Annotated in this window: 45 protein-coding genes (1 of these 45 cut by a window edge); 30 read left to right on the top strand and 15 right to left on the bottom strand. The window is 72.8% G+C overall.

What is annotated here, in order from left to right; translation table 11 throughout:
• Positions 1-245 precede the first annotated feature (245 nt).
• The 14 genes from MBSD_RS04580 to MBSD_RS04515 all read left to right on the top strand — a co-directional run bounded on the left by MBSD_RS04580 (position 246) and on the right by MBSD_RS04515 (position 14552).
• Positions 246-2240: an OPT family oligopeptide transporter gene (locus MBSD_RS04580; RefSeq protein ID WP_062535490.1), complete on the top strand. Its 1995-nt coding sequence runs from the start codon at positions 246-248 to the stop codon at positions 2238-2240.
• A gap of 215 nt (positions 2241-2455) precedes the next feature.
• Positions 2456-2875 carry a YciI family protein gene (locus MBSD_RS04575; protein ID WP_062535488.1) on the top strand — a complete coding sequence of 140 codons (420 nt, stop codon included), beginning with the start codon at positions 2456-2458 and terminating at the stop codon, positions 2873-2875.
• A gap of 133 nt (positions 2876-3008) precedes the next feature.
• Positions 3009-3362 (top strand): YciI family protein, encoded by a 354-nt coding sequence (locus MBSD_RS04570; RefSeq protein WP_062535507.1) that lies wholly within the window; start codon positions 3009-3011, stop codon positions 3360-3362.
• Positions 3363-3407: 45 nt separating this feature from the next.
• A complete protein-coding gene (locus tag MBSD_RS04565; RefSeq protein WP_062535486.1) occupies positions 3408-3818 on the top strand; it encodes a VOC family protein in 411 nt (136 codons plus the stop codon).
• A 60-nt stretch (positions 3819-3878) separates the two neighbouring features.
• Positions 3879-5186 carry an RNA polymerase sigma factor gene (locus MBSD_RS04560; protein ID WP_062535484.1) on the top strand — a complete coding sequence of 436 codons (1308 nt, stop codon included), beginning with the start codon at positions 3879-3881 and terminating at the stop codon, positions 5184-5186.
• Positions 5183-5536: a YciI family protein gene (locus MBSD_RS04555; protein WP_062535482.1), complete on the top strand. Its 354-nt coding sequence runs from the start codon at positions 5183-5185 to the stop codon at positions 5534-5536. Before MBSD_RS04560 ends, MBSD_RS04555 begins: the two co-directional genes overlap by 4 nt.
• 272 nt (positions 5537-5808) lie before the next feature.
• Positions 5809-6387: a C40 family peptidase gene (locus tag MBSD_RS04550; RefSeq protein ID WP_082306479.1), complete on the top strand. Its 579-nt coding sequence runs from the start codon at positions 5809-5811 to the stop codon at positions 6385-6387.
• 76 nt (positions 6388-6463) lie between these two features.
• The gene (gene dinB / locus MBSD_RS04545; RefSeq protein WP_082306478.1) at positions 6464-7549 is read left to right on the top strand and encodes a DNA polymerase IV; all 1086 of its coding nucleotides are present in this window, start codon (positions 6464-6466) and stop codon (positions 7547-7549) included.
• Positions 7550-7699: 150 nt separating this feature from the next.
• Positions 7700-9166, top strand: coding sequence for a glucose-6-phosphate dehydrogenase (gene zwf / locus MBSD_RS04540; RefSeq protein WP_062535479.1), 1467 nt, complete (start codon positions 7700-7702; stop codon positions 9164-9166).
• Between the two features lie 34 nt (positions 9167-9200).
• Positions 9201-9908 (top strand): 6-phosphogluconolactonase, encoded by a 708-nt coding sequence (gene pgl, locus MBSD_RS04535; RefSeq protein ID WP_062535477.1) that lies wholly within the window; start codon positions 9201-9203, stop codon positions 9906-9908.
• Positions 9908-11740 carry a phosphogluconate dehydratase gene (gene edd, locus MBSD_RS04530; protein ID WP_062535475.1) on the top strand — a complete coding sequence of 611 codons (1833 nt, stop codon included), beginning with the start codon at positions 9908-9910 and terminating at the stop codon, positions 11738-11740. Before pgl ends, edd begins: the two co-directional genes overlap by 1 nt.
• The gene (glk, locus tag MBSD_RS04525) at positions 11737-12732 is read left to right on the top strand and encodes a glucokinase (protein WP_062535473.1); all 996 of its coding nucleotides are present in this window, start codon (positions 11737-11739) and stop codon (positions 12730-12732) included. The genes edd and glk overlap by 4 nt, the downstream gene beginning before the upstream one ends.
• On the top strand, positions 12729-13385 hold the full coding sequence (gene eda / locus MBSD_RS04520; RefSeq protein WP_062535471.1) for a bifunctional 4-hydroxy-2-oxoglutarate aldolase/2-dehydro-3-deoxy-phosphogluconate aldolase: 657 nt from the start codon (positions 12729-12731) through the stop codon (positions 13383-13385). Before glk ends, eda begins: the two co-directional genes overlap by 4 nt.
• 126 nt (positions 13386-13511) lie before the next feature.
• Entirely contained in the window at positions 13512-14552 is a 1041-nt protein-coding gene (locus MBSD_RS04515) for a LacI family DNA-binding transcriptional regulator (protein ID WP_062535469.1), read from the top strand.
• A 125-nt stretch (positions 14553-14677) separates the two neighbouring features.
• Here MBSD_RS04515 and MBSD_RS04510 read toward each other — a convergent pair whose 3' ends face one another.
• Together MBSD_RS04510 and MBSD_RS04505 are read right to left on the bottom strand one after the other, a co-directional pair.
• Entirely contained in the window at positions 14678-16357 is a 1680-nt protein-coding gene (locus MBSD_RS04510) for an alpha-amylase family glycosyl hydrolase (RefSeq protein WP_062535468.1), read from the bottom strand.
• Complete coding sequence (locus MBSD_RS04505; protein ID WP_062535466.1) at positions 16354-17859, bottom strand: MFS transporter; 1506 nt, start codon at positions 17857-17859, stop codon at positions 16354-16356. The genes MBSD_RS04510 and MBSD_RS04505 overlap by 4 nt, the downstream gene beginning before the upstream one ends.
• 223 nt (positions 17860-18082) lie before the next feature.
• Between MBSD_RS04505 and MBSD_RS04500 the strand changes: the two genes are divergently transcribed.
• Complete coding sequence (locus MBSD_RS04500; protein ID WP_082306475.1) at positions 18083-19321, top strand: cation:proton antiporter; 1239 nt, start codon at positions 18083-18085, stop codon at positions 19319-19321.
• A 3-nt stretch (positions 19322-19324) separates the two neighbouring features.
• On the opposite strand, the gene MBSD_RS04495 is transcribed toward MBSD_RS04500, so the two are convergent.
• Complete coding sequence (locus MBSD_RS04495) at positions 19325-20836, bottom strand: tryptophan halogenase family protein (protein WP_062535464.1); 1512 nt, start codon at positions 20834-20836, stop codon at positions 19325-19327.
• A 126-nt stretch (positions 20837-20962) separates the two neighbouring features.
• Positions 20963-23809, bottom strand: coding sequence for a TonB-dependent receptor (locus MBSD_RS04490; RefSeq protein WP_062535462.1), 2847 nt, complete (start codon positions 23807-23809; stop codon positions 20963-20965).
• Between the two features lie 281 nt (positions 23810-24090).
• Here MBSD_RS04490 and MBSD_RS04485 point away from each other — a divergent pair, with 281 nt between their 5' ends.
• Positions 24091-26733, top strand: a complete 2643-nt coding sequence (locus tag MBSD_RS04485; protein WP_062535459.1) for an alpha-amylase family glycosyl hydrolase — start codon at positions 24091-24093, stop codon at positions 26731-26733.
• 209 nt (positions 26734-26942) lie between these two features.
• On the opposite strand, the gene MBSD_RS04480 is transcribed toward MBSD_RS04485, so the two are convergent.
• The gene (locus tag MBSD_RS04480; protein ID WP_062535456.1) at positions 26943-27476 is read right to left on the bottom strand and encodes a GNAT family N-acetyltransferase; all 534 of its coding nucleotides are present in this window, start codon (positions 27474-27476) and stop codon (positions 26943-26945) included.
• Positions 27477-27672: 196 nt separating this feature from the next.
• Between MBSD_RS04480 and MBSD_RS04475 the strand changes: the two genes are divergently transcribed.
• A complete protein-coding gene (locus tag MBSD_RS04475) occupies positions 27673-28284 on the top strand; it encodes a TetR/AcrR family transcriptional regulator (RefSeq protein ID WP_062535454.1) in 612 nt (203 codons plus the stop codon).
• Positions 28281-29009 carry an FprA family A-type flavoprotein gene (locus MBSD_RS04470; RefSeq protein ID WP_062535452.1) on the top strand — a complete coding sequence of 243 codons (729 nt, stop codon included), beginning with the start codon at positions 28281-28283 and terminating at the stop codon, positions 29007-29009. The genes MBSD_RS04475 and MBSD_RS04470 overlap by 4 nt, the downstream gene beginning before the upstream one ends.
• 51 nt (positions 29010-29060) lie before the next feature.
• Here the strand turns inward: MBSD_RS04470 and MBSD_RS04465 are convergent, their stop codons facing one another.
• A complete protein-coding gene (locus tag MBSD_RS04465) occupies positions 29061-29462 on the bottom strand; it encodes a VOC family protein (protein WP_062535451.1) in 402 nt (133 codons plus the stop codon).
• 92 nt (positions 29463-29554) lie between these two features.
• A complete protein-coding gene (locus MBSD_RS04460; protein ID WP_062535449.1) occupies positions 29555-29995 on the bottom strand; it encodes a methyltransferase family protein in 441 nt (146 codons plus the stop codon).
• A gap of 208 nt (positions 29996-30203) precedes the next feature.
• Here MBSD_RS04460 and MBSD_RS04455 point away from each other — a divergent pair, with 208 nt between their 5' ends.
• Together MBSD_RS04455 and MBSD_RS04450 are read left to right on the top strand one after the other, a co-directional pair.
• A complete protein-coding gene (locus MBSD_RS04455; RefSeq protein WP_062535447.1) occupies positions 30204-30713 on the top strand; it encodes a hypothetical protein in 510 nt (169 codons plus the stop codon).
• Positions 30714-30878: 165 nt separating this feature from the next.
• The gene (locus MBSD_RS04450) at positions 30879-32267 is read left to right on the top strand and encodes a sugar porter family MFS transporter (protein WP_062535445.1); all 1389 of its coding nucleotides are present in this window, start codon (positions 30879-30881) and stop codon (positions 32265-32267) included.
• Positions 32268-32512: 245 nt separating this feature from the next.
• Here the strand turns inward: MBSD_RS04450 and MBSD_RS04445 are convergent, their stop codons facing one another.
• Positions 32513-34129, bottom strand: a complete 1617-nt coding sequence (locus MBSD_RS04445) for an alpha-amylase family glycosyl hydrolase (RefSeq protein WP_062535443.1) — start codon at positions 34127-34129, stop codon at positions 32513-32515.
• 267 nt (positions 34130-34396) lie between these two features.
• On the opposite strand from MBSD_RS04445, the gene MBSD_RS04440 reads away from it, so the two are divergent.
• The 3 genes from MBSD_RS04440 (at position 34397) to MBSD_RS04430 (ending at position 40673) form a co-directional block, all read left to right on the top strand.
• Positions 34397-36994 carry an amylo-alpha-1,6-glucosidase gene (locus tag MBSD_RS04440; RefSeq protein ID WP_062535440.1) on the top strand — a complete coding sequence of 866 codons (2598 nt, stop codon included), beginning with the start codon at positions 34397-34399 and terminating at the stop codon, positions 36992-36994.
• An 11-nt stretch (positions 36995-37005) separates the two neighbouring features.
• Complete coding sequence (locus tag MBSD_RS04435) at positions 37006-39510, top strand: glycoside hydrolase family 31 protein (RefSeq protein ID WP_187300550.1); 2505 nt, start codon at positions 37006-37008, stop codon at positions 39508-39510.
• A gap of 209 nt (positions 39511-39719) precedes the next feature.
• Entirely contained in the window at positions 39720-40673 is a 954-nt protein-coding gene (locus tag MBSD_RS04430; protein WP_062535436.1) for an alpha/beta hydrolase, read from the top strand.
• Positions 40674-40844: 171 nt separating this feature from the next.
• Here the strand turns inward: MBSD_RS04430 and MBSD_RS04425 are convergent, their stop codons facing one another.
• The 6 genes from MBSD_RS04425 to MBSD_RS04400 form a co-directional block, all read right to left on the bottom strand.
• On the bottom strand, positions 40845-41804 hold the full coding sequence (locus MBSD_RS04425; protein WP_201797452.1) for a class I SAM-dependent RNA methyltransferase: 960 nt from the start codon (positions 41802-41804) through the stop codon (positions 40845-40847).
• Positions 41805-41812: 8 nt separating this feature from the next.
• The gene (locus tag MBSD_RS04420) at positions 41813-42118 is read right to left on the bottom strand and encodes a hypothetical protein (RefSeq protein WP_062535433.1); all 306 of its coding nucleotides are present in this window, start codon (positions 42116-42118) and stop codon (positions 41813-41815) included.
• Positions 42119-42319: 201 nt separating this feature from the next.
• Positions 42320-42601: a DUF2845 domain-containing protein gene (locus MBSD_RS04415; RefSeq protein ID WP_062535431.1), complete on the bottom strand. Its 282-nt coding sequence runs from the start codon at positions 42599-42601 to the stop codon at positions 42320-42322.
• A gap of 118 nt (positions 42602-42719) precedes the next feature.
• Positions 42720-44135 (bottom strand): DUF1254 domain-containing protein, encoded by a 1416-nt coding sequence (locus tag MBSD_RS04410; protein WP_062535429.1) that lies wholly within the window; start codon positions 44133-44135, stop codon positions 42720-42722.
• 224 nt (positions 44136-44359) lie between these two features.
• The gene (gene lpxO, locus MBSD_RS04405) at positions 44360-45271 is read right to left on the bottom strand and encodes a lipid A hydroxylase LpxO (RefSeq protein WP_062535427.1); all 912 of its coding nucleotides are present in this window, start codon (positions 45269-45271) and stop codon (positions 44360-44362) included.
• A gap of 99 nt (positions 45272-45370) precedes the next feature.
• The gene (locus MBSD_RS04400) at positions 45371-45604 is read right to left on the bottom strand and encodes a hypothetical protein (RefSeq protein WP_062535425.1); all 234 of its coding nucleotides are present in this window, start codon (positions 45602-45604) and stop codon (positions 45371-45373) included.
• Positions 45605-45763: 159 nt separating this feature from the next.
• Between MBSD_RS04400 and MBSD_RS04395 the strand changes: the two genes are divergently transcribed.
• From MBSD_RS04395 to MBSD_RS04365, 7 genes are all read left to right on the top strand, one after another.
• The gene (locus tag MBSD_RS04395; protein ID WP_237071745.1) at positions 45764-46855 is read left to right on the top strand and encodes a sensor histidine kinase; all 1092 of its coding nucleotides are present in this window, start codon (positions 45764-45766) and stop codon (positions 46853-46855) included.
• Entirely contained in the window at positions 46852-47604 is a 753-nt protein-coding gene (locus MBSD_RS04390; RefSeq protein ID WP_062535423.1) for a LytR/AlgR family response regulator transcription factor, read from the top strand. Before MBSD_RS04395 ends, MBSD_RS04390 begins: the two co-directional genes overlap by 4 nt.
• 130 nt (positions 47605-47734) lie before the next feature.
• Complete coding sequence (locus tag MBSD_RS04385) at positions 47735-48325, top strand: DUF1579 domain-containing protein (protein WP_062535421.1); 591 nt, start codon at positions 47735-47737, stop codon at positions 48323-48325.
• A gap of 71 nt (positions 48326-48396) precedes the next feature.
• Positions 48397-49170, top strand: a complete 774-nt coding sequence (locus MBSD_RS04380; RefSeq protein ID WP_062535419.1) for a hypothetical protein — start codon at positions 48397-48399, stop codon at positions 49168-49170.
• 40 nt (positions 49171-49210) lie between these two features.
• Positions 49211-50179, top strand: coding sequence for a TolB family protein (locus MBSD_RS04375; protein ID WP_237071744.1), 969 nt, complete (start codon positions 49211-49213; stop codon positions 50177-50179).
• Between the two features lie 71 nt (positions 50180-50250).
• Entirely contained in the window at positions 50251-50997 is a 747-nt protein-coding gene (locus MBSD_RS04370) for a TolB family protein (protein ID WP_062535418.1), read from the top strand.
• A 9-nt stretch (positions 50998-51006) separates the two neighbouring features.
• A complete protein-coding gene (locus MBSD_RS04365; RefSeq protein WP_062535416.1) occupies positions 51007-51252 on the top strand; it encodes a hypothetical protein in 246 nt (81 codons plus the stop codon).
• Positions 51253-51292: 40 nt separating this feature from the next.
• Here the strand turns inward: MBSD_RS04365 and MBSD_RS04360 are convergent, their stop codons facing one another.
• A protein-coding gene (locus tag MBSD_RS04360; RefSeq protein ID WP_082306468.1) for an MATE family efflux transporter crosses the window boundary here: on the bottom strand, positions 51293-52089 show its 3' portion. Its footprint extends 598 nt past the window's final position; 797 of the gene's 1395 nt are visible here — the last part of the coding sequence; its start codon lies off the right edge, out of view; the stop codon is at positions 51293-51295.

Below are 52089 nucleotides of genomic sequence, written 5' to 3'. Positions count from 1 at the left end.
GAAGCGAGCGCGTAAGCGCTTGCTTCGCGGGAGTGAGTCCGGACATGTGCCGGACTCGCGACCGAAAAAACCCACAGGACGTGAGTTTTTTCACAAGCGCTGAGACGCCCGCCGCCGGGCAGCGGCGGACAACCGCGGCCGATCCGCGCTATCGTGCGCAGCGTTGCGCCCGGCCGGCACCGGCGGCCGGCGCGCGGCGCGCCCGGCGCGGGGCCGGGCGGCAACGCAGAAGACGGAGATCCCACGTGACCGCACCCGACCGCGCCGGCCTGGAGCCGCGCACCGAATTGACCGTACGCGGCCTGATCATCGGCGCCGTGATCACCGTGGTGTTCACCGCGGCCAACGTGTTCTTCGGCCTCAAGGCCGGCCTGACCTTCACCACCTCGATTCCGGCGGCGGTGATCTCGATGGCGATGCTGCGCGCGCTCGGCAACGCCACCATGCAGGAGAACAACATCGTGCAGACCGTCGCCTCGGCGGCGGGCACGCTGTCATCGATCATCTTCGTGCTGCCCGGCATGATCATGATCGGCTGGTGGACCGGCTTCCCGTTCTGGACCTCGTTCGCGGTGTGCGCGCTGGGCGGCATCCTCGGCGTGATGTATTCGATCCCGCTGCGCCGCGCGCTGGTGACCCATTCCGACCTGCCGTATCCGGAGGGCCTGGCCTGCGCCGAGGTGCTGAAGGTCGGCTGCGGCGCGCAGGTCAGCGCCTCCAGCGAGCAGGAGAACCGCGCCGGCCTGCTGGCGGTGGTGTGGGGTTCGATCGTCTCCGCGGTGTTCGCGGTGGTGGTGGCCACCCACGTGTTCGCCAGCGACGTGGTGAAGTTCTTCCGCATCGGCGACAAGGGCGCGGTCAGCGGCTTCGACTTCAACCTGTCGTTCGCGCTGTTCGCGATCGGCCACCTGATCGGCCTGTCGGTCGGCGTCGCCATGCTGGTCGGCGCGCTGATCGGCTGGGGCTGGGGCGTGCCGCACTACTCGCTGCTGGCGGGCGTCCTCGGCGGCGGCCCGGACGAGATCGCGCTGGCCACCTGGAGCCAGAAGGTGCGCTACGTCGGCGCCGGCGCGATCGGCGTCTCGGCGATCTGGACGCTGGCCAAGCTGGTCAAGCCGGTGGTCGCCGGCCTGACCTCGGCGATGGCCGCCTCGCGCGTGCGCAAGGCCGGCCGCGGCGACACGCTGCCGCGCACCGAGCGCGACATCCCGATCGGCATCGTCGGCCTGATCACGCTGGCCTGCTTCATCCCGGTCGCCTGGCTGCTGGGCTACTTCGGCTCGATCAGCGGTCTCGGCGACCGCCTCGCCGTGCTGGCGGTCGGCGGCGTCGCCTACGTGGTGCTGATGGGCTTCTTCGTCTCCACCGTGTGCGGCTACATGGCCGGCCTGATCGGCTCCTCCAACAGCCCGCTGTCCGGCATCGGCATCCTGGTGGTGATCGGCGCGGCGCTGCTGCTGGTGTTCGGCGTCAAGCCGTACGTGGCGCCGGAATCGGGCAAGGCGCTGGTGGCGTTCGCGCTGTTCGTCACCTCGGTGGTGTTCACCGTCGCCGCGATCGCCAACAACAACCTGCAGGATCTGAAGACCGGCCAGCTGGTCGACGCCACGCCGTGGAAGCAGCAGGTGGCGCTGGTGATCGGCGTGGTCGCCGGCGCGGCGGTGATCCCGCCGGTGCTGGACCTGCTGAACCAGGCCTACGGCTTCGCCGGCGCGCCCGGCGCCGGCCCGAACGCGCTGCCGGCGCCGCAGGCCGGCCTGATCTCGGCGCTGGCGCAGGGCGTGATCCAGGCCGACATCGACTGGAGCCTGATCTGGACCGGCGCCGGCATCGGCGTCGGCGTGATCGTGCTCGACGCGCTGCTGACGCGCTTCACCCGGCGCCTGCGCCTGCCGCCGCTGGCGGTGGGCCTCGGCATCTACCTGCCGACCTACAGCACGCTGATGGTGGTGGTCGGCTCGGTGGTCGGCTGGGCGTTCGACCGCCGCGCCGAGCGCGGCCGCAATCCCGACACCACCAAGCAGCTCGGCGTGCTGCTCGCCTCCGGCCTGATCGTCGGCGAGAGCGTGATCGGCGTGGTGATCGCGGCGATCGTCGCCTTCTCCGGCAAGCCGGCGCCGCTGGCGCTGGTCGGGGACGGCTTCGCCGACACCGCGCTGTGGCTGGGCGGCGGCGCCTTCGTGCTGATCGTGGCGCTGCTGTACCGCTGGATCACCCGCATGGGCCGCACCGTGCGCTGACCGCAGCCGCTTCGTCCCGGGCCGGCGCGACGCCGGTCCGGGCATCGAGGCGCACGCCCCGCGCGCCGATTTCGGTTTCCTTGGACCCTCCCGCCGCGCCGTCGCCGCGGCGTGTCGATTTCCTCCCGCCTCGTTCGTCGTCAAGACAAGGAGCCGCCTGCGGTCGCGCTTGGCGGCAGCGGCTCCGTCATTCCCCACTGAGAGGAGAGACGACGATGCGCTGCATGGTGATCGTGAAGGCGACCGCGGAAACCGAGGCCGGCGTGATGCCCAGCGAGGCACTGTTGACCGCGATGGGCAAGTTCAACGAGGAACTGGCCAAGGCCGGCGTGATGCTGGCGGGCGAGGGCGTGAAGCCCAGTTCGCAAGGCGTGCGCGTGCGCTTCGCCGGCACCCAGCGCATGGTGACCGACGGCCCGTTCGCCGAGACCAAGGAGCTGGTCGCCGGCTTCTGGCTGTGGCAGGTGAAGTCGCTGGACGAGGCGATCGCGTGGCTGAAGCGCGCGCCGTTCGAGGACGGCGCCGAAGTGGAGATCCGCCCGCTGTTCGAGGCCGAGGACTTCGGCGAGGCGTTCACGCCCGAGGAGCGCGAGCGCGAAGCGCGCCTGCGCGAGCAGCTGGCGACGCGGCCTTAAGCATGAAGGGGCAGCGCGCAGGCAGAATCGGCGTCGATTTCGCGCGCCGCCGTTCGACGCCTGCATGAAGCGCGGATGCGGCGCCGCGGCGCCGGCCTCCGGCGCGCCACCGCCACACGCCGAGGACCGCACGATGCGATTTCTGTCGCTGTACCGCCACGCCCGCCCCGAGGGCGTCCCGCCGAGTGAGCGGGAAATGGCCGAGATGGGCCGGCTGATCGACGAGATGACGCGCGCCGGCGTGTTGCTGGCCACCGAAGGCTGCATGCCCAGCGCGCAGGGCGCGCGCGTGCGCCTGGCGCAGGGCACGTTCGCCGTGACCGCCGGCCCGTTCGCGGAAGCGGGTGAGGCGATCGGCGGCTTCGCGCTGATCCAGGCGCGCTCGCGCGAGGAAGCGATCGAGTGGAGCAAGCGCTTCCTCAAGGTGATCGGCGACGGCGAATGCGAGATCCGCCAGTTGCACGACGCGCCCGATTGCATGGGCTGAAACCCGAGCCCCCGCACACGCACACACGACCAGGAGCACCGCATCATGCAGTTCCATACCTATCTCAGCTTCGACGGCGATTGCGAAGCGGCCTTCACCTTCTACGCCGGGCTGTTCGGCGGCAAGCTCGCGGCGCTGATGCGCTTCGGCGACATGCCCGGCAACCAGACCGCGCCGCAGTTCCGCAACCGCGTGATGCACGCGCGCCTGGAGCTGGCCGGCCACGTGCTGATGGGCACCGACGCCACGCCGGACTGCCCGCACGGCGCCGTGCAGGGCAGCCATGTCGTCGCCGACGTCGACACGCCGGAGGAGGCCGAGCGCGTGTTCGCCGCGCTGGCGCAGGGCGGCCGCGTCGATATGCCGATCCAGCCGACCTCCTGGGCGCAGCGCTACGGCATCGTCGTCGACCGCTTCGGCGTGCCGTGGATGGTCAACTGCAACCTGCCGACCTGAGGTTGCGGCACGGCGCGCCGGCCTTGCGCCGTTCCTGCGGGGATGCTGTGATCGGCCGCCATGACGGCGACCGACACCCACCGCGCGATCGACGCAGTCTGGCGCATCGAGGCGCCGCGGCTGATCGCCGGCCTGACGCGCATGGTGCACGACGTCGGCCTCGCCGAGGAGCTGGCGCAGGACGCGCTGGTCGCCGCGCTGGAGCGCTGGCCGGAGAGCGGCGTGCCGGACAACCCAGGCGCCTGGCTGATGGCCACGGCCAAGCACCGCGCGATCGACCTGCTGCGCCGCGACAAGCTGCTCGACCGCAAGCACGAGGAACTCGCCCGCGAGCTCGCGGACGCGCAGGACGAACGGATGGCGCAGAGCGACGCCCACCTGGACGATCCCGTCGGCGACGACCTGCTGCGCCTGGTGTTCATCGCCTGCCACCCGGTGCTGTCGCTGGAGGCGCGCGTCGCGCTGACGCTGCGCCTGCTCGGCGGCCTGACCACCGACGAGATCGCGCGCGCGTTCCTGGTGCCGGAACCGACCGTCGCCCAGCGCATCGTGCGCGCCAAGCGCACGCTGGCCGAGGCGCAGGTGCCGTTCGAGGTGCCGCGCGGCGCGGCGCTGGTCGAGCGCCTCGCCGGCGTGCTCGGCGTGATCTACCTGATCTTCAACGAAGGCTATACCGCGACCGCCGGCGAGGACTGGATGCGGCCGTCGCTGTGCGAGGACGCGCTGCGCCTCGGCCGCGTGCTGGCCGGGTTGATGCCGAAGGAGCCGGAGGTGCACGGCCTGGTCGCGCTGATGGAGATCCAGGCCTCGCGCCTGCCGGCGCGCGCCGGCCCGAACGGCGAGCCCGTGCTGCTGCTGGAGCAGGATCGCGCGCGCTGGGACCGCGTGCTGATCGGACGCGGCCTCGCCGCGCTGGAGCGCGCCGAGAAGCTGGGCGGCGTGCGCGGCCCCTACGCGCTGCAGGCGGCGATCGCGGCCTGCCACGCGCGCGCGCCCGACGCCGCCGCCACCGACTGGGCGCGCATCGCCGCGCTGTACGCCGCGCTGGCGGAAGTCGCGCCGTCGCCGGTGGTGGAGCTGAACCGCGCGGTCGCCGTCGGCATGGCGGAAGGGCCGCGGGCGGCGCTGGCGCTGGTCGACGCGCTGGTCGAGGCGGGGTCGCTGCGCGATTACCATCTGCTGCCCAGCGTGCGCGGCGACCTGCTGCGCAAGCTCGGCCGCCTCGACGAGGCACGCATGGAACTCGAACGGGCGGCATCGCTGGCGCGCAACGCGCGCGAGCGCGCGCTGTTGCTGGCGCGCGCCGCCGCCTGCGCTGCGGCGCCGCCGACCGAGCGCACCGATCGCCCCTCACGGAGTACCCGATGACCTACATGCTGCTGGTGGTCGAGCCGCGCGGGCAGCGCGCCGAACGGACCCTGCAGGAAGGGCAGGAGCTCTACGCGCGCATGCTGCGCTACGCCGAGGACCTGCAGGCGCGCGGCCTGCTGCGCGGCGCCAACGCGCTGCGCTCGGACGATGCGGGCGCGCGCGTGCAGGTGCGCGCCGGCAAGCGCGCGGTGACGGACGGACCGTTCGTCGAGGCCAAGGAGATGGTCGGCGGCTATTTCCTGGTCGATTGCCCCACGCGCGAGGAAGCGCTGGCGCTGGCCGCCGAGTGTCCCGCCGCCGCGTGGGCGACCATCGAGGTGCGCGAGATCGGCACCTGCTACGAGTGAGCCCCGGGCCGCCTGCGGGAGCGGCGCCGGCCGCGGCCGCCCGTCGGTGCCGAAGCCGCTCCCGCGGCTGCCGGGCCGCGGCCCCGCCCCGGGCGGGGCATGCGGGATTGAAGCGCGGTCGGGGTTCGTCCGGCACCGGCGAACGGGCACCGCGGCCGCGTGCGCCGACATGCGCGGACCGGCCGCTAACATTTACTGAACATCTCGCGGCGGCGACTGCTTTACCTTCCGGCCCTTGCCCCGTCCTGCGGGGCCTTACGGAGGGAGGACGCATGGCGGGTGGCAGGATCGGCGTGTGCGCGTGCATCGTCTGGCTCGTGCTCGGCGCGATGCCGGCGGGCGCGGCGAATGCCGCCGACGCCATGATCGTGCCGTTCTTCCCCGCCGATACGGCCGTTGCGGCGCCCGCCGCGCCGGCGGCTGCCGCGACGCCGGCGGCCGATGCCGCGGCGGACGGTTCCGCCGACGTCGAGCGCCTGATCAGCGCGGCGATGCAGCAGCGCGACGTGCGCTACCGCTTCGGCGGGCGCGATCCCGCCACCGGCTTCGACTGCAGCGGCTTCGTCCACTACGTGTTCGCGCAGGCCCTCGGCCTGGACCTGCCGCCCAACTCCGCCGCGCAGTTCCGCGTCGGCGAGCGCGTGGCGCGCGACGCCATGCGCGCCGGCGACCTGGTGTTCTTCCGCAACGCGCGCGGGCGCATCGTGCACGTCGGCATCTACCTCGACGACGGCCGCTTCATCCATTCGCCCTCGCGCGGCGAGCGCGTGCGCGTCGACCGCCTCGACGAGCGCTACTGGGCGCGCCGCTTCGCCGGCGCCCGGCGCCTGGACGCGCTGGCCCCGGGCTGAAGACGCTCCGCCCGGTTGCGCAGGTGTCGCCGGCGCCGCGCTAACATGCGCGGACGCTTCCGTCCCGCGTCCGCCCGTGCCCGCGCCGCTCCGCAAGATCCTGCACGTCGACATGGACGCGTTCTACGCGTCGGTCGAGCAGCGCGACGATCCCGCGCTGCGCGGCAAGCCGGTGGTGGTGGCCTGGCGCGGCGCGCGCTCGGTGGTGTGCGCGGCCAGCTACGAGGCGCGCCGCTACGGCATCCGCTCGGCGATGCCGGCGCTGCGCGCCGAGCGGCTGTGCCCGCAGGCGATCTTCGTGGCGCCGGACTTCGCCCGCTACCGCGCGGTGTCGCGGCAGGTGCGCGAGATCTTCGCGCGCCACACCGACCTGATCGAGCCGCTGTCGCTGGACGAGGCCTACCTCGACGTCACCGTCACCAAGAGCGGCCTGCCGACGGCCACGGCGACCGCGCAGGCGATCCGCGCGGCGATCCGCGAGGAGACCGGGCTCACCGCCTCGGCCGGCGTCGCCCCCAACAAGTTCCTCGCCAAGATCGCCTCCGACTGGCGCAAGCCGGACGGCCTGTACGTGATCCCGCCGGCGCGCGTCGAGGCGTTCCTGACGCCGCTGCCGGTGGGGCGCCTGCCCGGCGTCGGCAAGGTGATGGAGCGCAGGCTGGCCGCACTCGGCATCGCCACCGTCGGCGACCTGCGCGGCTACGCGCTGGCCGCGCTGGAACAGCGCTTCGGCCGCTGGGGGCGACGCCTGCACGAGCTGGCGCGCGGCATCGACGAGCATCCGGTGCAGCCGGAGCGGCCGACCGTGCAGGTCTCCGCCGAGGACACCTTCGAGCGCGACCTGCGCCTGGACGAGCTCGAACCGCACATCCGCCGGCTGGCGGAGAAGACCTGGGCGGCGGCGGCGCGCGAGCCGGCGCGCATCGCCCGCACCGTGGTGCTGAAGCTGAAGACCGCCGACTTCCACGTGCTGACGCGCAGCCTGACGCCGCCGCTGCGTCCGGCTTCGGCGCGGCAGCTCGCCGACATCGCCTGCGCGCTGCGCGAGCGCGTCGACCGCCCGGCGGACACGCTGTACCGGCTGGTCGGCGTCGGCCTGTCCGGCTTCGTCGACCGCGACGCCTGGGCGGCGCAGGAGGACCTGTTCGATGCCGCGCGCTGAGCCGCGGCCGCCGGCTCGCCGCAGTAAGATCGCCCGGCCGCAGCGCCGTCCGCGCCGCCGCGCGCAGGACATCGCCGCGCTGCAAACGTATGCGGATACGGTGGCGGGCGCTTCGCGGTACGCTGCGCCGCTCACCACGGAAGTGCCTCGATGCCCGGATCCTCGGCCTCGCTGCTGACCATTTTCGGCGCCACCGGCGACCTCGCCCGGCGCATGCTGCTGCCCTCGCTGTACGGACTGGAAAGCGACGGCCTGCTGCCGCCGCGGCTGCGCATCCTCGGCACCGCGCGCAGCGAGCTCGATGCGGAAGGCTTCCGCGCCCTGGTCGCGCGCACGCTGGCGGAGCGCGTGCCGGCCGGCGAGCGCAACGACGCCGCGGTGCGCGCGCTGCTCGCGCGCATCGACTACTGCGCGGCCTCGGTCGACGATCCGGCGACGCTGGCGCCGCTGGCGGCGTCGGTGCGGGAGGCGGCCAAGCAGGGCGACATCGTCTACCACCTCAGCACCGCGCCGCGCTTCTATGCGCCGGTGTGCAGCGCGCTGCAGAGCCTCGGCCTCGGCGGCGCCGGCACGCGCGTGTTGCTGGAGAAGCCGATCGGCCACGACCTCGCCAGCGCGATCCGCATCAACGACGGCGTCGCCCGGGCCTTCGACGAGGACCGCGTGTTCCGCGTCGACCACTACCTCGGCAAGGAAGGCGTGCAGAACCTGCTGGCGTTGCGCTTCGGCAACGCGCTGTTCGAGCCGCTGTGGAACGCGCGCCACGTCGAGCAGGTGCAGATCACCGTCGCCGAGACGGTCGGCGTCGAGGGCCGCGGCGACTACTACGACGAATCCGGCGCCACCCGCGACATGCTGCAGAACCACCTGCTGCAGCTCCTGTGCCTGACCGCGATGGAACCACCCTCGCAGTTCGATCCCAGCGCGGTGCGCAACGAGAAGCTGAAGGTGCTGCGCTCGCTGCGTCCGATCGGCCGCGCCGAGGTGGCCGCGGAATCGGTGGCCGGGCAGTACGCCGCCGGCGCGATCGACGGCGTGGCGGTGCCCGGCTACGCCGAGGAGCTCGGCCGCGAGAGCCGCACGGAGACCTTCGTCGCGCTGCGCGCGCACATCGACAACTGGCGCTGGTCCGGCGTGCCGTTCTACCTGCGCACCGGCAAGCGCATGCCGCGTCGCTGCACCGAGATCTACCTGCAGTTCCGCGCCGTGCCGCATTCGATCTTCGCGCACACCGGCGCCGAGGTGCAGCCGAACGCGCTGGTGATCCGCCTGCAGCCGGAAGAGCGCATCCAGCTGATGCTGATGAGCAAGACTCCGGGTTTGGACCGCGCCGGCCTGCGCCTGTCGCAGGTCGCGCTCGACCTCGACCTGCACAAGGAATTCGCCTCCTACCGCCGCCGCTTCGCCTACGAGCGCCTGTACCTCGACGCGCTGGAAGGCAACGGCACACTGTTCGTGCGCCGCGACGAGACCGAGGCGGCGTGGCAGTGGGTGGACGCCGTGCTGGCCGGTTGGGCGCAGGCGGGCATGACGCCGAAGCGCTACCCGGCCGGCACCTGGGGGCCGAGCGGCGCGGTCGCGCTGATCGAGCGCCATGGCCACAGCTGGCGCGAGTGAGGCGCACGGCATCGCCTGGCGGGAAGACGCACGCATGTCCTGGACGATCGCCGAGCACGCCGACGCCGAGGCCCTCGCCGAAGCCTGCGCCACGCGTCTCGGCGCCGCGCTGGACGAGGCCCTGCGCCAGCGCGGCTGCGCCGTGCTGGCGGCCGCCGGCGGGCGCACCGCGCCGCCGATCCTGCGCCGGCTGGCCGCGCAGCCGCGCGACTGGTCGGCGGTGACGGTGGCGCCGACCGACGAGCGCTGGGTCGCCGCCGAGCATCCCGACAGCAACCTGCGCGCGCTGCGCGAGGCCTTCGCCGGCGCGCCCGGTCTGCGCTGGCAGCCGCTGGTGCCGCCGCGGCCGCAGGGGCCGGCGGACGCGACGCTCGCCAACACCGCCTTCACCCTGTTCGACGAGGCGTTCGACGCCGTGCTGCTCGGCATGGGCGGCGACGGCCACTTCGCCTCGCTGTTCCCGGGCGCGCCGACGCCGGCCGACGCGCTCGCCGCCGACGGCCGCGCCGACGCGGTGGCCGTGGTGCCCGATCCGCTGCCCGCGTCCGCCCCGCACGCGCGCGTCAGCCTGACGCTGGCGCGGCTGCTGCGCAGCCGCTGCCTGCTGCTGGCGGCCAGCGGCGCCGACAAGCGTGCGGTGCTGCGGCGCGCCGCCGAAGCCGGCGCCGATCCGCGGCGCTGGCCGGTCGCCGCGCTGCTGCACGCGCCGGGCGCGCCGCTGGAAATCCACTGGAGTCCGTGATGGCCATGCATCCCGTCGTCGAACGCGTCACCGAGCGCATCCGCAGGCGCAGCGCGCCGACGCGCGCCGACTACCTCGCCCGCATGGAGGCGCAGCGGCTGGAAGGGCCGGCGCGCCGGCACCTGAGCTGCGGCAACCTCGCCCACGCCTTCGCCGCCGCCGGCGACGACAAGCCGGCGCTGCGCGCGCAGCGCGCGGTGAATCTCGGCATCGTCACCGCCTACAACGACATGCTGTCGGCGCACCAGCCGCTGCAGCACTACCCGGAGCTGATCAAGATGGCCGCGCGCGCGCGCGGCGCCACCGCGCAGGTCGCCGGCGGCGTGCCGGCGATGTGCGACGGCGTCACCCAGGGTCGCGCCGGCATGGAGCTGTCGCTGTTCTCGCGCGACACCATCGCGCTGGCCACCGCGGTGGCGCTCTCGCATGCGGTCTTCGACGCCGCGTTGCTGCTCGGTGTGTGCGACAAGATCGTGCCCGGCCTGCTGATCGGCGCGCTCAGCTTCGGCCACCTGCCGGTGATCTTCGTGCCGGCCGGGCCGATGCCGTCCGGCCTGCCCAATCCGGAAAAGGCGCGCGTGCGCCAGGCCTACGCCGAGGGCAAGGCCAGCCGCGAGGAGCTGCTCGCCGCGGAAGCGGCGTCCTACCACGCGCCCGGCACCTGCACCTTCTACGGCACCGCCAACTCCAACCAGATGCTGATGGAGGTGATGGGCCTGCACCTGCCCGGCACCGCCTTCGTCAACCCGAACACGCCGCTGCGCGACGCGCTGACCGTCGCCGCCGCCGAGCGCGCCTGCGCGATCACCGCGCTGGGCGACGCCTACACGCCGCTCGCGCACACCGTCGACGAGAAGGCGATCGTCAACGCCATGGTCGGCCTGGCCGCCACCGGCGGCTCCACCAACCACGCCATCCACCTGGTGGCGATCGCGCGCGCCGCCGGCCTGCGGATCGACTGGGACGACCTCGACGAGCTGTCGCGCGCCACGCCGCTGCTGGCGCGCATCTATCCGAACGGTCCCGCCGACGTGAACCACTTCCACGCCGCCGGCGGCATCGGCTTCGTGATTCGCGAGCTGCTCGACGCCGGCCTGCTGCACGCCGACATCCGCTGCGTGCACGGCGGCGACCTGCGCGCGCAGGCGCAGGAGCCGTGGCTGGACGGCCAACAGTTGCGCTGGCGCGAGCCGCCGGCGCGGCCCGCCGACACCGCGATCCTGCGCGGCGTCGCCGAGCCGTTCGACCGCGAGGGCGGCCTGCGCCGCCTCGCCGGCAATCTCGGCCGCGCGATCGTGAAGATCTCGGCGGTCAAGCCGGAACACCGGCGCATCGCCGCGCCGGCGCGCATCTTCGATTCGCAGGACGCGCTGCTGGAGGCGTTCGAGGCCGGCGCGCTCGCCGGCGACTTCGTCGCCGTGATCCGCGGCCAGGGCCCGCGCGCCAACGGCATGCCCGAGCTGCACAAGCTGACGCCGACGCTGGGCGTGCTGCAGGACCGCGGCCAGCGCGTCGCGCTGCTCACCGACGGCCGCATGTCCGGCGCCTCCGGCAAGGTGCTGGCGGCGATCCACGTGGTGCCGGAAGCGGCCGACGGCGGCCCGATCGCGCGCCTGCGCGAGGGCGACCTGGTGCTGATCGACGCCGAAGCGGGCACCATGGAGGCCAAGGTCGACGCGGCGGCGTGGAAAGCGCGCGCGCCCGAGGCCGGTCCGCTCGCCGGCAACCGCGCCGGCACCGGCCGCGAGCTGTTCGGCCTGATGCGCGCCAACGCCGGCAACGCCGAGCAGGGCGCCTGCAGCCTGTTCGTCGGGGAGGCATGGGACTCGTGAGCGAACTCGCCCTGATCGCCGACATCGGCGGCACCAACGCCCGTTTCGCGCTGACCGATCCCGCCGCGCCGCAGCCGCAGCTGCTGCAGCCGCAGGTGCTGCGCAACGCCGAGTTCGGCAGCCTGCAGCACGCCGCCGAGCACTATCTCGCCGGCGTCAGCGCGCAGCCGCGTCGCGCGGCGATCGCCGTGGCCTCGCCGGTCGGCGCGGACGAGATCCGCCTGACCAACCGCGCCTGGTCGTTCAGCCGCAGCGAGTTGCAGCACGCGCTGCAACTGGACGAGCTGCGCGTGCTGAACGATTTCGGCGCGATCGCCTGGGCGGTGCCGGAGCTGGCGGCGGACGAGCGCGTCACCCTGCACGGCCCGACCGAGGCGCCGTCGCGCGGGCCGATCAGCGTGCTCGGTCCGGGCACCGGCCTCGGCGTGGCGCTGCTGGTCGGCGCGCGCGGCCAGGGCTGGCAGGTGATCGAGACCGAAGGCGGCCACGCCAGCTTCGCGCCGCTCGGCGACGAGGAGCACGACATCGCGCGCTGGATCGCCACGCGCTACGGCCGCACCTCCACCGAGCGCCTGCTGAGCGGCGACGGCCTCTCGCACATCGACGCCGTGCTGCGCGGCGTGCCCAGCCAGCCGGCCACCGGCCAGCGCCTGCCGCTGCGCGAGCCGGAGGCGATCGTCGCCGCCGCGCTGGCGGGCCACGACGTGCACGCGCGGCGCGCGCTGGCGCGCTTCTGCGCCGTGCTCGGCAGCGTCGCCGGCGACATCGCGCTGATCCATGGCGCGCGCGCGGTGATGATCGCCGGCGGCATCGTGCCGCGCTTCGTGCCGTTCCTGCGCTCCAGCGCGTTCCGCGAGCGCTTCCTCGCCAAGGGCCGCTTCGCCGCCTATCTCGAATCGGTGTCGATCCACGTCGTCACCCATCCCCAGCCCGGGCTGCTCGGCGCCGCGATGGCGCTGCGCCGGCCCGAGACCGCGGAGGCGCGCGCATGAAGGCGTGGACGCCCGCGGCGAGCGCCGAGCGCATCGACGCGCTGCTGGCGCCGGCGCCGGCGCTGCCGGTGCTGAGCATCGACGACCCGGACAGCGCCGTGCCGCTGGCGCGCGCCCTGGTCGAGGCCGGCCTGCCGGTGCTGGAGATCACCCTGCGCACGCCGGCCGCGCTGGAGGCGATCCGCCGCATCGCCGCCGAGGTGCCGCAGGCGGTCGTCGGCGCCGGCACGGTGCTGACGCCGCGCGATTTCGACGCGGTGGCGGCGGCGGGCGCGCGTTTCGCCATCTCGCCCGGTGCCACCGAGGCGCTGTACGTCGCCGCCGCGCAGGCGCCGCTGCCGTGGCTGCCGGCGATCGCCACCGCCGGCGAGCTGATGCGCGGCCTCGAGCACGGCCATCGCCGCTTCAAGTTCTTCCCGGCGGAATCCGCCGGCGGCGTCGGCGCGCTGCGCGCCTTCGCCGGCCCGTTCGCGCAGGCGCGCTTCTGCCCCACCGGCGGCATCGACGCGGCCGCGGCGCCGCGCTACCTCGCGCTGCCCAACGTGATCACCGTCGGCGGTTCCTGGATGGTGCCGGCGGCGGCGCTGGCCGCGCGCGACTGGGCCGCGATCGGCGCCGCCGCGCGTGCCGCCGCGGCGCTGCGCCCGACCTGATGCTGCGCCGCCGCATGCCTTGGCCGGTCTCCACCGGTTAAACCTATGCGCTGGCCGCGTTCCGCTCCGTCGACGCGTCCGTCCCGGACGCGGCGCGGGGGCGGGCGCAGACACGGCGCAACGCGGATGAAAGGCAAGGCCACCTCTTTCGACATCGCCTACCACGCCGGCGTGTCCCAGTCGACGGTGTCGCGCGCGCTGCGCAACAGCCCCTCCGTCAGCCTCGACACGCGACGCCGCATCCAGGCGATCGCCAAGCAGCTCAACTACAAGGTCGACAAGAACGCCTCCAGCCTGCGCCGCCAGCACGCCACCACGCTGGCGCTGCTGCTGTTCGAGGACCCGACCTCGGACGACTCGCTGATCAACCCGTTCTTCCTGTCCATGCTGGGCTCGATCACGCGCACCTGCGCGCGGCAGGGCTACGACCTGCTGATCTCCTTCCAGCAGCTCTCCGAGGACTGGCACGCCGACTACCAGGACGCGCACAAGGCCGACGGCCTGATCCTGCTCGGCTACGGCGACTATCTGGTCTCGCGCGACCGCCTGCGCAAGCTCGAGGCGCAGGGCACGCACTTCGTGCGCTGGGGCGCGGTGGTCGAGGGCCAGCCCGGCATCTCGGTCGGCTGCGACAACGTCCAGGGCGGGCGCCTGATGACCGAGCACCTGCTCGGTCTCGGCCGCCGGCGCATCGCCTTCATCGGCAACGCCTCCGCGCACTGCCCGGAATTCCTCGACCGCTACCTCGGCCACGGCGCCGCGCTGCGCGCCGCCGGCCTGCCGGTGGACCCGGCGCTGCACGTCGACGACGCCACCGATTCCACCGAGGAGGTCGGCTACCGCGCGCTGTGCGACCTGCGCGCGCGCGGCGTCGCCTTCGATGCCGTGTTCGCCGCCAGCGACCTGCTGGCGATCGGCGCGATGCGCGCGCTGGACGACGCCGGGGTGCGCGTGCCCGCCGAAGTGTCGGTGGCCGGCTTCGACGACATCCCGATGGCGCGCTTCGCCACGCCGCCGCTGACCACGGTGGTGCAGAACACCAAGCTGGCCGGCGAGCTGCTGGTCGAGCGCCTGCTGAAGCAGATCCGCGGCGAGCCGGTGGAGAGCACCATGCTGCCCGCCGAGCTGGTGATCCGCCGCTCCTGCGGCGCGCGCAGCGCGGCGTAACGGCACCTGGCGGTCGTGCCTCGCGTGCGTGCGGCGATGCTCCGCAGCGACGAAATGCCGCAACGGAATCTTTCCTCTCCCCGGCGGGGAGCGGGGGGCAAGACGCAAGGCGCCCGTCGCGTCACCTACTGCGCCGGATGGCCCTTCTCCGCCATCAGTCGCTCGAGCTGCGCGGCGAGGTCGGCGCGCGCCACCGGCGCGTCCAGCAGATACACCGCGACGTCGTGCGCGGGCACGGTCGCCTCCAGCGCGCCGCCGTCGCGCACGCGCACGCTGCGGCCGCCCAGCGCCGCCTGCCAGCGGCCGGCCTGCAGGTAGTCGGAGACGCGGAAACGCGTCGGCGCGTCGCCCTTGTTCAGCAGCACCAGCGCGACCTGGTGCATGCCGCCGTGCTGGTAGACGCGGTAGAACGCCGCCTGGTCGCCGGCGAAGCGCAGCGGCAGCATCAGCCCGCGCTGCAGCGCCGGCGTCGCCGCGCGCAGCCGCGCGATGCGCACCAGCGACCGGTAGATCGGACTGCGCGGCGCCGCGTCGATGCGCGCCTGGCCGTAGTAGTTGCGATTGCCGGCGTGCTCGCCGCGGCCGCGCATGAAGCCGGTCTCCGAGCCGTAGTACAGCGCCGGGATGCCGCGCGCGGTGAACAGCCAGTTGTTCGCATCGATGAAGCCGGCGTCGCCGGCATCCAGCCGCTTCATGTCGTGGTTGTCGTAGAACGTCACCAGCTCGTACGGGTTGGCGTAGGGACCGTTGGTCAGGTAGAGGCCGTCCAGCAGCCTGGCGTAGTCGCTGCCGGCATGCTCGAACACCTCGGCGATGCGCCCGCGCAGCGGGAAATCCAGCACGTCGATGCCGCCGTTCTCGGGCCAGGTGTACTTGCCGATGGCGTCGGGGTTGTAGTCGAACGCCTCGCCGAACATGAAGAAGCCCGGGTGCGCGGCGCGGATGCGCGCGGCGAATCGCCGCCAGAACGCGGTGGAGACGTGGCCGAGCGTGTCGATGCGGAACGCGTCGGTGCCCTCGCCGATCCACTTGAGGTAGGCGCCGGCGAAGTAGTCCAGCACCGCCGGGTTGGCCTCGTCGATGTTGGACAGCTGCGCCACGTCCTCGTAGGCGTGGTAGAAGCGGTGCAGCGGGTTGCGCCGCGGATCGAGCCGCCACGGCGGCAGGTTCTGCGCGTCCGCGATCAGCGTGCCGTTCTGGTCGAAGAGCTGGCCGAACTGCGGTTGCCGCTCCGGCATCGAGAACGCCGGCGAGCCGTGGTTGACCACGATGTCCTGCACCACCTTCAGGCCGGCGGCGTGCATCTTCGCGGTGAACTGCGCGTAGTCGAGGCCGGCGCTCGGCAGGTGTTCGTCCAGCTTGTAGAAGTTGACGCCCCAGTAGCCGTGGTAGCCGGCCTTGCCCTGGTCGGTCCAGAAGCTGCCCCAGTGCACCGGCGCGCCGCCGGTGAAGGCCTCGTCGGGATTGTCGACGATCGGCGTGATCCACACCGCGCCGAAGCCCATGCCGCGGATGTAGCCGGCGTTGTCGAGGATGCCCTTGAAGTCGCCGCCGAGGTAGCCGATGTTGGCGCTCTCGCCGTCCGGGCCCGGCACCGGGATGTCGAAGGTGCGGTGCGCGCCGCCCTGGTCGCGGTGGTCGTTGGATGGATCGCCGTCGACGAAGCGGTCCGTCATCACGAAGTAGATCGCGTCGGCGGCGAACGGCTCGAGCGTGCCGTAGTAGTCGGCCTCGGCGGCAGGCGCGGCGTGCGCGGCGCACGCCAGCAGCGCGGCCGCCAGCGCCGGCACCCGCCACGCCTTCACGCGCGCGGCTCCTGCGAGGCGAGGCCGGCGGGCGCGCGGCGCAGCCCCGGCTCGGCCACGCGCAGCACGCACAGGCCGGCGATCAGCCAGCTCACGCCGCCGACCAGCAGCGCGCCGATCGGCCGGCCGTGGAACAACGCCTTCAGCAGCACGCCGAGCACGCTCGCCGCCAGCAGCTGCGGGATGACGATGAAGAAATTGAAGATGCCCATGTACACGCCCATCTTGCGCGCCGGCAGGCTGTCCGCGAGCAGGGCGTAGGGCAGCGACAGGATCGAGGCCCAGGCGAAGCCGACGCCGAGCATCGAGGCGAGCAGCCAGTCGGGGTCGCGGATGAACAGGAACGACAGCAGCCCGGCGGCGCCGATCCACAGGTTGACCAGGTGGCTCAAGCGCAGGCCGATGCGCGCCACCATGCGCGGGATCGCGATCGCCGCCAGCGCGGCGAAGCCGTTGTAGGCGGCGAACAGCACGCCCACCCAGTTGGCGCCGGCGTTGTAGGCGGCGGAGGCGGTATCGCTGCTGCCGAAGTGCACCTCGGTCACCGCCGCGGTGGTGTAGATCCACATCGCGAACAGCGCGAACCAGGAGAAGAACTGCACCACCGCCAGGCGGCGCATCGCCTCGGGCATGGCGTGCAGGTCGGTCATGATCTGCGTGAAGGCGTTGCCACGGCGCACGCGCGCCAGCACCAGCAGGGCGAGGCCGTAGGCGAGCAGGCCGCCGGCCAGCAGATAGAGCTCGGGCGCGAGCTGCGCCAGCGCGATCCAGGCGGCGAGTCCGCCGCCGGCGGCCAGCCACGGCCACGCCTCGCGCGCCTTCGGCGCCGCCGCCGCGCGCGGCGGCGCCGGCTGCGCCTGCGCGAAGGCTTCCAACTGCTCCGGCGGATACTCGCGCGTGCGCGTCACCGTCCACAGCACCGCGCCCACCAGCGCCGCGGCGCCGAGGTAGAACGCGTAGTGCACGGTGGCGGGCACCGCGCCCGGCGTGGCGGTGTTGGCGACGCCGGCCTTGGCCAGCAGCCACGGCAGCAGGCTGGCGACCACCGCGCCAATGCCGATGAAGAAGCTCTGCATCGCGTAGCCGCGCGCGCGCTGCGACGACGGCAGCTGGTCGGCGACGAAGGCGCGGAACGGCTCCATCGACACGTTGATCGAGGCGTCGAGGATCCACAGCAGGCCGCCGGCGATCCACAGCGCCGGAGCGTTCGGCATCAGCAGCAGCGCCGCGCCGGCCAGCAGCGCGCCCCACAGGAAGTACGGACGGCGGCGGCCGAGCCGGGTCCAGGTGCGGTCGGAGCAGTGGCCGATGATCGGCTGCACGATCAGGCCGGTCATCGGCGCGGCGATCCACAGCAGCGGGATCTGCTCGATCGACGCGCCCAGCGTCTGGAAGATGCGGCTGACGTTGGCGTTCTGCAGCGCGAAGCCGAACTGGATGCCGAGGAAGCCGAAGCACATGTTCCAGATCTGCCAGAACGACATCGTCGGCTTGGCCGTCATCGCTACCTCCCCGGTCGCGCGCGCCCGGCGCGCCCGGCGCCGGTGCGGGTAGGGCGCCGGCGGGGCCGGCGCGACGCGCCATGGTAGGGCGAGCCCGCCGCGCACGCACCCCGGCACGCATACGTATTCATGCGCGCGGCGCCGCGCAGGCCGCGGCGCGCCTCGCCATCATGGCCGCGTGGCCCGAGGGCGCGGACGTGGTCCGCCGAGCGATGCGACGCCGATGAACACCACCGAGGTCTTCCTGATCGCGATGACGGTCATCTTCGCGCTGCCGTACCTGCTCTGGCGGCTGGCGCGCACCGACTACGTCGCGCCGCTGGTGGTGGTGCAGATCCTCGCCGGCATTCTGCTCGGTCCCGGCGTGCTCGGCGCGGCGTGGCCGCAGGTCTACGCCGCGCTGTTTCCGCCGCCGGTGATCCAGGCGCTGAACGGCCTGGCGTGGTGGGCGGTGATGGTGTTCGTGTGGACCGCCGGCATCGAGCTCGATCTCGGCCAGGTGTGGCGGCAGCGGCGCGAATGCGGCACCACCGCGGCGCTGGCGCTGGGCGCACCGCTGCTGGCCGGCAGCGGCGCGGCGCTCGCGCTGCTCGCCACGGGCGGGGGCTGGATCGGTCCGGCGGCGATGCGCTGGCAGTTCGTGCTCGGTGTCGGCATGGCCTGCGCGGTGACCGCGCTGCCGATCCTGATCCTGCTGATGGAGAAGCTGGCGATCCTGCGCACGCCACTCGGCGAGCGCGTGCTGCGCTACGCCAGCCTGGACGACGTGGCGATCTGGGGCGTGCTGGCGCTGATCCTGGTCGACTGGGAGCGGGTCGGCCGGCAGGCGGCGTTCCTGCTGCTGTTCGCGCCCGCGGCCGGGCTGTTCCGCGCGCTGATGCGGCGCCTCGCCGAGGCCGACCGCTGGTACGTCGGCCTGATCTGGCTGGCCGCCTGCAGCTATGCCGCCGACCGCGCCGGGCTGCATTTCATGGTCGGCGCCTTCCTCGCCGGCGCGGTGATCGAGCGCCGTTGGTTCGCGCAGCAGCGCCTCGACCTGCTGCGCGAGCACGTGCTGCTGGTGCTGATGCCGGTGTTCTTCCTCAGCACCGGCCTGCGCACGCAGTGGTCGATGGGCGGCGCCGCGGTACTGGCGGCCGCCGCGCTGCTGCTGCTCGCGGCGGTGGGCGGCAAGCTCGCCGGCGCGTACCTCGCCGGACGCCTGCTCGGCTGGAGGCGCGGCGAGGCCTGGATCATCGGCTGGCTGCTGCAAACCAAGGCGCTGATCATGATCATCTTCGTCGACGTGCTGTTCGACCGCCAGCTGATCAGCGGCGCCTGCTTCACCGCGCTGCTGCTGATGGCGGTGGCCAGCACGATGCTGTCGGTGCCGATGACGGCGCCGCGTCTGCGCCGTGCGCTGCGCGGCGACGCCGACGCGCAGCGCACGGACGTCGCGGCGCTGCCGGCGCGCGCCCGCTGACGCTCACGCCGGCAGCGGCGCCGCGCACTGCTGCTCGATGAAGCGCGCGTGGTCCGGCAACGTGGACACGGCGTGCGCGACCAGCGCGCGGATCTGCCCGAGGAACTCGTCGAGCTGCGCGGCGCTGGGGCCGTCGGCCAGCGGGTGGTAGCGCGCCGGCGCGATGCGCTGGCCGAGCATCACCTGCAGCCAGCCCGCTTCGGTGAACAGCTCATCCGCCTCGCGGAACACGCTGCCGGTGCGGCGGAACAGCTCGAGCTTGTGCGCCAGCGTGTCCGGCACCGGCATCTGTGCGCAGTGCCGCCAGAACGGCGAGTCGTCGCGCTCGGTGGCCTTGTAGTGCAGGACGATGAAGTCGCGGATGCGCTCGTACTCGAAGCGCGTCTGCCGGTTGTACTCGGCGGCCAGCGCCGGATCGCAGTGGCGGTCGGGGAACATCGCCAGCAGGCGGCTCAGGCCCGACTGCACCAGGTGGATGCTGGTCGACTCCAGCGGCTCCATGAAGCCGGAGGCAAGGCCCAGCGCCACGCAGTTGCGGTTCCACGCCTGCCGGCGCATGCCGGAGACGAAGCGCAGCGGGCGCGGCTCGGCCAGCGCCTCGCCGTCGAGATTGGCGAGCAGCTGCGCGGCGGCCTCGTCGTCGCTGATGAAGCGGCTGCAGTAGACGTGGCCGTTGCCGGTGCGGTGCTGCAGCGGGATGCGCCATTGCCAGCCGGCGGTGCGCGCCAGCGCCTGCGTGTACGGGCGCAGCGGCTCGACGCGTGCGCTCGGCAGCGCCAGCGCGCGGTCGCAGGGCAGCCAGTGCTGCCAGTTCTCGTAGCCGGTCTTCAGCGCGCCCTCGATCAGCAGGCCGCGGAAGCCGGAGCAGTCGATGAACAGGTCGCCGGCGACGGTCTCGCCGCTCTCCAGCCGCAGCGCTTCGATGAAGCCGTCCTCGCCGCGCAGCTGCACGTCGACCACCTTGCCCTCGATGCGCCGCACCGAGCGCGCGTCGCTGTGCCGGCGCAGGTAACGGCCGTACAGCATGGCGTCGAAGTGGTAGGCGTAGCGCAGCCCGGTCAGCGGCGTGTCGCCGACGCGGTCGAGCCGCGCGAAGCGATTGGCCGCGGCCGCCGCGGCGTTGAGCGAATACGCCCACAGGTCCGGCGCGTCGCTCCGCGCGCGGCTGCGCAGCCAGTAGTGATGGAAGGTGAGCAGGCCGAGCGGCAGGCCGAGGTCGCCGAAGGCGTGCCAGTAGCGGTCGCCGAGCCGGCCCCAATCGTGGAAGCGGATGCCCAGCTTGATCGTGCCGTTGACCGCGCGCAGCAGCGCGTTCTCGTCCAGGCCGAGGAAGGGGTTGAGCAGGCGGATCTGCGGGATGGTCGCCTCGCCGACGCCGACGATGCCGATCTCCTCGGACTCGATCAGCCGGATCTCCACCGCCGGCCCCAGCGCCCGCGCCAGCACGGCCGCCGCCATCCAGCCGGCGGTGCCGCCGCCGACGATCACCACGCGCTTGATCCGGGCATCGCTCATGGACCGTTGCCTCCGTCCTCGGCGGCGCCGCGGGCGGCGTCGGGCCGCTCCGCGGCGCGTCGGGAAAAAAAGAACCCCCGTCGTGGGTGGCAACGGGGGTGCAGGGGACGGCGCCGAGGTCGGCGCTCAGAACTTGTAGGACGCGCCGATCAGGTAGGTGCGGCCGAAGGTCTGGTAGTCGATGACCTGGCGCGGATAGCCGGGGTTGAAGGTGACGAACGGCTCGTCGGTCAGGTTGCTCGCCTGAGCGAGGATGGTCAGGCCCGCCAGCGGACCGTCGTTGAAGCTGTAGCTGATCTGCGCGTCGTAGATGCTGCCGCCCTTGACCTCGCGCAGGATGCGCGTCGCGCTGATGCCCTGCACTTCGCCGAGGAACTCGCTGCGGTGGCGGCGGCTGACGCGCACCTGGAAGCCGTCGCGCTCGTAGTACAGCGTGCTGTTGATCACCCACTTGGACAGGCCGGGCACGGTGATCGGGTTCGGATTGTCGCCCAGCGTCACCGAGCTCTTGGTGTAGGACGCGCTGGTGATGAAGCCGAAGCCGTTCAGCCACGACGTCACCATGTCCAGCGGGATGCTGACCGCGCCTTCCAGGCCCTTGATGTTGCCGCGGCCGTTGTTGGTCGGCGCGGCGATGAAGCCCTTGGTGGTGCCGAGCTGCTGCTGCTGGGCCGGGGTGAGGAAGTCGTTGACGTAGGCCGAGAAGTCGGTGATGTAGCTGTCGAACGGATTGACGAAGTCGCGCAGCTTCTTGTAGTAGGCCGCGCCCGACACGTAGCCGCGGTTGTCGGCGAAGTAGTGCTCCAGCGACAGGTCGATGCCGTCGGCGATGGTCGGCTTGAGGCGGGCGTTGCCGCCGGTGGCGCTGAAGAACGACTGGCTGGGGTCGGTCGAGGTCAGCTTGGTGATGTCGTGGTTCAGCACCAGGCTGGCGTTCAACTGGTCCATGCGCGCACGCGCCAGCGTGCGCGCCAGGCCGAAGCGCAGCTTGGTCTGGTCGGTCAGGTTGAAGATCAGGTTCAGGCTCGGCAGGTAGTGGTTGTAGGTGGTGCCGTCCTCGACCGGGATGAACGCCGCCTGCGTGCTGCCGGTGCTGCTGGTGCCGGTCTGCACGCGCGAGCCCTGCGAGGACTGGTCGGTGTGCACCACCTGCAGGCCGAAGTTGCCGGTGACCGGCACCGAGCCGATCGTGCTGTCGATGTTGAACTTGATGTAGCCGGTGCTGACCTTCTCCTTGACCTTCCAGTCCTGCGGCACCGCGAACGAAGACAGCGCCACCGGCAGCAGGTCGTAGTAGCCGTTGTTCAGCAGGTACAGCGGGTCGTAGGTGACCTGCGAGGGAATGCCGAGGAAGTTCAGGCCGACGTTCTCGCCCAGCAGCGCCTGTTGCGGGATCGGCGCGCTGGTGGCGCCGTTCGGCAGGGTGAGGAAGTCCTGGTCGATGTTGCGCTGCTTGTCGCGGTCGCTGTAGTTGACGCCGATCACCATGTCGGAGATCGGGCCGGACTGGAAGTAGCGGTCGGCGCTGAGGCGCAGGCTCTTCAGCTCGTCCACCGTGTGCGGCGCGTTGATGAAGCCGGCCTGCACCACCGGGTTCGGCTGCGCGCCGGAGCCCCAGCCCTGCGGGTCGGTCAGCACGAACTGGCTGGAGGCGTAGTCCAGCGTCGGCGTGAACCAGAAATAGCCGTCCTTGGTCTGCGTGAAGCCGAGCGAGTCGGTGGCGCCGGAGCCGACGTAGCCGGTGCCGGTGTACGACTCCAGCTCCATGTCGCGGCGGGTGGCGCGCGACCAGCTGAGGTCGGTCTCGCCGGTCCAGTTGTCGCTGATGGTGAACTTGTTGTTCCAGCCGGCGTTGTACAGCTTGGCCTTGCGCCGGTTGTAGTCGTTGCGCACCACCGCCTTGACGTTGTCGAAGGTGCCGCTGGTGACCATGCCGTCGTTGACGACGTAGCCCGGCTGCAGCACGGCCGAGGACCACTGCAGCGGGAACTCGATGCCGCGCAGGTGCTGCGCCTCGTCGAAGTCGGAGTAGGAGAGATCCAGCGTGCTGTGGAAGTTCTCCGACGGCTTGAATTCCAGCGTGCCGAGCATGCCGAGGCGGTTCAGCTTGTTCGAGGAGACGTAGTCCTTCGAACCGCCGATCACGAACGGGCCGGTGCTGGAGCCGTAGTTGGGATAGCCCCAGGCGTTGAACTTCTGCTCCTGCGTCGGCGTCGACTGCAGCGCGACGCCGAAAGTCACGCCGAAGGTGCGGTCGGCGAACTGGTCGACATAGGTGGCGCTGGCGCGGTAGCCGTGGTTGCTGACGTCGGGATTGAGCGATTCCTGGCCGTTGAACTCGTAGCGGGCGTTCGCCGCCAGCACGCGCTTGTTCTGATCGAGCGGGCGCACCGTGCGCATGTCGACGGTGCCGGCCAGGCCCTGGCCGATCAGCGTCGCGTCCGGCGTCTTGTAGACCACCACGCCGCTCAGCAGCTCGGCCGGATACTGGTCGAACTCGACGCCGCGGTTGTCGCCGGTGGTGACCTGCTCGCGACCGTTCAGCAGGGCGGTGCTGAGGTCGGGGCCGAGGCCGCGGATGCTGATCACCTGCGCGCGGCCGTCGACGCGCTGCGCGGTCAGGCCGGGCAGGCGCGACAGGCTCTCGGCGATGCTGACGTCCGGCAGCTTGCCGATGTCCTCGGCGGTGACCACCTCGACGATCGAGGAGCTGTCGCGCTTGGTCGCGATCGCGCTCTCCACGGACGCGCGGAAGCCGGTGACCTTGACCGCGCCGAGCTCGGTCGTCGACTTCTCCTGCGTGCGCTTCTTCGCGGCCTGCGCCGCGTCGGCGCCGTCGGTCTGCTTGGTGTTCTGCGCCTGGTCGGCCGTCTGCGCCGGCGCCTCGGCGTTCTGCGCCTGCGCGCCGGTGGCTGCCACCAGCAGCGCGGAGGCCAACGCTGCGCTGAGCAGGTTGCGCTTGAGAATCAACATGTACCCCCTCCCCAACATGGTTTGTGCGCGCGGCGGCGCTTTGTCGTCCACGAACCGGCCCGGCCTCGGATCGACGCGGGCGTGTCACACTTGACGGCGCAGATGGTAGCCGCGCGGAAATCGCCGGCGCGGGTTCTGCATACGTATTCATGCGCCGGTGGCCGGCCGACGTGTCACGACTTGTGGCGGCGCGCCGCATAGTGAGGGCATCGAGCGGCGCGGGCCGAAGCCAACGAAAGCCTTCGTGGCGGCCACGCGGCGCGATCGAGGGAGGAGTGCCGTTGCAAGCCGTCGCCGCGCGCGCGCGCCGCGCATCGTTTCTGCTTGCCGCGGCCGCGCTGCTGGGCGCGCCGGGTTGGCCCGCGTCGGCGCGCGCGGCCTGCGCGCTCGCGGCCGCGCCCGTGCCGCCCGCCGCGGTGCCTTCGCCCGACTGGCGCGCACAGGTGATCTACGAAGCGATGATCGACCGCTTCGACGACGGCGACCGCAGCAACGACGACCAGCACCGCGGCGAGTACGATCCCGCCGATCCGCGCAAATTCAGCGGCGGCGACCTGTGCGGGCTGGCGCGCCGCCTCGGTTACATCCAGGGCCTCGGCGTCACCGCGCTGTGGATCACGCCGCCGGTGGCGAACCAGTGGTGGGACGGCAGCATCGACTACGGCGGCTACCACGGCTACTGGGCGGAGAACTTCAAGCAGGTCGATCCTCACTTCGGCACGCTGGACGACTACCGCCGCCTCGCCGACGGCCTGCACGCGCGCGGCATGTACCTGGTGCAGGACATCGTGGTCAACCACGTCGGCAACTTCTTCGGCTACCGCGGCGGCTGGGATGCGCGCGATCCGGCGCGCCACTTCGCGATGAACCCCGACTCGCGCCCGCACCCGCGGCCGACGCAGTGGCCGTTCTCGCTGGACGACGCGCGCGTGCCCGCCGAGCGGCGCGCGGCGATCTACCACTGGACGCCGGACATCACCGACTTCCGCGACCCGCGCCAGCAGCACGACTACCAGCTCGCCGGGCTGGACGACCTCGACACGGAAAATCCGCTGGTGCGCCGCGCGCTGCGCGACAGCTACGACTACTGGATCCGCGCGGTCGGCGTCGACGCTTTCCGCATCGACACCGCGTTCTACGTGCCGCCGGCGTTCTTCCGCGACTTCCTCGACAGCGACGATGCCGCGGCGCCCGGCGTGCGCCGCGTCGCCGCCGCGAGCGGACGCCGCGGCTTCTTCGCCTTCGGCGAAGGTTTCGGCATCGACCGCGCCTACGACGACGCGCAGGAGCGCCGCATCGACGCCTACCTGCGCGACGCGCACGGCGACCTGCTGCCCGGCATGCTGAACTTCCCGCTGTACGGCTCGACGCTGGCGGTGTTCGCGCAGGGCCGGCCCACCGCCGAACTCGGCTGGCGCATCGCCAGCATGATGCGGCGCTACGCGCGTCCGCACCTGATGCCGAGCTTCGTCGACAACCACGACGTCGACCGCTTCCTCGCCGTCGGCGACGCGCGCGGCCTCGAGCAGGCGCTGCTGGCGATCATGACCCTGCCCGGCATTCCGGTGATCTGGCAGGGCACCGAGCAAGGTTTCAGGGAACAGCGTGCGGCGATGTTCGCCGGCGGCTGGGGCGCCGGCGGCCGCGACCACTTCGACGCCGAGGCGCCGCTGTATCGCTATCTGCAGCGCGCGATCGCGCTGCGCCGCAGTCACGCCGTATTGTGGCGTGGCGATCCGACCGTGCTGTACGCCAGCGCCGCCGGCCCCGGCGGCCTCGCCTGGCGCATGGACGACGGCGCCGCGCGCGCGCTGGTCGCCTTCAACACCGCCGACGCGCCCGCGCTGCTCGACCATCTCGACACCGGCCTGCCGCCGGGCACGCGCCTCGCGGGCGCCTTCGCCATCGACGGCGCGCCGCAGGATCTCGTCGTCGGCGCCGACGGCCGCGTCGACCTCGTGCTGCCCGCGCGCAGCGGCAGGGTGTGGCTGCGCGCGCGCGGCGTCGCGGCGGCGCCGGCGTCGGCGTCGGCGCTGTCGATCGACCCGCTGCCGGCGGCGCCGCTGCGCGGCGACCTCGTGCTGCGCGGCCGCGCGCGCGGCGTCGCGCATTTCGTGCTGGTGGTCGACGGCGACCTCGCGCACGCCACGCCCGTCACGCCCGGCGCCGACGGCCGCTGGCAGGCGACGCTGTCCACCGCCGACATGATCGATCCGGCGGCCGAGCACCGCGTGGTGGCGTGGGCGGAAGACGCGCGCGCGGCCTCGGCGCCGCAACGCTTCCGCGTCGAACGCAGGTGGACGACGCTGGCCGAGATCGACGATCCCGCCGGCGACGACCGCGGGCCGCGCGGCCGCTACGCCTATCCCGACGAAGCGAGCTGGCGCGGCCTGCATCCGGCCGACCTGCGCCACGTCGCCGTGCGCGGCTCCGGCGGCGCGCTGCAGGTGGAGGTGCGCCTGCGCGACCTGATCGACGCCTGGAATGCGCCCAACGGCTTCGATCACGTCGCGCTGACGCTGTGCGTCGAACTGCCGCGGCGCGCCGGCGGCGCCGCCGTGCTGCCGCTGCAGCACGCGACGCTGCCCGGCGGCATGCGCTGGCACTACCGCGTGCGCGCCAGCGGCTGGGGCGTGGCCGGCTTCGGCAGCGACGGCGCCTCGCCGACCGACGAGGGCGCGCCGCTGCGACCGGCGCCGCAACTGCGCGCCGACCTCGGCGCGCGCACGCTGACGCTGACCATTCCCGCCGCCGCGCTCGGCCATCCCGCCACGCTGTCCGGCGCACGTTTCTACCTCGCCGCCTGGGACTACGACGGCGGTTTCCGTCCGCTGACGCCCGCACCCGGCGCCGGCACGTTCGGCGGCGGCGGCGCGGACGATCCGCGCGTGATGGACGACACCGCGGTGATCACGCTGCCGTGACCCCGCGCGGACGTCCGCGATCGCGTAGGTTGGGTCGAGTGCCGGCGAAACCCGACGTTCGTGCCATCCGCGCGATGGGTTTCGCTGCGCTCGACCCATCCTACGAAGCTACCGTGACCCGGTGCCGAAACATATGCATCCCCGTAGGGCGGGCCTTGGCCCACCGCCTTTGCACTCCATGACCCGGCGATGCTGGGCTGAAGCCCACCCTACGGAGCGTCGTTCAATCCGCTCCCGCGCTGCCGCTCCGATCCGCCGCCCGCCAGTCGCCACGCCCAGCGCACCACCGTCGCGCCGTCCGTGTCGACGAACGCAGGCCCCGGCGCGAAGCCGAGCCGCGCGACGACGCGCGACGAGGCGACGTTGTCGGGCAGCACGTGCGCGACGACTTCGCGCACGACACCACTGTCGGCGGCGAGTCGCAACAGCTCGCCGACGGCGGCGGTGGCGATGCCGCGGCCGCGCTGGCTCTTCGCCACGCCGTAGCTGATCTCGACGCTGCCATCGACCGGCGCGGTCTTGAAGCCGCAGCCGCCGAGGACCGCATCGCGCGACGCCGGCACGATCAGGTACGGCACACACCACGCTGCGGGCGTGCCGGCCTCGAGCTGCGCCAGCGCCCGCGCGGCGACGTGCCGCGGCGGCGGGCCGCCCTCGTGCACCGTCATGCCGGCGAAGTCGCCCGGCTCGCCGGCGGCGAGGCGGCGCAGATTGGGCAGGTCGAGAGGGACGAGTCGGATCATGTCGGGATGGTACGAGGATCGGCACGACGCGGCGCCGCCGCGCGTCGGAGAGTTTGCGCGGCGGGCGCCCCGCGTCCAGCGGCATTCGCCTCGTCACCGTGGGTCGGCAGGCAGCAACCCGGAGGGGTGCGCGCGCCGACTTGACACGCAAATTAATTGGATGGATGATAAATCCAATAATGTGAGCGAGCCGCCCATGAACCGCCGCCCCTACACCAAGCTGCGCCGCGCCGAAGCGGAAGCCGCCACCCGCGAGCGCATCGTGCGCGCGGCGGTGGACCTGCATGCGAAGCACGGCGCCACCGGCACGTCCTACGCGATGATCGCGGAGAAGGCGGGGGTGTCGCCGCAGACCGTCTACAACCACTTCCCGGAGCTGGGCGTGCTGATCGAGGGCTGCACCGGCCACGTGCAGCGGCGGGCGCCCGCGGTCGACGCCGCCTGCTTCGCCGACGGGCGCACCGCGGCGCAGCGGCTGCGCAAGCTGGCCGCGGCGGTGTACGCGCAGCTCGAATACCTGGCGCCGTGGATGCGCCTCGGTTGGGGCGAGGCGGAACGTGTGCCGGAGCTGCGTGCGGTGTTCGACCGCGGCGAGGCGGCGCTGCGCGAGCTGTTGACGCAGGCGGCGGCGCCCGACTACCGCGCCACGCCGGCTTTTCTCGACGCGGCCTTGCTGCTGCTCGACTACCCCGCATGGAAGCGTCTGACCGAGCGGCGTTCCCGCGTCCGGGCCGCCGCGCTGGCGGGCGATGGCCTGGTCGCCCTGCTGGAAACCCTCTGCCAGGCTTCGCCCAGGGCCCGCTCATGAACGTTCCCAACACCGACGGCCGCACCCGCATCGACGAGATCGCGGACGGCATCTACCGCATCAGCACCGCCATCCCGCCCGAGGTCATGCCCGGCGGTTTCACCTTCAACCAGTTCCTGATCGCCGACGACGCGACGCTGCTGTTCCACACCGGCCCGCGCAAGCTGTTCGACATGACGCGCGAGGCGATCGCGTGCGTGCTGCCGGTCGCATCCCTGCGCCACGTGGCGTTCTCGCACTTCGAGCCCGACGAATGCGGCGCGCTCAACGACTTCCTCGCCGTCGCCCCGCGGGCCGAGCCGGTGTGCAGCCGGATCGGCGCGCTGGTCTGCATGGGCGACTACGCCGACCGTCCCGCGCGCGCGCTGGCGGATGGCGAGACGCTGTCGCTCGGCCGCCACACGCTGCGCTGGATCGACACGCCGCACCTGCCGCACGGCTGGGACTGCGGCTTCCTCGCCGACCTCGGCACGCGCACGCTGCTCTGCGGCGACCTGTTCACGCAGTTCGGCGCCGAACACGCGCCGCTGACCACCAGCGACATCCTCGAACCCAGCGAAGCGGCGCGGCGCGGCATGGACTATTACGCGCACGCGCCCGACACGACGGCGACGCTGGAGCGCCTCGCCGCGCTGCAGCCGACCACGCTCGCCTGCATGCACGGCGCCTCCTGGCAGGGCGACGGCGCGGCGCTGCTGCGCGAGCTGGGGCGGCGCTTGGGGTGACGGCCACGCCCCGATCGGTCCGATGCGTGCGGAAACGATGCGCGTCGCCGTTCACGCCGCCTCGGCGTTGCGCCAGTCGCCGCGTTGCAGGACCACGCGGTAGCCGTCGCGGTCGCGGAAGGTGCGGCCGTCGGCTTCCCAGTACGGGTTGAACGAGGCGACCGCCTCGAAGCCCGCGGCCTGCATGGCGGCGCACCGGCTTTCCCACTCCGCCGCGGACGGCACATAGAACACCAGCAGGTCCTCGACCGTGGGCGCCGGCGCCACGGCGTGCGTGCGGCAACGGGTGAACTCGAGATGGAACGCGCCGCCGGGCATGCCGAGCATCACGCCGTCGAATCCGGCGTGGTTCTCGAAACTGCCGACGACGCGCAGCCCGAGGCCGCGGCAGTACATGGTGCGCGCGCGCTCGAGGTCGCTCACGGGCCGCGCGATGCGCAGGTGGCAGTGCATGCCGTCGTCGCTCCGGAGGGTCGCCGGGACGGATGGTAATCGAAGGGTTGCGTGCGGGTTCGTCCGCACGCCGCGCATGCGGCGCCCCGGGTTCAGATCCAGCGGCGCACGCGCCGGCAATACGCGGCATAGGGCTCGCCGAACAGCGCCAGCAGATAGCGCTCTTCGCGGGCGACGACGGCATGGCGCACCAGCAGCAGCGCCGGCGGCAGCATCAGCAGCGCCCATGCGGCGTTCGCGGCGAGCGCGATGCCGGCGCAGATCAGCGCCTGGCCGATGTAGTCCGGATTGCGGCTGTAGCGGTACGGCCCCGAGACGACCAGCCGCCGCGTGGGCCGCAGGGGCGAGACGGGCGTGCCGGCCCGCCGGAAGTGCAACATCATCCACGTGCCGAGCGCGGCGCCCAGCGCGATCAGCGCGACGCCGGCGACGCGTCCGGCGGTCGCATCGGCGAACAGCGGCTGCGGCCAGAGGCGGTGCAGCGCAAATCCGAGCGCGAGCGCGGCGAAAAACAGCACCGGCGGCGGAATCACCCCGGCCGTCCGGGGGGTCGACGGGTCGGTCGCGGCGGGCATGTGCGGGGCGCGATGGCTCGAGAGCCTCAAGTGTGCCCATCGTCCAGGCCGTTGGCAGCCTCAGATCTTGCCCGCTTGCGGCACCGCGCATCGCGCAAGATTTTCCAAGCGCCGGGGCGGCCGTGGCGCAAGACTTCGTGGCATCCGTTCCGCCGCAGGAGACGCCATGACCGCCCCCGCCTTGTCCGAGCGCCTGTTCGCCGCCGGCCCGCATCCCGACCTCGGCGAGCACGCCGCCACCTACGGCCGGCTGATCGGCAGTTGGCGCGGCGAGTACCGCGATCCGCACCCCGCAGGCGACGAGGTCGGCCCGCTGGAGGTGCACTTCGGCTGGGCGCTGGAGGGCCGCGCCGTGCAGGACGTCTGGCTGGTGCCGGACGCCGCCGCGGCGACGCGCCGGCGCATCATGTACGGCACCACGCTGCGCGTGTTCGATGCGACGGCGAAACTGTGGCGCGTCGACTGGTTCAACGCACGGCGCGGCGCGCACGTGCACCTGGTCGGCCGCCGCATCGGCGACGACATCGTGCAGACCGGCTACTGGGACGACCGTCCGCAGCGCTGGTGCTTCCGCGAGGTCGGCGCGGACGCGTTCACCTGGGAAGCCCACGGCCTCGACGACGACGGCGTCGGCTGGCGCCTGCAGACGCGCTTCCGCCTGATCCGCGTGCGCTGAGGCGCCGGATCGCGGGCCGCATACGTATGCGCATGGCGACGCCGGGTTGACGGCGGCCGCCGCGCCTGTGGCAGCATGCCCCGTCGGCCCCGCCGGCGCCGTTCTCGGCCGCCGGCGGCAAACGCGGCTCCGCGGGGGCGGAGCGCCTGAGCCGGGGGAGTGTCCATGAGTACCGTCGCGCAAACCGTCCACGTGCAACCGCGCACCGCCGCCGTGTTCATCTGCGTGCTGGCGGCGCTGGCCGGGCTGATGTTCGGCCTCGACATCGGCGTGATTTCCGGCGCCACGCCGTTGATCCAGGCGGAGTTCGCCGTCGACGACCACACGATCGAATGGATCGTCAGCAGCATGATGCTGGGCGCCGCGGTGGGCGCGCTCGGCGCCGGCTGGCTGGCCGCGGCGCTGGGACGCAAGCGTTCGCTGATCCTCGCCGCCGCGCTGTTCGTCGCCGGCTCGCTGATGTGCGCCGCGGCCGGCTCGCCGCAGGCGCTGATCGTCGCGCGCACCGTGCTCGGCCTGGCGATCGGCGTGGCCGCGTTCACCGCGCCGCTGTATCTCGCCGAGGTCGCCTCCGGGCACATCCGCGGCGCGATGATCTCCACCTACCAGCTGATGATCACCATCGGCATCTTCGTCGCCTTCCTCTCCGACACCGCCTTCAGCTACACCGGCAGCTGGCGCTGGATGCTGGGCGTGATCGCGATTCCCGGCGCGCTGTTCCTGCTCGGCGTGATGGTGCTGCCGGAGAGCCCGCGCTGGCTGCTGATGCGCGGCCGCGGCGGCGACGCCGCCGACGTGCTGCAGCGCCTGCGCGGCGACGCCGAGGCGGTGCGCCGCGAGGTCGCCGACATCGAGGCGCAGTTGCGCACGCCGCAGCGCGGCTGGCACCTGTTCCTGGAGAACCGCCACTTCCGCCGCTCGGTCGGGCTGGGCGTGCTGCTGCAGATCATGCAGCAGCTCACCGGCATCAACGTGGTGATGTACTACGCGCCGCGCATCTTCCAGAGCATGGGTTACGATGTGCACGCGCAGATGTGGTTCACCGCCGCGGTCGGCCTGACCAACGTGCTCGCCACCTTCATCGCCATCGCCCTGGTCGACCGCTGGGGCCGCAAGCCGATCCTCTACGCCGGCTGCGTGACCATGGCCGCCGGCCTCGGCATCGTCGGCACGCTGATGCACCTCGGCATCGACACGCGCGCCGAGCAGCTCGCCGCCGTCGGCATGCTGCTGCTGTTCATCGTCGGCTTCGCCATGTCGGCCGGTCCGCTGGTGTGGACGCTGTGCTCGGAGATCCAGCCGCTGAAGGGTCGCGAGTTCGGCGTCGGCGCCTCCACCGTGACCAACTGGGTGGCGAACATGATCGTCGGCGCCACCTTCCTCACCCTGCTGAACGCGATCGGCCCGGGCAACACCTTCTGGCTGTACGCCGCGTTGAACCTGCTGTTCCTGCTGATCACGCTGGCGGTGGTGCCGGAAACCAAGGGCGTCAGCCTGGAACACATCGAGCGCAGGCTGATGGACGGCCATCCGCTGCGGCGCATCGGCCAGTAACCGCGCACGAAACGACGGGCGCCTGCGGCGCCCGTCGCGTTGCGGGCCGGCGCATCGCTGGACGCCTCGAACCCTGCGCCTCTGGCCCCCTTCGCTCCAGCGGGGAGCGGGTCGGGGCGAGGGGGTGCCGTCCGCAGGACGGCTCGCCCTTGCGCGGCAGACCACGGACAGGCGCTTCACGCGTCCCCATTACGCGGTCCTCGCCCCGCCGGGGAGGGCGGAAGATCCGCGCGCGGAACGCCGGCTCAGTCCAGGGCGACGAACAGCGCGCCGAAGGCCGGCAGGCGCAGCTCGCCGCCGGCGAGCGTGCCGGCCGCCAGGCCGTGGCCGTCCAGCACGCGCGCGTTCGCCGGCAGCGCCGGCGCGAACGCGCAGGCGCGGTTCGAGGTGTTGAAGTAGGCGCGGATCGCCGCGCCGTCCAGCTCGCGCTCCAGCGCCAGCACCGGCTCCGGGCCGGGCAGCATGCGGATGCCGCCCCACAGCAGCGGCGGATGCCGGCGGCGCCAGCGCATGAAGGTGCGGAAGCGCTGCAGCGGCGATTCGGCGTCGCGCTCCTGCGCCTCCACGCTGCGGCGGCGGTGCGCCTCCGGCACCGGCAGCCACGGCGTGGCGCGACTGAAGCCGCCGTGCTCGGCGTCGGTCCACGGCATCGGCGTACGGCAGCCGTCGCGGCCCTTGAAGGTGGGCCAGAAGGCGATGCCGTAGGGGTCGCGCAGTTGCTCGTACGGCAGCTCCGCCTCGGGCAGGCCGAGTTCCTCGCCCTGGAACACGCACACGCTGCCGCGCAGCGAGCAGGCCAGCGCGGTCAGCGCGCTGGCGGCGTGGGCCGGCGCGTCGGCGCCGCCCCAGCGGCTGGCGACGCGCTGCACGTCGTGGTTGGAGATCGCCCAGCACGGCCAGCCTTCGGTCATGCGCGCTTCCAGCGCCTCGACGGTGTCGCGGACGTGCCGCGCGGAGAAGTCGTCGGTCAGCAGCTCGAAGCTGTAGCCCATGTGCAGGCGCTTCGGGCCGGTGTACTCGGCCATCGTCGCCAGCGAATCCTCGGCGGAGATCTCGCCCAGCGCGGCGACGTCGGGATACTCGTCCAGCAGCCGGCGCAGCTCCTCGAGGAAGGCCAGATTCTCCGGCTGCGTGTTGTTGTGGAGGTGGTACTGGTAGGCGTACGGGTTGTCCGGGCTGAAGCCGCGGCCGACGCGCAGCTCCGGCGGCTTGGCCGGGTTGTCGCGCAGCAGGCGGTCGTGGAAGCAGAAGTTGATCGCGTCGAGGCGCAGGCCGTCGACGCCGCGGTCCAGCCAGAAGCGCAGGTTGTCCAGCGTCGCCCGGCGCACCTCCGGGTGGTGGAAGTTGAGGTCCGGCTGCGAGGCGAGGAAGTTGTGCAGGTAGTACTGGCGACGGCGCGGCTCCCACTGCCAGGCGACGCCGCCGAAGATCGACAGCCAGTTGTTCGGCGGCGTGCCGTCCGGCCGGGCGTCGGCCCACACGTACCAGTCGGCCTTGGGGTTGTCGCGGCTCTCGCGGCTCTCCTTGAACCAGGCGTGCTCGATCGAGGTATGGCTGGGCACCTGGTCGATCATCACCTTCAGGCCGAGCGCATGCGCGCGCTCGACCAGGCGGTCGAAGTCGGCGAGCGTGCCGAACAGCGGGTCGACGTCGCGGTAATCGGCGATGTCGTAGCCGAAGTCGGCCATCGGCGAGCGGAAGAACGGCGACACCCAGATCGCGTCGACGCCGAGGCTGGCCACGTAGTCGAGCCGCGCGAGGATGCCGGGCAGGTCGCCGACGCCGTTGTCGTCGGTGTCCTGGAAGCTGCGCGGGTAGATCTGGTAGATGACGGCACCGCGCCACCAGGGATGCTTGCTCATGCGTCCTTCCCGAAGCTGCGCGCCCGCCTCGTGCGGGACGCATGCCGCAGCGATGCGGCCCGGCAAAGCTTAACCGCGCGCCGCGCCGTCCACCGATGGGGGCGCATACGTATTCATCGCTGCAACCTTTCGGCCTGCTGCGGAATCGGTTTAGCTTGCGCGTCGGGCGGCGCCGGCGCGCGCCGGTGTAGCACGGAACGCGGACCGGCGCCAGTGGCGGAAGGGCGATGCGCAACCGGGCCGCGGCGGCCCGCGACGGGGAGCGCGATGGGCGGGATCCGCGGCGGCAAGATCATCGGCGGCGCGCTCGCGCTGGCCCTGGTGCTGCCGGCGCCGGCGACGGACGCCGCACCCCTGGACGCGCCGCCCGATGCGGCCACGCTGTTCGACTTCATGGCGATACGCATCCCGGCAGGCGAGCGCGCGCAGTTCGTCGCCACCGACAACCTCGACGGCTATTACGAGGGCTACACCGCGGCCTACCGCGGCGGCGTCGGTTACCGCATCGGCGACGTCTCCCTGCTGGCCGACCGCGCCAGCTTCGTCGACGGCCGCCTGCTCGACCGCACGCGGGCGCAGAGCGCGACGATCGAACCCTGGGGCGACCGCGCCGACTACGCCGGCGCGCACGAGGCGCTGATGCTGCACGCGCACCGCCACGCGCTGTCGCTGCGCGTCGAAAGCGCGCGCGCGGCGACGCTGGCGGTGTTGCCGCTGTGGAACCGCCGCGCGGACGACGTGACGCTGACGATGCGCGACGGCATCGCGCTGATCGCGCCGCGCGCGGGCCACGCGGATGCGACGCCGCTGCCGTTCGTCGCCGTCAGCGCCGACGCGCCGTTCCGCGTGCGCTTGTTGCCGGCGGGTGCTGTTGCCGCCACCGCGGTCTTTTCCCCCGCTCCGCCGCGGGGCGCGGGTCGGCGTGAGGGGGTGCCGTCCGCAGGACGGCCGTCGCGATCGGGCGAAGAAGCACGCGCTGCGCGCGTCCCCCTCGCCCTGTCCTCGTCCCGCGGGGGGGAGGGAAAAGCACTCGACGCCGAAGCGGCGACACCGACGCGCGCGCCGGCGCTGACGCTCGCATCCGGCACGCTGGCGCCGCTGATCGAAAGCGCCGCGCCAGTCTCGCAGTTCACCGTGCATCTCGCCTTCGCCGCCAGCGCCGGGGCAGCGATCGCCGCAGCGCGCGCGCTGGCCGCGCAGGACGGCTGGCGGGCGGAACTCGACGCGCGCCGCGCCGTGCTGACGCGCGCCTGGCTGCACACGCCGGACGATGCCTACAACCGCGCACTGCTGTGGGCCGAGGCCAGCGCGCAGAGCTTCGTCGTCGACGAATTCGGCGCCGGCATCTGGGCCGGGCTGCCGTGGTTCCGCGACAACTGGGGCCGCGACACTTTCATCGCCCTGCCCGGCACCCTGCTGGTGGAAGGCCGCTTCGCGGAGGCGCGCGCGGTGCTGGACGCCTTCGCCTCGCGGCAGAAGCACGGCGATCCGGCCGATCCGGACGAAGGCCGCATTCCCAACCGCGTCGCCCGCGACGGCGTGATCTACAACACCGTCGACGGCACGCCATGGATGATCCGCGCCGGTGACCTCTACCTGCGCTACAGCGGCGACGCAACTTACGTTGCGCCGCTGCGCACGCTGATCCGCCGCTACGTCGACGGCGCGCTGCGCCACCACGTCGACGCCGACGGCCTGCTCACCCACGGCGACGCCGATACCTGGATGGACGCGCGCATCGCCGGCCGGCAGGCGTGGTCGCCGCGCGGCAACCGCGCAGTCGAGGTGCAGGCGCTGTGGTACACGGTGCTCGAGATCGGCGCCGCGCTGGCGCGCCGCGACGGCGACACGGCGGAAGCGCAGCGCTACGCCGCGCTGGCGCGGCGCGCGCGGGACGCGTTCCTGCGTCGTTTCTGGGACGGCACGACGATGGCCGACCACCTGCGCGTCGACGGCACGCGCGACACGCGCCTGCGTCCGAACGCGCTGCTGCTCGCCTCGATCCCGTTCACGCCGTTCGTGCCGGCGACGATCCAGGCCGACGTGCTGCGCCGCACCGTGTCCGCGCTGCTGTTTCCCTACGGCATCGCCTCGCTGGACCCGGCCGATCCGTACTTCCACCCGCGCCACCAGGACCCGGCGCACTACCACAAGGACGCCGCCTACCATAACGGCACGGTGTGGGGCTGGAACGCCGGTTTCACCGTCACCGCGCTCGCCGCGTTCGGCCAGCAGCAGCTGGCGTGGGCGCTCAGCCGCAACCTCGCCGACCAGATCCTGCACCTGGGCACGCGCGGCAGCATGAGCGAGCTGCTGGACGCGCTGCCGGACGCGCACGGCGATCCGGTGCCCTCCGGCACCTACGCGCAGGCGTGGAGCGTCGCCGAGTTCGCGCGCAACGCCTACCAGGACTACCTCGGTTTCCGCCCCGACCTGCTCGACGGCACGCTCGCCTTCGTGCCGGCGCTGCCGCGCGCGTGGACGCACGTCGCCGCGCGCCTGCCCTACGGCCGCGACGAGGCGCTCGATCTCGTCGTCGACCGCAACGGCGAGGCGTGGCGCTGGCGTTTCGCGCCGCTGCCGGCGACGCCGCGCCGCGTCACGCTCGACCTGCTCGCCGCCGACGGCAGCCGCCGCCGCGTCGCCTTCGCGCTGGCCGGCGCGGCGCGCACACTGCGCTGGGACGGCCGCCGCGCCACGCTGGACGGCCGCCCGCTCGCCGGCGTAGAAGTGCAGCCCGGCGTAGCCGCGCGCCTCGGCACGCTGCATTTCGCCGCACCGCCCGCCTTCGTGCCCGATCGTTTCCCCGTGCTGCGCGGGAAGGACGTGCTCGCCACGGCCATCCAGCGCGGCCAAGGTCCTTGATGGAGCCCGCCATGCCTCGTGTTTTCGTATGGATCCTCGTGTCGCTGCTGTTCGTGCCGGCGCCGCCGGCGCGCGCCGGCTGGCGGTCGGTCGGCAACGTCGTCTCGATCGAGCAGGAACGGAACGGCGTGGTGCTGCACGCCGACGGCGGCATCGTCGCCGTCACCGCGCTGTCGCCCGAGGTGATCCGCGTGCGCTATGCGCCTTCCGGCAGCTTCGGCCGCGCCGATCCGTGGGCGGTGGTGGACCGCGCGCTGGGCGATCCGCAGGTAAGCGTCGACAGCGACGCGACGCACGTCGACCTCGGCACGCCGGCGCTGCGCGTGCGCATCGAGCGTGAACCGCTGCGCATCGCCTTCTACGACAAGGACGGTCGCGTGCTGGACGCCGACGACGCCGAGCAGGGCATGGCCCACGCCGGCGCGACGGTGCGCGTATGGAAGCAGCTCGGCGACGCCGACCACGTCTACGGCTTCGGCGAGAAGACCGGCCGTCTCGACAAGCGCGCGCAGAACCTCGGCGGCATGCACTACGCGATGTGGAATTCGGACTCCGGCAACTACGACGGCGCCACCGATCCGCTGTACGTGTCGGTGCCGTTCTACCTGGTGCTGCGCGACGGCCGCGCGCACGGCATCTTCCTCGACAACACGTATCGCTCCAGCTTCGACGTCGGCCGCGACGATCCGCACCGGCTCGCCTTCGGCGCCACCGGCGGCGACCTCGACTACTACTTCATCGCCGGCCCCGATCCCAAGGCGGTGATCGAGCGCTACACCGCGCTGACCGGGCGCATGCCGCTGCCGCCGCGCTGGGCGCTCGGCTACCACCAGTCGCGCTGGGGCTACTTCCCCGAGCTGCGCCTGCGCACCGTCGCCGACACGCTGCGCGTCAAGCGCATCCCCGCCGACACGCTCTGGCTGGACATCGACTACCAGCAGGACTACAAGCCGTTCACCTGGGACCGCACGCGCTTCCCCGATCCCAGGCGCATGCTCGACGACCTGCGCAAGCAGGGCTTTCACGTCGTCACCATCGTCGACCCGCACCCGCCTGCGGAGCGCGGCTATCGCATCTTCGACGAGGGCATCGCCGGCAAGCACTTCGTGCGCAACGCCGACGGCTCGCTGTTCACCGGGCCGGTGTGGCCGTCGCTGTCGACGCACGATCCGCAGCCGAGCGCCTTCCCCGACTTCACCCGCGCCGCCACGCGCGCCTGGTGGGGCAAGCACTACGGCGCGCTGCTCGACGCCGGCGTCGCCGGCATCTGGAACGACATGGACGAGCCGGCGGTGTGGCTGCGCCCGGCCGGCACCATGCCCGACGACGTGCGCTTCGACGGCGACGGCCATCCCACCGACCACCGCGAGGTGCACAACGTCTACGGCATGCTGTACAGCCGCGCGACGTTCGAGGGCCTCTCCAAGCTGCGCCCGGACACGCGGCCGTTCGTGCTGACGCGCGCCAGCTTCGCCGGCGGCCAGCGCTACGCCGCGGTGTGGACCGGCGACAACACCGCCGACTGGCCGGCGCTGCGGCAGTCGCTGCCGATGCTGATGAACCTCGGCCTGTCCGGTTTCCCGTTCGTCGGCGCCGACATCGGCGGCTTCGTCGGCTATCCCTCGCCGGAACTGTTCACGCGCTGGCTGCAGCTCGGCGTGTTCTACCCGTTCATGCGCGCGCACACCGACATCTCCACGCCCGACCAGGACCCGTGGTCGTTCGGCGCGCGCCACGAGGTGTACAACCGCCACGCCATCGAGCTGCGCTATCGCCTCTTGCCGACGCTGTACACGGTGATGGAGCACGCCAGCCGCAGCGGCGTGCCGGCGCTGCGCCCGCTGTTCCTCGAATTCCCGCTGGACGCGCAGACCTACGCACTGGACGACGAGGCGATGTTCGGCCGCGATCTGCTGATCGCGCCGGTGCTGTATCCCGACGCCGCCACGCGCCGCGTGTACCTGCCGGCCGGCGACTGGTACGACTTCCGCAGCGGCGCGCGCGTCGCCGGCGGCGCCGCGATCGAGGTGCCGGTGACGCTGGACGACCCGCCGGTGTACGTGCGCGCCGGCGCCTTCCTGTTCCTGCAGCCGGTGGTGCAGCACACCGGCGAGATGGCCGGCCAGCCGCTGACCGTGCAGGTCTACCCGGCCGCCGCCTCCGACGGCGCGCTGTACGAGGACGACGGCGGCTCGCTCGCCTACACGCGCGGCGTCTACGCGCGCCGCGCCTTCCACCAGCAGCGCAGCGGCGACGCGATCACCGTCGGCGCCGACGCCGTCGAGGGCCGCTACCGCGGCGCGCCGCGCGATCTCGTCTTCCGCCTGGTCGGCACGCGCGACGCGCGCGCGGTCGCGCTGGACGGCACGCCGCTGCCGCGCGTCGCCCCCGAGCAGTTCGACCGCGCCGACGCCGCCTGGACCGTGCGCGACGGCGCCGTCGAGGCGAAGCTGCGCGACCGCCCCGCGGCGCTGCGCCTGGAGGTGAGCGGCGCCGTGCAAGATGACGTTCGCTGAGCGGTGCCGTGCATGCTGACGTTCGATGGGCACGCCGCACCCTCGCGAAGCTCTTCCCCTCTCCCCCGCGGGGAGAGGGGGCCAAGCGCATCGCGCCCGTTTGTCTTGCGCAGCCGCGTGGGATGGGTCGAGCGCGGCGAAACCCATCGCCCCGGAGGCGATGCGCGCGGGGTTTCGCCGCGCTCGACCCAACCGATGGTCCTCACGCCATGAAGCTCCTCGCCGCCCTGCTGCTCGCCGTCGCGTTCACCGCTCCCGCCGCCGAACCGGTGCCGCTGCCGCAGGTCGGCGCCGGCCGCGTCGAGCGCCTCGCCGACTTCGCCTCGAAGTACGTGCCGGCGCGCAACGTCGACGTGTGGCTGCCGCCCGGCTATCCCGCGCAGGCGCCCTACGCGGTGCTGTACATGCACGACGGCCAGATGCTGTTCGACGCCGCGCACACCTGGAACCACCAGGAGTGGCGCGTCGACGAGGTGGCGTCCGCGCTGATGGCGCAGCACAAGGTGCGGCCGTTCATCGTCGTCGGCATCTGGAACGCCGGCCCGCTGCGCATGAGCGAGTACTTCCCGCAGAAACCGTGGGAAGCGCTGACGCCGGCGCAGCAGACGCATCTCTACAAGCAGAAGCAGGGCGAGGCGCCGCTGCTGCCGCAGCCGCCCTATGCCGACCGCTATCTCGAGTTCCTGGTCGAGGAGCTGAAGCCCTTCATCGACCATCACTACGCCGTCGATCCGCGTCCGCAGAGCACCTTCACGATGGGCTCCAGCATGGGCGCGCTGGTGTCGATGTACGCGCTGGCCGAGTATCCGCAGGTGTTCGGCGGCGCCGCCTGCATGTCCACGCACTGGCCCGGCACCTCGCTGCAGGAAGACCCCGCCAACCCCGGCCCCGCCGCCTTCCAGGCCTACATCGCCGCGCACTTCCCGCCGCCCGGCGCGCATCGCATCTACTTCGACCACGGCACGCAGACGCTGGACGCGCTCTACGCCGACCGCCAGGCCAAGGTCGACGCGATCCTGCGCGCCAAAGGCTACGGCCCCGCCGACTTCGAGAGCCTCGCCTTCCCCGGCGCCGACCACAGCGAGAAATCCTGGGCGGCGCGCCTGGACCGGCCGCTGGTGTTCCTGCTGGGACCGCCGCCGGACAGCGCAGCCGCGCACTGACGTCGCGCGGCCCCCGCCTGCGCTTCGCCACCGCCCCGCGCGGGACGGGTTGAGCGCGGCGAAACCCGTCGATCCGGATGCGGTACGCGCGAGGTATCGCTGCGCTCAACCCACCCGGCGGGTTGGCGCTGGCGGATGACCTGGTGCTCAACCATCCGGCTTTGCCGCGCGCTAGCGGGAGCGGAACAGCGCCAGCGTGTCGATGCTCGTCGCATCGTCGGCTGCCAGCCAGGGCTCTGCGGCCACCACGGGCGTGCAGGGGCCGAACGTGCAGACGCGGATCGCGCGTCCCTCCGCTTCGCGCCGCAGCGCGTCGAGCACGGCGCGCAGAATGCCGCCGGTAAACGGGGTGTAGAGGTAGAACACCGTGCCTTTGGACAGATCGGCGTCGCGGGCGTCCTGCTCGAGGAAGGCGACATGGGTGAGGTTCAGCGCTTCGGCGCAGCGGCGGGCACTGGCGACGTAGACGGCTTCGCGCTCGATGCCGATGCCGCGCGCGCCGGCGCAGATGGCGGCGAGCAGCGGCACGTGGCCGAGGCCGGCGCCGAGGTCGACCAGCACGTCGCGTCCGGTCAGCGCGGCACGCTCGATCAGCGCAAAGATGTGCCGCGCCGGGGTGGGCTGATAGAACACCATCCCGTTCGGCGGCGCGGCCACTTCGGTCTCCGGCGCTTCGAGTCGCAACACCCCGCTGACCAGTTCGTCGAGCGCGTCGTAGCTGTCGCCGCGAGCGCTGCCATTCATGGGCTCCGCATCTGCCAGCGCGCGCGCCCAGCGCAGCAGGGTCTCGCGTCCTGCGCCGCGCCGGATCGCCATGCGGATTTCGTCGTACAGCCTCCGGTTCGCCGACTCCAGCCGCGCATGCAGCACCCGCGCGCGCAGGTGTGTCGCCGCCGTGTCGCCGGAGGCTGCGCCGCCCGCGTGTGTCGCGTTGCCCGCCGGCGATGCATCGAGACGATCGAGCGCCTCGATGCGTTCGCGCAAGCGGTCGGGCGCGTCCAGCGAGCGATCCCGCTCGAGCGCCGCCAGCAGGTCATGCAGGGAAGCCGCCATCGATCCGCGCACATGGAAAGGGGCGCCATCGTACGACAGCAGCGCGATCGACCGGTGACGAAGCGTTCGCGCGGCCATGGCCTCGCTCACCTGACCGCGGCGATCGCGACGGCTGCGCGCATGGCGCGCGGACTGCGCTCAGCCTGCGAAGCCCGACGAGCGAGAAACAGCATGACCGTTCGAACCGCCTCCTGCCGAGGCGGCCAACTGCGCATCGAGGTACACGGCGAGCCCGAAGGCGTCGGCGGTTGCCATTGCTCCACCTGCCGCTGCAGCACGGCGAAGTGCTCGCGTTGCGGCGCCAGCGCCTCCTGCTGACGCGCGAGTTGCGGCTTCGGCATGTCGTGGATCTCCGGCAGCACGTGCCGCAACTGCCGGACCGCATCTTCCATCGCGCTCCTCCGATGGGCCGGCCCCGCGTCCGGCCGAGGCGCTGGAGCACAACCTGCCGGCGCGGCATCCGCTGCGCCACCGCGTGATGCACCGCGTGCCGCTGTGGCAGCCGGGCGAGCGGCCACGGCCGGAGCGGCGCATGCGGGAAGGCGACCCGGGGCTGGCGATCCAGTCGCGTCGGCTGCGCGCGTCGCGGCCGCTCAGCGCCGATCCCGCTCGATGGCGACGATCACGCCGTCGCGGACGACGAAGTCGAGCGTGCGGCCGCGCTCGCGGTAGGTCCAGCGCTCGCCGCCGTCGCGGCGCCGGCCGCGTTCGGCGTCGGCGCGCGCTGCGCGGCGCGACTGCGGCTCGCCGGCGACGTCGCGCAACAGCGCGGCGGAGTCGCCGACCTCGACGATGCGCGTGCCGATGCGCACGGTGTCGGCGGCCTCGGCGAGGATCGGCAGCAGCAGGCAGGCGAGCAGGACGGCGGCGCGCATGATCGACCTCCATGTCGTGGATGCGCGGCAAGGTTAGCGCGGCGGCGCGGGGCCGCGCGTCGGTCGCGCGACGCCGCGAGGCGTAGGCGGTTTCCGACGCCGGATGCCGGCGCCGCGCTCAGTCGGCGCGGCCGATCGGCGGCGGCGTCCAGCGGCCGTCCAGCACCTCCGGCCGCGGCGAATACAGGCGCAGGATCAGCGCGCAGGCGCCTTCCGGCAGCGGCAGCCAATTGGCGCGCTTGGCCGGCGACGGCGGCGGCGTGCGCTGCAGGTACAGATCGAGCGAGCCGTCGCGGTTGAAACGCAGGCGGTCGCGGCTGTCCAGCGCGTAGCGCTCCAGCCGGTTGGCGACGAGGCGGCCCTGCGCGTCGTAGGCGGTCAGCGACCAGAACGCGTCGACCGGCGGCAGCGCGCTCTTGTCGAAGTGCAGCACGTAGCGGTGCGCGCCGTCGAGCGGCTGCCCGGCGGCGTCGCTGCGCACGAACGGATACACCGCGTCCTGCGGCGCGCTGGCGCCGAGGCTGGCGGCGGCCATCGCCGCGCGCTGGCGGTAGTCGGTGCCGTAGCGGCCGGCGTCGAGCGCGTAGCTCCAGCCGTTGACGCTGCGTTGCCGCGGCGCGCGTCCGGCTTCCTCGACGCGCAGCAGGCCGTCGCGTACGCCGGTTTCGACGGCGTCGCGCTGCGCGGCGGGAAGCGCCGCCGGATCGAACGGCTTGCCGGGCACGACGCCGATCGTCGCCAGCCGCGTCAGCAGCGGCGCGTCGGCGTCGCGCGGCGGGTTGTCGTGCAACAGCATGGCCAGGCTGCCGAACAGCGCGGCGGCGTCCATCCGCGCGACGCGCGCGGCGGGCGGCGTCGCCGCGTCGACCGCGGCGTCCACCGGCACGCGCTTCGGCGGCTGGTAGCGCTTGCCCCAGGCGGACAGCGGCAGCAGGCGGAAGCCGTTTTGCAGACGCCGCGCGGCGGCGAGGTCGTCGCGGCCGTCGACGCCGATGCGGCCGAGCAGCCAGACCGTCGCGGTCGGCGCGTCGATGCGCTGCACGCCGTCGGGCAGCGTGCCCTGCCAGCCGGGGCCGACCAGGGCGTAGGCGCGGCCGCCGCGGCCGCTGCCGCGCGCGTCCAGCCGCGCGAAGGTTTCGCTCCACGCATCCAGCAGCGGCAGCATCACGAAGCGCCTGCCGGGATCGGGCACCACCAGCACCTGCGGCTCGACGGCGAGATCGAGCCAGGCGCTGACGTACAGCGCGTCGACGTTGGGATAGACGATGTCGGCGGTGCGCGCGTCCGGCAGGTCGCGCTGCAGGCGCAGGCGATTCGGCGGCGCGCGGTCCTCGTCGGGCGCGGCGACCGCGGTCTGCGCCGCCCGCGTCGCTTCCATCAGCAGCAGCGGGTAGGCGTAGACCACGCCGTCCTCGGCGGTCCGCCGCCAGGCTTCGGCCTGTTCGGCGGCGCTGGGCTTGTGCGGCTGCAGCGCGCAGGCGGCGAGCAGCAGGCAGGCGGCGAGCGCGCCGATGCGCGGCAGCGGCGACCTCATGCGCGGGACCTCCGCGCGCGGCGCGCACGGGCGCGAACGCCTCCGTGCCCGCGGTGGCGGGCGCGGGCCGATGACGGGTGTGGCAGCTCTTCCATGCGATTCCCCCCGCGCCGCCGGCAACCGGCGGCGCCCGCGCACGTTAGCGCGCGGACATGGCCGAAACTATTGCGGCGGTCACGTTCCGCGCGTGATGCGCTTCGCCATGGCGGACGGGCGGCGCGGATTCAGGCCAGGAAGATCAGCGCCAGCAGGCCGCCCAGCAGCAGCCACTTCAGCGCGTAGTACGCCGTGCGGTTCTTCGCCTTCAGCGCCTTGCCCTTCAGGCGCACGGCGTAGAAATACTTGAACGCCTTGTTGATGCCGCCGGTGCGGTCGCGCTCGTCGTTGGGCGCGGCGCCGGCGGCGACCAGGTGGCGCGCGACGAAGCGGTTGAACGCCGCCGCCCAGCGGTACTTCAGCGGGCGCTCGACGTCGCAGAACAGGATGATGCGGTTCTGCGCGCTCTCGTTGGCGGCGTAGTGGATGTAGGTCTCGTCGAACACCACGCCCTCGCCGTCGCGCCAGCTGTAGCGCTGGCCGTCGACGTCGATGTAGCAGCGGTCGTCGTTCGGCGTGATCAGGCCGAGATGGAAGCGCAGCGAGCCGGCGTAGGGGTCGCGGTGCCTGGTCAGGCGGCTGCCCGGCGGCAGCTCGGTGAACATCGCCGCCTTGATCGACGGAATGCCGCGCAGCAGCTCGACCGTGCGCGGGCAGTACTGCTGCGCCGACGGATGCGCGTCGACGTCGTACCACTTGAGGTAGAAGCGCTTCCAGCCGGTGCGGAAGAACGAGTTGAAGCCGGCGTCGTTGTACTGGTCCGAGGCCTTGATGCGCTGCGCCTCGGCGAGTTTGAGCGCTTCCTCGCGGATCTCCCGCCAGTGCGCGCGCAGGGTGGCCAGCTCCGGCAGCGTGTCCACCGGCAGGTACGGCGTGTTCGGCACGCGCGAGCAGGCGTACATCACCACGTTGATCGGCGCCATGAACGTGGAGTGGTCGGTGATCTGGCGGAACACGCGATGGCGCACGCGCCCGCGGAAATGCACGTAGACGGCGGAGGCCACCAGGACGGCGAGCAGGATCCACTTGACGGCGAACATCGGCGGGCGCGGCGGTCGGCAGGGGCGGGGAGACGGCGGGCCGGGCCCGCCGCGGGATGCGCGCCGATTTTATCATGCGGCCGCGCCGCATCGTCGCGGTCAGCCCTGGCCGACCGTGCCGTGCTGCGAGTACAGCGCGTACCAGCGGCCGTCGGCGCCGTAGACGAAGATGTCGGAGGAGCGCACGCCCCGCTGCGGCCCCAGCCTGGGATCGTAGAAGGACAGGACGGCGACGCCGCCGCGGACCGCCAGCGAGGTGGCGGAGGGATGCGCCGCCGGCCAGGCCTCGACACGCCGCCGCGCCGCCCTGGCGCACGCGCGATCCGCGCGCATCGCTCGCGTGACGGGCGTGGCGGATGCGTGACGAGCGGCCGCTCCGCGTCCGCGAGCGGTCGCTCGCTCGAACGTCACTTCCCTTGCGGCGCCGCGATGCGCAGACTGCCGCGATGGGCCGGCGCCGCGCGCCGGCGGACCTGCGTAAACGAGGGCCGCGTGATCGACCGCTCCCTGCAACGACGGTTCGGTGTCTGGACGCTGGCGTTCGCCTTCTGGACGCTGCTTGCGCTCTCCTACACGGTCAGCAACGGCATCAGCAGCATCAGCGAGGGCCACGAGGCGGCGTGGCTGCGCCTGGCGGTGTGGAACTTCGGCAACTTCTACCTGTGGATGGCGCTGACGCCGCTGGTCGCCTGGCTGGGCCGTCTCGGCGCCGCCGGCTGGCGGCGGTTCTGGGCGCTGCACCTGCCGTGCAGCCTGGCGCTGGCGCTGGCGCTGGCGCAGTCGCTGGCGATGCTGGCGATCTTCTGGTGGCTGTGCGGGCCGGGGCACGCACCGGCGACCACGTTCGCCGCCTATGCGCGCCTGGAGTTCGCCTACAAGCTCCACCTCGGCTGGCTGACCTACTGGGTGCTGCTTGCCGCGCTGCGCGGCCTGGAAACGCGCCGGCGCCTGCGCGACGAGCGCCTGCGCAGCGCGCAGCTGGAAACGCAGCTGGTGCAGTCGCAGCTGCAGACGCTGCGCATGCAGCTGCAGCCGCATTTCCTGTTCAACACGCTGAACGCGATCTCCGCGCTGGCGCTGTCCGATCCGATGCAGGCGCGGCTGATGATCGCGCGCCTAAGCGATTTCCTGCGCCTGACCCTGGAAGAGCGCCACGCGCAGCAGGTGCCGCTGGCGCGCGAGCTGCAGTTGCTCGACTGCTACCTCGGCGTGCAGCAGGTACGCTTCCAGGACCGGCTGATCGTGCGCATGGACGTGGCCGCCGACACCGTGCGCGCGGCCGTGCCGAACATGATCCTGCAGCCGCTGGTGGAGAACGCGCTGCGCCACGGCCTGCTGAACAAGCCGGGTCCCGGCACCCTGCACATCGTCACCCGCCGCGACGGCGATCATCTGCAACTGTGCGTGGACGACGACGGCCTCGGTCTGCCGCAGCCGGCGCCGGCCGAAGGCCTCGGCCTCGGCACCACGCGCGCGCGGCTGCGCGTGCTGTTCGGCGAGGCCGCGCGGCTGCAGCTTTCGCGCCGTCCGGGCGGCGGCACGCGCGCCGAGCTGCGCCTGCCGTACGCGGAGGGTGCGCCGTGAGCGCGCCGCCGATCCGCACCCTGCTGGTCGACGACGAAGTGCTGGCGCGTCTCGCGCTGCGCCAGGCGCTGGCGACGCATCCCGAGGTGGAGGTCGTCGGCGAGTGCGGCAACGCCGCCGAGGCGCTGCAGGCGATCCGCCACCTGCAGCCCGGCCTGCTGTTCCTCGACATCCAGATGCCGGGCATGGACGGCTTCAAGCTGCTGCGCGCGCTGTCGCGCGAGACGCTGCCGCTGGTGGTGTTCGCCACCGCCTACGGCCAGCACGCGCTGCGCGCATTCGACGCCGACGCCATCGACTACGTGCTGAAGCCGATCGACCAGGCGCGCTTCGACCAGGCGATGGCACGCGTGAAGAAGCACTGGCGCGGCCTGCACGCGCAGGGCGAGACGGAGGCTGCCGCGACGGGCGAGCGCTACCGGCAGCGCCTCGCCGTGCGCGTCGGCGAGCACAGCCGCGTGCTGGCGGTGGCCGACATCGACTGGATCCGCGCCGACGGCAACTACGTGCGCATCCACGCCGCCGGCGCGGCGTTCCTGCACCGCGAGACGCTGCAGGGCCTGCTGGCGGCGCTGGACCCGGCGCGCTTCCTGCGCATCCATCGCGGCATCGTCGTCAACGTCGAGCGCGTGCGCGAGGTGCATCCGCTGTTCGGCGGGAACGCCGAGGTGATCCTGCACGACGGCACGCGCCTCGATCTCAGCCGTCGCTTCCGCGCCGGCGCGCGCGCCCTGCTGGGGTTGCGCTGAGCGTTCGTCTGCGCGCAACGACCGCTCGTCCCGTCGCGCGCGCCGGCCGTCACGTTGCAGATGCGCCGCCCGCCCGCCGCCCGCAAATTGCGGCGCCGGGCGATGAGCCCGCGACGAGAAGGGGCATCGCATGGGCCTGCGCGGATTCGGCCGGATCGCCTGCTGCGGCCTGGCGCTGATCGCGGCGCGCGCGGGCGCCGGCGAGCTGATCGGCCCCGGCGTCGTTTCCGCCGAACCGCAGGAGACGTCGGCCGCGCTGTCGGCATCGCCGCCGGCGCTGCGCGGGGCATTGGCGCCGGCGCTGCAGCCGCTGGCCTATTTCGTCGGCGCCTGGGACTGCGCCGGGCGCTTCCTGCGCAGCGGCGCCGCGATCGCCTCGCGCGAGGTGTTCGACGTGACGCTCGACGGCCGCTGGCTGCGCCTGCGCCACGACGACCGCCCGCCGCATGCGTTCCACGCGCTGGAGCTGTGGGGTTACGACGAACACGCCGGCCGCTTCGATGCCCACGTGTTCGACAACTTCGCCGGCGCGCGCCGCTATGCCTCGATGGGCTGGCAGGGTGGCGCGCTGGTCTGGCTGGGTGACGGCGATACCGCCGCCGACCGCTTCAGCTTCGAGCGCCGCGGCCTCGCCGCCTATCGCGTCACCTATGCGCGCCGCGGGGCCGATGGCCGCTGGATCGACGTCGACACGCTCGACTGCCGGCGCAGCTCGCCATGACGAATCCCGATACCTTGCGTCGCCCGTGCCCCGCGGCGCGACCCAGCGACGAATTCTGCAAGGGGAGAGCGATGCGACGAGCCATCGCCGCCACACTGCTGCTGACGCTCGCGCTCACGGATGCGCGCGCCGACCCACCCGTGCCCGCATCGGCCTACCTCGTGCCCGCATTCCAGGCCGGCGACCGCATCGACCAGGTGTTCTCGCGGACGTTCGCCATCCGCGCACCGGGCTTCGAGGACATCGTCGGGCGCACCAGCGGCACGGCGACTTACCGCGCCGTGGAGAGCGCCACCGATCGCCCGCGCCTGCGCCTCGACTACCGCTACGACGGCCGTTCGGAGGGCGGCGGCATGCTGGAATTGCGCGACGCAGGCGCGACCGCGTGCCTCGACGGCGCCTGCGCGCCCCAATGGGACGCGAGCGGCCTGATCTACAACCCGCGCCTGTGGGGCGCGCCGCCCGCCGCGCTGCGGGTGGGTCAGCACTGGACAGTCGACATCGATTCGCCGTGGGAACTCGGCACGCCCGGCCGGCAAACGGTGACGGTGGTGGCGCTCGACCCGCTCGCCCACCGCGTGACGCTGAAGCGCGAAGGCGAGGGCGACGGTGCCTATCTCGGCGACCGCCTGCAGGTGATGCTGAAGCGCGGCGACAAGAACTACGCGGTGAAGGTGCAACCCGGCCGCTCGCACTGGTACGGCTACACCACGTTCCGCCACGGGGTCGTCACCAGCGACGAGCTGATGGTCGAGCGGCCGGTGACGCTGAGCTCCAAGGAGCTAGGCCGCGTCGAAGCGCGGGAACGCGAGTACATCCTGCTCAACGAGATGCCGGCCGAATGAGCGAGGCCGCTGCCGTTTGCCCACCATGAAGGAGATCGCCGTGACGAAACGCGATGCTGCCATCTGGCGTGCCGGCGTGGGGCTGGGGGCGGCGCTCGTGCTGACGGCCGCGCACGCGGCGACGACGGCAGCCGCGGTGCCGCAGATCTTCGCGCCCGGGGTGATCTCCGGTGCGCAGGACGAAGGCGCCGCGGCGTTCACGCCGGATGGCGATACGGTGGTGTTCGCGCGCGGCGAGGGCCAGCGTTCGACGCTCTTCGTCTCGCATCGCGTAGGCGGCGCGTGGTCGAGGCCGCGCGTCGCGCCGTTCTCCGGACGCTGGCGCGACCTCGATCCGGCGATGGCGCCGGACGGATCGTTCCTGCTGTTCGTCTCCAACCGTCCCATCGTCGTCGGCGGCGCGCCGCTCGACGCGCTCGGCACCGACGGCAAACGATATGTCGGCAGGGGCATGAACCTCTGGCGCGTCGATCGCCACGGCGACGGCTGGGGCGCGCCGGTGCGCCTGCCGGACGCGATCAACACCAGTACCATGACGTTCGCCCCCAGCGTCGCCGGCGACGGCAGCGTGTACTTCGACGCGCGCGATCCGGCCGACGGCGTCATTCGTCTCTACCGCGCGCAGTACCGCGACGGCGATTATTTGCCGCCGGTGCGCGTCGCCCTGGGCGAGGCGGGCGCGAAGATCCGCGACGCCGCGGTCGCGCCGGACGAATCCTTCATCGTCTTCAGCATCGTGCCCGCGGGCAGCCGCGCGCCGCTGCGCCTCGCCATCGCCTTTCGCGAGCGTGGCGGCTGGAGCGCGCCGATCGACCTGGGCGATCGCGTCAACGACGCCGGCTACGCCATGGGCAGCCAGCTCGGCGCCGATCGCCGCAGCGTCTACTTCTACAGCGCGCGTCGCGAGGCGCATGCGCCGGGCGCGGCCTGGAACAACGGCAGCGACAACCTCTGGTCGGTGTCGCTGGCGCCGTGGCTTGACGCGCACCGCGCCGCGGCGTCGCCCTGACCCCTTCGCCCTCGTGCGCCGCCGTGCGCAGATGCAGCGGCCCCACCCGATATTCGCAGAGAGCACCGCGCATGAGCGTGACCCCCGTCGTCGCCCGTCTGGTCGGCGCCTGTGTCGCGACCGCCGTCGCCGCACCGGCCGCGCCGGCGGTGTCCGCGCCGCCGCAGGTGTTCGCGCCCGGCGTGATCTCCGGGCCGGCCAACGACGCCGCCGCGACGTTCACGCCGGACGGCCGCACGGTGTATTTCTTCCGCAGCAACCACGAGGACTACGACATCCTCGCGTCGCACTTCGACGGCGCGCGCTGGTCGCCGCCGGTGCTGGCGCCGTTCTCCGGGCGCTGGCGCGATCTCGAGCCGGCGATGTCGCCGGACGGCCGCTACCTGATCTTCGCCTCCAGCCGTCCAGCCGACGACCGCGGCCGCGCGCCGGACGGGCACTGGGGCGGCCAGGTGCACGCCGGCAAGGGCGGCAGCCTGTGGCGCGTCGATCGCCGCGGCGACGGCTGGAGCGCGGCGGTGCGCCTGCCGGACGCGATCAATTTCTCCGACGCCACGTTCAGCCCGGCGATCGCCGCCGACGGCACGCTGTACTTCATGGCGGCGACCGGTGCGCAGGGCCACTTCCGCCTGTACCGCGCGCCGTACGCGCACGGCGCCTACGGCGCACCGCAGCCGCTGCCGTTCAGCAGCGGCGCGTGGTCCGACGTCGATCCGGCGGTGGCGCCGGACCAGTCGTTCATCGTGTTCTCCTCGACGCGCCCGCCGGCGTCGAAAACCCTCGACGTGTTCGTCGCCTTCCGCGACGGCGCGGGCTGAAGCGCGCCGGTGCCGCTCGACGCGGAGATCAATGCGCTGGCGCCGATCGACGAGGTGCGGCTCGGGCCCGACGGCCACACGCTCTACCTCACCAGCGGCCACGTGGTGGCGCCCGCCCATCCGAAGGACGTCGCGGCCAATGCCGCCGGCCTGCGGCAGATGCAGGACTGGAACAACGGCGGCGACAACATCTGGACCGTCGACCTGGCGCCGCTGCTGCCCTCGCTGCGCGCGGCGACGACAGCGGCGAAGTGAACGACGCCGCGCGCGCCGGCGGCCGGGCCGGCGCGCGCGCTCAGGCGCCGCCGGCCGGCGCCGGCGCCAGCATGCGCGCCTCGCGCCAGCCGCCGTAGCGGTAGTAGAGGGAGGCGATCACCAGCAGGGTCAGCGAGCCGAGCGGGAAGCTCCACCAGATCGCGTCGGCGCCGAGCCGCCGCTGCAGCAGCTCGGCGAACGGGATGCGTACCAGCCACAGCGACACGAACAGCATCACCAGCGGCGGCACCACCGCGCCGGTGGCGCGCACCACGCCGAACAGCACGAAGCCGACGCCGAAGAACAGGAACGACCACACCACGATCGCGTTGAGATGCTGGGCGGTCGCCAGCCCGGCGGCGTCGTGCGGCAGGAAGATGCCGAGCGCGGCGCGGTTGAACAGGTAGACGACCGCCACCAGCGTGCCGGTCAACGCGAAGTTGAACAGCACGCCGGCGCCGGCGGTGCGGGCGACGCGGTCCCAGCGCTGCGCGCCGACGTTCTGCGCGGCCATCGACGACACCGCCGCGCCGATCGCCAGCGCCGGCATCTGGATGTAGGTCCACAGCTGCGAGGCGGCGCCGAACGCGGCGGTGGTCTGCGAGCCGTAGGCGTTGACCAGGCTGATCATCACCAGCGCCGAGCTGGAGATCACGACCATCTGCATGCCCATCGGCACGCCCTTGACCACCAGCGCGCGCAGGATCTCGCGATCGAGGCGCAGGTACTGCGCCTCGCCGCGGTGCAGGCGCAGCGGATGGCGCCGGCGGTACAGCCAGGCGAGCAGCGCCGCCAGGCTGGTCAGCTGCGCGGTCAGCGTCGCCAGCGCCGAGCCGG

The sequence above is a fragment of the Mizugakiibacter sediminis genome, from assembly GCF_000953855.2.
GTDB classification, from domain to species: domain Bacteria; phylum Pseudomonadota; class Gammaproteobacteria; order Xanthomonadales; family Rhodanobacteraceae; genus Mizugakiibacter; species Mizugakiibacter sediminis.
The sequence above is the reverse complement of the archived record's forward strand: the minus strand, read 5'-3'. Positions and strand labels throughout refer to the sequence as shown.

Bases quoted from the DNA above. Each gene is read 5' to 3' on its own strand.
- MBSD_RS04575 (WP_062535488.1), top strand. From the start codon at position 2,456: ATGCGCTGCATGGTGATCGTGAAGGCGACCGCGGAAACCGAGGCCGGC.
- MBSD_RS04570 (WP_062535507.1), top strand. From the start codon at position 3,009: ATGCGATTTCTGTCGCTGTACCGCCACGCCCGCCCCGAGGGCGTCCCG.
- MBSD_RS04565 (WP_062535486.1), top strand. From the start codon at position 3,408: ATGCAGTTCCATACCTATCTCAGCTTCGACGGCGATTGCGAAGCGGCC.
- MBSD_RS04560 (WP_062535484.1), top strand. From the start codon at position 3,879: ATGACGGCGACCGACACCCACCGCGCGATCGACGCAGTCTGGCGCATC.
- MBSD_RS04555 (WP_062535482.1), top strand. From the start codon at position 5,183: ATGACCTACATGCTGCTGGTGGTCGAGCCGCGCGGGCAGCGCGCCGAA.
- MBSD_RS04550 (WP_082306479.1), top strand. From the start codon at position 5,809: ATGGCGGGTGGCAGGATCGGCGTGTGCGCGTGCATCGTCTGGCTCGTG.
- zwf (WP_062535479.1), top strand. From the start codon at position 7,700: ATGCCCGGATCCTCGGCCTCGCTGCTGACCATTTTCGGCGCCACCGGC.
- pgl (WP_062535477.1), top strand. From the start codon at position 9,201: ATGTCCTGGACGATCGCCGAGCACGCCGACGCCGAGGCCCTCGCCGAA.
- edd (WP_062535475.1), top strand. From the start codon at position 9,908: ATGGCCATGCATCCCGTCGTCGAACGCGTCACCGAGCGCATCCGCAGG.
- eda (WP_062535471.1), top strand. From the start codon at position 12,729: ATGAAGGCGTGGACGCCCGCGGCGAGCGCCGAGCGCATCGACGCGCTG.
- MBSD_RS04515 (WP_062535469.1), top strand. From the start codon at position 13,512: ATGAAAGGCAAGGCCACCTCTTTCGACATCGCCTACCACGCCGGCGTG.
- MBSD_RS04505 (WP_062535466.1), bottom strand. From the start codon at position 17,859: ATGACGGCCAAGCCGACGATGTCGTTCTGGCAGATCTGGAACATGTGC.
- MBSD_RS04500 (WP_082306475.1), top strand. From the start codon at position 18,083: ATGAACACCACCGAGGTCTTCCTGATCGCGATGACGGTCATCTTCGCG.
- MBSD_RS04495 (WP_062535464.1), bottom strand. From the start codon at position 20,836: ATGAGCGATGCCCGGATCAAGCGCGTGGTGATCGTCGGCGGCGGCACC.
- MBSD_RS04490 (WP_062535462.1), bottom strand. From the start codon at position 23,809: ATGTTGATTCTCAAGCGCAACCTGCTCAGCGCAGCGTTGGCCTCCGCG.
- MBSD_RS04480 (WP_062535456.1), bottom strand. From the start codon at position 27,476: ATGATCCGACTCGTCCCTCTCGACCTGCCCAATCTGCGCCGCCTCGCC.
- MBSD_RS04475 (WP_062535454.1), top strand. From the start codon at position 27,673: ATGAACCGCCGCCCCTACACCAAGCTGCGCCGCGCCGAAGCGGAAGCC.
- MBSD_RS04470 (WP_062535452.1), top strand. From the start codon at position 28,281: ATGAACGTTCCCAACACCGACGGCCGCACCCGCATCGACGAGATCGCG.
- MBSD_RS04465 (WP_062535451.1), bottom strand. From the start codon at position 29,462: ATGCACTGCCACCTGCGCATCGCGCGGCCCGTGAGCGACCTCGAGCGC.
- MBSD_RS04455 (WP_062535447.1), top strand. From the start codon at position 30,204: ATGACCGCCCCCGCCTTGTCCGAGCGCCTGTTCGCCGCCGGCCCGCAT.
- MBSD_RS04450 (WP_062535445.1), top strand. From the start codon at position 30,879: ATGAGTACCGTCGCGCAAACCGTCCACGTGCAACCGCGCACCGCCGCC.
- MBSD_RS04445 (WP_062535443.1), bottom strand. From the start codon at position 34,129: ATGAGCAAGCATCCCTGGTGGCGCGGTGCCGTCATCTACCAGATCTAC.
- MBSD_RS04440 (WP_062535440.1), top strand. From the start codon at position 34,397: ATGGGCGGGATCCGCGGCGGCAAGATCATCGGCGGCGCGCTCGCGCTG.
- MBSD_RS04435 (WP_187300550.1), top strand. From the start codon at position 37,006: ATGCCTCGTGTTTTCGTATGGATCCTCGTGTCGCTGCTGTTCGTGCCG.
- MBSD_RS04430 (WP_062535436.1), top strand. From the start codon at position 39,720: ATGAAGCTCCTCGCCGCCCTGCTGCTCGCCGTCGCGTTCACCGCTCCC.
- MBSD_RS04425 (WP_201797452.1), bottom strand. From the start codon at position 41,804: ATGGCCGCGCGAACGCTTCGTCACCGGTCGATCGCGCTGCTGTCGTAC.
- MBSD_RS04420 (WP_062535433.1), bottom strand. From the start codon at position 42,118: ATGGAAGATGCGGTCCGGCAGTTGCGGCACGTGCTGCCGGAGATCCAC.
- MBSD_RS04415 (WP_062535431.1), bottom strand. From the start codon at position 42,601: ATGCGCGCCGCCGTCCTGCTCGCCTGCCTGCTGCTGCCGATCCTCGCC.
- MBSD_RS04410 (WP_062535429.1), bottom strand. From the start codon at position 44,135: ATGAGGTCGCCGCTGCCGCGCATCGGCGCGCTCGCCGCCTGCCTGCTG.
- lpxO (WP_062535427.1), bottom strand. From the start codon at position 45,271: ATGTTCGCCGTCAAGTGGATCCTGCTCGCCGTCCTGGTGGCCTCCGCC.
- MBSD_RS04400 (WP_062535425.1), bottom strand. From the start codon at position 45,604: ATGCGCGCGGATCGCGCGTGCGCCAGGGCGGCGCGGCGGCGTGTCGAG.
- MBSD_RS04385 (WP_062535421.1), top strand. From the start codon at position 47,735: ATGGGCCTGCGCGGATTCGGCCGGATCGCCTGCTGCGGCCTGGCGCTG.
- MBSD_RS04380 (WP_062535419.1), top strand. From the start codon at position 48,397: ATGCGACGAGCCATCGCCGCCACACTGCTGCTGACGCTCGCGCTCACG.
- MBSD_RS04370 (WP_062535418.1), top strand. From the start codon at position 50,251: ATGAGCGTGACCCCCGTCGTCGCCCGTCTGGTCGGCGCCTGTGTCGCG.